We start from the raw sequence: 57,671 nt of genomic DNA, 5'->3' as shown, positions 1-57,671 counted from the left end.
GGAAAAACTCAACCCACTGGACTGCTGAGGAGAGATTCTGTGAGCGAACTCATTCGCGTACCTGACATCGGCAGCGGTGAAGGTGAAGTAATTGAACTGTTTGTGAAGGTCGGCGACCGTGTCGAAGCCGACCAGAGCATCCTGACGCTGGAGTCGGACAAGGCGAGCATGGAAATTCCTGCGCCTAAAGCCGGCATCGTCAAAAGCATTAAAGTGAAGCTGGGCGATCGCCTGAAAGAAGGCGACGAACTGCTCGAGCTGGAAGTCGAAGGTGCCGCTGCTGCGGCCCCTGCGGCTACTGCTGCCGCTGCGCCTGCTGCAAAAGCTGAAGCCAAACCGGCTGCCGCACCTGCTGCCGCCGCTGCGCCGGCCGCCGCTTCGATTCAGAAAGTGCACGTGCCGGATATCGGTTCGGCAGGCAAGGCCCAGATCATCGAGATCCAGGTCAAGGTCGGCGACACCGTCCAGGCTGATCAATCCTTGATCACCCTGGAATCCGACAAGGCGAGCATGGAAATCCCTTCGCCCGCCGCGGGCGTGATCAAGGCCATCAGCGTCAAGCTCAACGACGAAGTCGGCACCGGCGACCTGATTCTGGACCTGGAAGTGGCGGGTGCTGCGGCCCCTGCTGCCGCCCCGGCCCAGGCTGCTGCACCTGCCGCCGCTGCTCCAGCGCCAGCCGCTGCAGCTCCGGCTGCTCCAGTGGCCGACAGCGTTCAGGACATCCACGTTCCGGACATCGGTTCGGCGGGCAAGGCCAAGATCATCGAAGTCCTGGTCAAGGCCGGCGACACCGTTGAAGCCGACCAGTCGCTGATCACCCTGGAATCCGACAAGGCGAGCATGGAAATTCCATCGCCTGCCGCTGGCGTGGTGGAAAGCGTTTCCATCAAGCTGGATGACGAAGTCGGTACCGGCGACCTGATCCTCAAGCTGAAAGTCAAAGGCGCTGCGCCTGCTGCTGCCCCGGCTCCGGCTGCTGCTGCACCAAGTGCTCCGGCTCAAGCCGCTGCTGCACCTGCTGCCACCGCACCTGCTGCTGCCCCGGTTGCTGCTCCAGCCAAGCCTGGCGCCAAAGTTCACGCCGGCCCGGCCGTGCGTCAACTGGCGCGCGAGTTCGGCGTCGAGCTGAACGCCGTCGGCGCCAGTGGCCCGCACGGTCGCATCCTCAAGGAAGACGTGCAGGTTTACGTCAAGGCGATGATGCAGAAGGCCAAGGAAGCACCGGCCGCTGCTGCCGGCGCAACCGGCGGCGCGGGCATCCCGCCGATTCCGGTCGTGGACTTCAGCCGCTTCGGTGAAACCGAAGAAGTGCCGATGACTCGCCTGATGCAAATCGGCGCGTCGAGCCTGCATCGCAGCTGGCTGAACATTCCGCACGTGACTCAGTTCGATTCGGCTGATATCACCGAGCTGGAAGCGTTCCGTATCGCTCAGAAAGCCGTTGCAGAGAAGGCCGGCGTCAAGCTGACCATCCTGCCGCTGCTGCTCAAGTCCTGCGCGCATTTGCTCAAGGAACTGCCGGACTTCAACAGTTCGCTGGCACCAAGCGGCAAAGCGATCATCCGCAAGAAGTACGTGAACATCGGCTTCGCCGTCGACACCCCTGAAGGCCTGCTGGTACCGGTCATCAAGAACGTCGACCAGAAGAGCCTGTTGCAACTGGCAGCCGAAGCCGCTGCGCTGGCCGCCAAAGCCCGCGACAAAAAGCTCACTGCTGACGACATGCAAGGCGCCTGCTTCACCATTTCCAGCCTCGGCCACATTGGCGGCACCGGCTTCACGCCGATCGTCAACGCGCCGGAAGTGGCGATCCTCGGTGTTTCCAAGGCAACCATCCAGCCAGTCTGGGACGGCAAAGCCTTCCAGCCGAAACTGATGCTGCCACTGTCGCTTTCCTACGATCACCGCGTGATCAACGGCGCCGCTGCTGCACGCTTCACCCAGCGTCTGAGCAGCCTGCTGGCGGACATCCGCACCATCTTGCTGTAACACCGGCCGGCCCTCCCTAACCGGAGGGCCGCTCGCGTTCCACGATTTCCGAGCGCCACGCTCGTACCTCAACCCCGCCAATTTGGCGGGGCTTTTTTTGCCTTGAATAAAGTCTCTTCCTACGTTCGTGGTTGATTTTGCCCACAACGCACGTCCACTTCCTCGCGATATTTTTTGCAATCCAGCAACTAGTCTTAGTCCAACTGATAGTGGATAAAACCACATCATGCACATTCCGCTTAGTTAGCGCTTACTTCGAATGGATTCGAACATGCTCAAACCCACTGTCGGCCCGATTATTGGCCACACTACAACTAATCACGCGCGCATTTTTCTGCGCGGAGAACTTCAAGATAATGCTTTCGCATTTGCAGGCATTCGTTATCGGCGCCAAGGTGAAGCAAACTGGTCCCGAGGCGAATTTGTAAAGTTGACGCACGTGCGCGACATGTCCGATGTGATTGCACTCAATGAGCTGGCCAGCGACACCGAGTACGAATATCAGGCCGGCTGGTTCAGCCCGATGAGCCCGGTGCATACCGTGGAGACGGTTCAGGAACTGCCACTGCAATGGCCACGGGAAATTTACCGGTTCCGCACCCGGTCCAGCAAGGCCAGCACGCCACGGGCCTATATTGTCGGCTCCTGCCGCTACTTGCGCATGACCGCGGGGATCGCAATTACACCCAAGACCGGCGACCGTATTTTTGCGTCGATCACCGACCTCGCGCAGCAGGCCGAACCGCCCATCAGCGCGATGCTGATGACCGGGGATCAAATTTACGTCGATGATTTGAACGTTATTGCTCCCGACCGCGAATACAACGACATACTCAGCAAGTATCGCGTAGCTTTTTCTCAGCCGGGCATTTCGAAGTTATTTTCCAGCCTGTCGACTTACATGATCCTCGACGATCACGAAATTGAAGACAACTGGCCGGCAAACGAGAGCCAGTCAGATGCTGACTTATATAAAAACGCCATGGCCGCTTATGAGTTATATCAAGCCAGCCATAGCCCAGCGCATAAACTTCTATCCAATGGACAGTTCAGCAGAAAGCTCGAACAGTATTGGTATCAGTTCAGCGACGGCGATATTGAATGGTTTGTCACCGACAGCCGCACTCGGCGCAACCTGTCGGCCGATGATCGCCGTATCCTCGACGAAGAACAGGAGCAGGCGTTGTGCAAATGGCTGATCCACAGCCCGGCAAGGGTCAAATTCGTGGTCACCAGCGTGATGTTCTACCCCGACCGTAAACTCAATGGCGATGACGCCTGGAAGGCCTTTGCGGAACAACGCCTGCGGTTGCTGGAGACGATTCGCACGCAGCGCATCAAGAACGTCATCTTCGTCTCGGGCGATGTCCACGGCTCGTTGACCAGTCGCCTGACCCACAGCGCAGACCCGGACTTCGAAGTGCACACCGTCGTCTCTTCGCCGCTGTGCAACAGCAAACTGCTGCCGTACGCCAAGGCTTCCACGTTCATTCTCGATCAGCCGCTGGCGCAAACGGCTGCGGGGGACTATCGGCATGAACTGACCAGCGATGTGGTCAGCGAGGACAACTTTGCCCATCTGGTTGTTGATGGCGAGCAGATTCAGGTCAATTTCCACGACCGGGACGGTAAACCATTACAAACGGCAAACATCCCGCTGCACTGAGGGAATGAAGGCCAAATGCATTAGTTTTGTGGCCTCGCTGGAGAAAACTTCGCACCTGCCGACATATTCTTATAGCACTTGGCCTTCATGTCTCTTGTCAGTCGGGGCCGCAATGATGCAACCTTGCCGCAGACAACAGTTAAGAGGGCGAGAGCCCGGCGCGATCAGCACATTCGAAGCGAGTTTCCCTCAATGAAAAGCCAACCCGATGCCGCCAGCCGTATGGTGGCCGAGGTAGTGACGCAGTTGCCTGTGCCCTCGCGGCTCGGCATGCTGCGTTTCGAACGGCTGAATGAACCTAGCTGGGCGCTGCTGTTTCTCGATCCTAACTGCGAACGCCATTTCGGTCTGCCGGCCGTAGACCTGTGTGCGCTGGTCGACTCCCCCTACGCCAGCCTGATGGAGCCCGAAGCGCGCTATCAGCTGCATGACGCGGTCCAGCAGCAACTCACCGACAGTCCGAACTACCAGATCCGCTACACCTTGCACACCGCCTCAGGCGCCTTGAACCTGCTGGAACTGGGCGAAGCCTATAAACAGCACAATCGGCATCTGTTGCGCGGCTACTTGCTGGTGGTCGATGACCTGTTCGAGGGCTTTCAGCTTCAGCCCTCGCAAGATCTGGAAACCCAGAACTCGCGCCTGCAAATCGCCCTCGAGCTCAACCAGCGTGCCCAGCAGGAACAATTGCAGCATCTGGACCGGGTGCGCGCCCAGCAGGACCTGATCCTGTTGTTGACCCGCCAGCGCTACAGCACCAACAATTCCCTGCAAGAAGCCGCCGAACTGATCACCCGCAGCGCGTGTGACATCTACGAAATCGACTGTGCCAGCCTGTGGAACCTAGAAGGCTCAATGCTGGTGCCGATATCGGCCTATCACCGCGCCAGCAGTGAATACCAGTTGCCGGAGCCGATCGACGTCAGCGGTTTCCCTGATTACCTCGAAGCCTTGCACAGCAGCCGCGCCATCGACGCCCACAACGCCATGCGTGACCCGCGCACCCGGGACATGGCCGAGAGCCTGCGCCCGCGCGATGTGAACGCGATGCTCGATGCCAGCATCCGCGTCGACGGCCAGGTGGTCGGCGTGCTCTGCCTGGAACAGACCGGCGCGACCCGCGCCTGGCAGTCGGATGAAATCGCGTTCGCCGGCGAGCTGGCGGATCAGTTCGCCCAGGTCATCAACAACCACAACCGCCGCACCGCCACCAGCGCCCTGCACCTGTTCCAGCGTGCGGTCGAGCAAAGCGCCAACGCGTTTTTGCTGGTCAATTGCGACGGCGTGGTCGAATACGTCAACCCGAGTTTCACCGCGATCACCCAGTACAGCACCGAAGAAGTCCACGGCCAGCGGCTGTCGGAACTGCCGGCGCTGGAAAACCTCAGCGAACTGCTGTTCGACGCGCCTTCGGCGCTGGCCAAGAGCAACAGCTGGCAGGGTGAATTCAAGAGCCGACGCAAAAACCTCGAACCGTACTGGGGCCAGCTGTCGATCTCCAAGGTCTACGGCGACAACCGCGAGCTGACGCATTACATCGGCATTTACGAAGACATCACTCAGACCAAACTCGCCCAGCAGCGCATCGAGCGCCTGGCCTACACCGACAACCTGACCAACCTCGGCAACCGCCCGGCATTCATCCGCAACCTCGATGAACGTTTTGCCCGCGACACCGACACGCCGATCAGCCTGCTGCTGGTGGACATCGACAACTTCAAGCGGATCAACGACAGCCTCGGTCACCAGACCGGCGACAAGCTGCTGATCAGCCTGGCCCGACGCCTGCGCAACAGCCTCAGCCCGAGCGGCAGCCTGGCGCGTTTCGCCAGTAACGAATTCGCCGTGCTGCTGGACAACACCGACCTGCGCACCGGCCAACAGGTCGCCCATCAGTTGTTGATGACCCTCGACAAGCCGATGTTCGTCGACAACCAGTTGATCAGCGTCACCGGTTCCGTGGGCCTGGCCTGTGCGCCGCTGCACGGTCGCGACCCGCAAACCCTGATGCGCAACGCCGGCCTGGCGCTGCACAAGGCCAAGGCCAACGGCAAGCATCAGGTCCAGGTGTTCACCGAAGCGCTGAATGCCGAGGCCAGCTACAAACTGTTCGTCGAGAACAACCTGCGCCGCGCCCTGACCCAGAACGAGCTGGACGTGTTCTATCAGCCCAAGCTCTGCCTGCGCAGCGGCCGCTTGCTGGGGATGGAAGCGCTGCTGCGCTGGAACCACCCGGACAAAGGCATGATCCGCCCGGACCAGTTCATCAGCGTCGCCGAAGAAACCGGCCTGATCATCCCGATCGGCAAGTGGATCGCGCGCCAGGCCTGCCGCATGAGCAAGGCACTGAGCGCCGCCGGCCTGGGCAATCTTCAAGTGGCGATCAACCTGTCGCCCAAGCAGTTCTCCGACCCGGACCTGGTGTCGTCCATCGCCAACATCCTCAAGGAAGAAGCGCTGCCGGCCAACCTGCTGGAGCTGGAACTGACCGAAGGCCTGCTGCTGGAAGCCACCGAAGACACCCACTTGCAGCTCGACCAGCTCAAGCGCCTGGGCCTGACCCTGGCCATGGACGACTTCGGTACCGGTTATTCGTCGCTCAGCTACCTGAAAAAATTCCCGATCGACATCATCAAGATCGATCGCAGCTTCATCCACGAAATCCCGGACAACCAGGACGACATGGAAATCACCTCCGCGGTGATCGCCATGGCCCATAACCTGAAACTCAAGGTCGTGGCCGAAGGCATCGAGACCGCCGAACAACTGGCGTTCCTGCGCCGCCACCGCTGCGACGTCGGCCAGGGTTACCTGTTCGACCGCCCGATCCCCGGCGCCGAGCTGATCGAAAAGCTCAAGCGCTACCCCCGCGGCCCCCTCGCCTGACACACACAGCCTCCTGCGACAACCCCATCCCCTGTGGGAGCGAGCCTGCTCGCGAAAGCGGTGTATCAGTCGACATCATTGCTGAATGACTCACCGCATTCGCGAGCAGGCTCGCTCCCACAAGGGCACAGAGGTAGTGCGTAACCGGGCCGCATTGGGCAAACTGGCGGTCTGATTCCTACATCCCAACCTGACTGAGAGGACTGATCATGGTCTTGCGCTCGGAAATCCTGGTGAACAAAAACGTGCTTCCAACCAAAGAACAAGCTCTACCCGGCCGTGAAACCCCGATGAACCTGCCGGAAAAACACTTCGTCCACGACTCCCCGTTGCTGGGTCCGTTCGTCACCAACGTCGACTTTGCAATCTTCGGCCTGGGTTGCTTCTGGGGTGCGGAACGCCGCTTCTGGCAGCGTGAAGGCGTGGTCAGCACGGTCGTGGGTTACGCCGGCGGTTTCACGCCGAACCCGACCTATGAAGAAGTCTGCTCAGGCCTGACCGGCCACAGCGAAGTCGTGCTCGTGGTCTACGAGCCGGAAAAAGTCAGCTACGACGAGCTGCTGAAGATGTTCTGGGAACTGCACAACCCGACCCAGGGCATGCGCCAGGGCAACGACATCGGCACCCAGTATCGCTCGGTGATCTATGCGACCAACCCGGAGCAACTGGACGCCGCGCTCAAGAGCAAAGCCGTGTTCCAGGCTGAATTGACCAAGGCAGGGAAAGGCGAAATCACCACTGAAATCGACGAAGCGCCGACGGTCTACTTCGCCGAGGCGTATCACCAGCAGTACCTGGCGAAGAACCCAGAAGGCTATTGCGGGATCGGCGGCACAGGCGTGACCTGCCCGATCTGATCTGTTGAGCTGATCGTTCCCACGCTCTGCGTGGGAACGATCAATCAGCTCTCAGCAATCAACCAATCCATCTGCCACCCACCCTGGGTCTGTCCCAACTTTTTGGACAACCACGGCAGCAACTCACGCAATTCCTCTTCCAGCCCCCACGGCGGATTGGCAATCGCCAACCCGGACCCGTTCAGACTGTTCGGCGTATCCAGCGGATGCACCAGCAACTCCACACGCAACAACTTCGGCGCGCCCGAGCCCGCCAGATCCTGATAGAAGCGGCGCAACAGGCGCTGGTCCTTCACCGGGTACCAGATCGCCGCCACGGTTTGACGCATCCGGCCAACCGCTTCTTTCAACGACGCCGCACAGCGCTGCATCTCATCGAGCTGTTCAAACGGCGGATCAATCAACATCACCGCCCGCTTCTCCTGCACCGGCAGCATCGCGCGCGGAACATGCCAGCCTTCGCCCAGATGCACCTTCACCCGACGATCACCGGCCATGTTGTCCTTGAGCAGCAAACCGTCTTCGGGGTGCTTCTCGTTGAGCATCACCCGATCCTGCGGCCGCGTCAGACGCCGCGCCAGCTCCGGCGACCCCGGGTAATAGCGCAACTGGCCATCCGGGTTCATGTCGTGCAGCACCTTCATGTAATCGGCGGTCAACGCCGGCAGATCCGGCTGATCCCACAGACGCGCAATACCTTCCAGGTACTCACCGGTACGGCTCGCCTGATCACCCTGCAGGTCATATAGACCAATGCCGGCGTGAGTGTCGAGATAGGCAAACGGCTGCTCCTTGCGCGACATCAGGGCGATGAGGCGGGTCAAAGTCAGGTGTTTGAACACATCGGCGTGATTGCCGGCATGGAAGGCGTGACGATAATTCATGATTGCTCCTGCGAAGGCCGGGAAGTTTACCTTGTACCGAGGCGAACGTCAGGGCCTCGCAGCCGAGCGGGCACTTGCAGCCCCACAAACCTGCGGTGAGGGGGCTTGCCCCGTCGGGCTGCACAACAGCCCCAAAATATCCCAGTACCCACAAGACTCTGTGGCGAGGGAGCTTGCCCCCGCTCGACTGCGAAGCAGTCGCCAAACCAAACCCCTCGGAACAACTGACATCACCGAGTTGCAGGTTTTGGGGCCGCTACGCAGCCCAGCGGGAGCAAGCTCCCTCGCCACAAAAGCAGCCAGTCGCTATTGCGAAGGCATCGCCCGCAACCGCCGCCCAATCACATCCAGCACATCACACCCATCCCGCAACGGAATGGCACACAGCAACGCAAAATCACTAAGAATGAACGACTCACACTCAACCGAGCCGCGCATCGACATGTTTTCCAGCACCTGCGTGACGGCGCGAATTCGATAGTTGGCAGCCTCGTATAAAACATCGAGCGGCGCGTGGGTATCGACGAACAGCGTGGGCATATCGGTGCAGTTGCTGGTGAGCGCCATGAAGCGGTTTTTGGGATGGGGGATTGGTTTTTCGTAGGGTGGATCTGGCGTTAGCGTCGTCATTTGTAAATTCCATGAGTATGAAAATTAGCTGCCAAACGCACCCTCCTACAGGTTTGGGTGGCAGCCATGCGCAGGAGTAGGAGTACCGAGCACTCATGAACCTCGGTCACGCCGAAGCGTGTCCCGCGCACGGCCGCCGCGAACGATCATATGGACACGAGTTAAGTGCCGCAATCAAACGACAGAGCTGTTGCATCATGAGTGAGGGCTCCTACACCCTGCCACCACTTGCGCGGTGACAGCCAAAGACTATCCCTGCAACCCATCGCCCACCAGTTCATGGAAGCCGTCACAACTTGAAGGAAACTTCCGATGAGCTTGCCCGGAAAATTCGTAGTAGTTACGAGCTCTTTAAACAACACTTAAACATTCCGTAGTGCTGGCAATTGGCATTGAGAATGCCGACACGTGGGATCTCAGGTTGACAGGCGCTACCTTCTCCATCACCAGCTGGACTGATCTTCAAGACTTGCTAAAAAAAGATCTTCCTTCCAGGCATCTTGAGCCAACAAATAGACATCTTGAAGAAACCCACGGGGATCCTCCAATGCATACCACTCTCCACGCGGCCAACTCCCCGCATCTTCTTCGTCTATATCAAACAAACTCTGAAAATCATAAGACGCATCGCTTAGCTTCTCCGCTAGAAAATCAAGCAGCACGAGCTTATGCCTATAGGACAGGTAACCGAGATTCAAGCTGTAGCTTTTGATCAGCTCCGCTCTGTCAAAGCGATCATTAGGATTTAACACTCCCAGCTCCGCACCCCGAGTTTCCTCGCGATCATAAACATCAAAGACGCCAATAAACCACATCAAATCGGGTTGATATTCTTCATTTAAAAATGGGTCTCGCAACATCATTTCTCTCCACAGGAGGACCTGTAAAAGGCCGAAGCACATTTTCCTTCTCGAGAGAGTAGACAAATTTATTGAATTACCGTCATACAAAAAAAATGACGGTAACTTTATTTTACTAATTCCGCCTGATACCTCAACAAACATTCCAATAGAACCCGCATAAACTTCCGTCGATCTGCCACCTCATCATCAAAGTAGGTTGTTATTTTATCAAATATAGAATCAAAGCTTTCACCACTACTTAAATAGCAATTTAATGTATCTATAAACCATTCGCGATCACTTCCGCTACAGGAGGCAAACTCCGGACGCATGAGTATGTCGAACAGCTCAGATAGCTCGACCTCATCATTTACATTTTTTGAAACTATGATCTCTTCTCTTTCATCGCTATCAACATTATCAATATCGAACAAAAATAGCAGACCACGTAAAATAGCAAGTTCAGGGGGGCGTTTCATATTCAAAAATCCGCAAAAGTCGTTATTGGGGAGTATAAAGTGGACCGATTTATTTGTTACTCAAGCTCCCCCTCGAAACAGCGACAAACATCGAAAATTGGAAAAAACAAGTCCACCCCCTTTATTCCACGAAAGTACACCGCAAAAAATCGTGCGCCTTGGGATATTTTTTACTCACCAAAAATATCAATAAGATGACTCAACCATACTTCTCCTGAATCCCATTCGTGCCAGTAGCAGTAGCAGCAGCTCATCTTTTTGAGCAGAAACTCTCGCAACTCTATCTCGTTCATATGCCTCTCGAGCAGAGCAGCAATTTCATTTTTCACAACCGAAATTGTCTCGACTGTTGAGTCAGACAAAAAAGATCTAACAACATCATCCGCTGCGTGAAATTCACACATCCAGTCTTCATGAAAATACGCTCCCAAGAACTGGTAGAACTGCGAAAACTAATTATCGATCACTTGCATACCCCGTGAATATGATGTAGCCGGAAGGCGAGCTGTTAGTTCTCTTCAGTATTAGCTTGACGACAGATAGAGGCTCAAGATTTCCAGTGCGTCGAACAACTCCAACACCTACCGGCGCCGACATTTGTTGTGTAATAACGAGCATGCGCGCATTACCTTTCATAAATTCATCGATTAGTGTTTTATTTCTATCAAAAAAAACGGGACACATTTATTTATTTTCGCTTCCGTTTCAGAAACGCCGACTACCAAGTAGTTTGATCTTCAAGACTAGCTTTTTGAAGATCTTCTTTCCATTCGATAGTCGCCAATCGATAAATATCTTCAAAAAAAACTCTTGTGTTTTCCATTTCATCCCAACCGCAAGGAAAGGACGAATATGCCTCAGGGTCATATTTCAGCAGTGATTGAAAATCATAATTTTTGTTCTGAAGCGCCTCTTCCAAGCATTTATAAAGTAGAAGCCGGTGCCGATGTGAACGCCCTCTAGCTAGGCAGTACTTAATGATTAGTTCTTTCCTATCTACTGGATTATTAGGATCGTATTTCTCCAACTCTTCCCCCAATGTCTCTTCGCGATCATAGATATCGAAGCACCCCAAAAAATATGAAGGTATTGGGATGTAAGGCTGATCAGTTCCTGAATCAATAAGCATATTCTTCCTTTACGTAACCGGAAACAATTTAAACGCGGGCAAAAATGGACGGTCTATTAACCCTCTTATCGTTTACCGTCAAAGAGAACATAACCACTAAACCTTTAACGAGCAGCAAGACTAGGCCCTCAACCACTGCACCTACTACCAGCACTGCAGCTTAATATTTCTTAGCCATTTAACTTCACCACTTTATCGTGAGTACTTTTACCTATAAAAGCGGAAAAGATATACTTACCCTCTTATTCAAGGTCTTCCTCAGACTGATAACGCCGTAAACAGTTAAGAAGAACCATCATAAATCCTCTTTGATCCTTAACATCCTCATCAAAATAAGTGTCAATTTTTGAAAAAACCCCGTCGAAATTGTCACCGCAACCTAAAAAATACTCCAAAGTGTCGATAAGCAATTGCCGCTCTTTTTGGCTATAGACAAAAAATTCCGGACGCATCAAGAGATCAAATAGTTCAGCGAGCTCATTCTCATCATTCACGTCCTTCGAAACTATTATTTCTTCCCTTTTCAAGTCACGTGTATTTTCTATATCGAAAACGAAAAGCAAACTACGTACATCCCAAATATTGTAAGAATTTTTCATTAGTCAAAACCCGTAAAAGCAGTTATCGGCTGACCCGCTGAATTCAAGTAAACTATTGCTTTGGTTTGTTCACCGTACCGCAAGCCGTCTCTCTTAAATCCCTCGCCTATTTTTTTACCCATTTCAATTGGACGCTTGGAAGCATTCAAACCACTCTGTTTAAAAATCAGCTGTGCGCGCTGTATCGCATTAAACTGATCACGATGGCTGAGAAAGTGTGTCGCCGCAGAGGGTATTACGGGCTCGCCCCTTCGCCTTCCACTCTCGTGCCTTTCTATTTCGCCGGTCCCTGGGTTCCGACCTTCTTGCACTCGCTGAAGCTGGGACTGCAGAGAGGTTTGAGCACCATGTTTCTGTAGAAAGTGGGCCTTATCAATTGAATCTTCCATTTCTTTCAATCGCCTATGAAAAACCCCCTCAGCCAACTCATCAATCCGCGCCCTCCGCTGATCACCCGTCAGCTTCGGCAGCGCCGGCTCACCCTCATCAACCTTAACGCCAGTCGTATCATCCGGCGCCTGACACCCAGGTTTATTCGGTGGCGGACAGTTCCCGCTCAACCCCAACGGATCAACCCACCCCGTCGGATTCGGCGTGTATTGATACGGGTTCAGTCCACCCGCCAACTTGATCGGGTCCGGTGTCAGGTAGCGGCCAACCTCCGGATCATAGTACCGATGCCGGTTGTAGTGCAGGCCGCTCTCGGCATCAAAGTACTGCCCTTGAAAGCGCAGCGGCTGCTCAAGCTGCTCGCCCCCGCCGAACGCCTGCTGCGTAACTTTGCCGTAGGCGTTGTACTTCGCCGACCAGACAATCTCACCACCAAAATCGGTCAGTTCCTGCGGCGTGCCGAGGTGGTCGAGTTGGTAGTAGAACGGGCAGGCCTTGCGTGGGCCTTTGCCGTCGAGCATGGCCAGCGGGCGGAAGCTGCCGGGTTCGTAGAGGTAGCTGCGGTAGTGTTCGCGGCTGCTTTCGGCGATGAGGTTGTCGCCTTGCCAGAAGAACTCGGTGGTGTGGCCGTCGACGGTTTTGGCGATGCGGCGGCCGAAGGCGTCGTAGCGGTAGCTGGCGGTGCGACCGCCCGGGGTGGTGACGCCGATCAGGCGGTGTTGGCAGTCGTAGCGGTATTCGGTAACGAGTTTTTGCCCGGTACCGCGGCGTTCGCGGATGAGGTTGCCAAAGGCGTCGTAGTCGTAGTGGCGGTCGCCTTGTAGGAGCAGGCGATTACCCACGACTTTCGCGGCGCCGGGACGGTCCTGCATCAGCAGGTTGCCGGCGGGGTCGTGGGCGAAGGATTCCGGTGGGTTTTCGCGGGTGTGGCGGACGCGGGTCAGCCGATCGAGCGCATCGTATTGGTAGCTGCGTTGGCCGTGGCGGGTGTCGGCGATGCTGTCGAGATTGCCGTTGGCGCTGTAGGCATAGTCGCGGCGATACAGCGGTTGTTGGTTTTGGCTGACGGCGTGAGCTTGCAGACGCCCCTGATCGTCGTAGGCAAAGTTGCTGAGCAACTGGCCTTGTTGACGTTGCTGCTCACGGCCGAAGGTAAATTGATGGCTGCTGAGCCGCGCGCCGTTGAGGTCGATGGCGGTCAGTGCGCCGCCCTTGGCGTGGTGGTAATCGAGTTTGCTGCCGTCGGGCAGGCGCAGGCGATTGAGTTGGCCGCAAGCGTCGTAGGCATAACGCAGCGTGCCCCAACCCTGATGTTCGGTGATCAGTCGGTCTTGCTGGTCGTACTCGAATTCCAGCGGATGGTCGTGCCCGTCGTCGACGCCGATCAGCCGGCCGAGGCTGTCGTAGCGGTATTCGACCTTGAGGCCGTCGGGCAGGGTTTTCACCAACAATCGGCCGGCTGAATCCCGCTCGTAAGCGGTGATCAGCTGCGAACCGTCAGCGCCGAACTCGCTTTTCTCCAGCAGATGACCATTGAGGTCGTAGGCATACGCCGTGCGTTGGCCGTCGAAGCCGGTTTCCTGTCGGATCAATCCGCCGGCGGTGTAGTCCAGCCGATATTTGTCGCCGGATTCGTTTTCGATTTCCGTGAGCAACAGCTGCGCGTTGTCGTAGCGATACTTCAGCTGAGTGCCGTCGGCATTGAGGCGGCGGCTGACCAGGTGCAGGTCGTCGAGGTATTCGTAGCGCGTGACGCGGCTGAGTTCGTCGCGTTCGGCGGTGATTTTTCCGTAGGCGTTGTAGCTGTAGGCGCGACTGGCGCCGGTAGGAAGAATCGTATGGATCAGTCGACCGACTGCATCCCATTGCGACTTCGTGACCGCGCCATGTTCGTCCTGACGGGTAATCTGCCGCCCCAGTGCATCGTAGGAAAAGCGCCGCACACCACCGTCCGGCAGCGTTTCCTCGGCCAGTTGCCCCAAACCGTTCCAGACGAACACATGCCGACTGGTATCCGGGTAGCGGATCGACAGCAGCTGACCTTTTTCGTCGTAGTGGTAATGAGTGATCTGGCCGTCAGGATCGGTCGCTTCGGTAATGTCACCCTGGGCATTGCGCAGATACTTCCACACCGCTTTACCGCGATAACGGGCGTGCAGGAAACCGTTGCGATACTCGTAGGCCGTTGGCTCGTCTTCCGGCGGAATCAGCGCCACCAGCCGTCCGACTTCGTCGTAACGGTATTCAGTCACCGCCCCGAGCGGGTCCTGCTCGGCAATCAGCCGGCCTTCTTCGTCGTAGGCCTTGAGCTGTTCACCGCCATCCAGTTCGACCTTGCGCACCAGCCGCGCCCGCTCGTCGTGGACGTAAACCTCTTCGCTGCCGTCGACGTTGTGCACGGTGACGCTGCCGGCGTCATCCCAGACGTAGCGCGCATCCATCTGCGCAAACGAGGCCCAGTGGCGAATGCAGCGTGCCGCTTTGCCGGACCTTTCCCACGCCCAGAAGAAACTCACCCCACCGGCCAGTTGCCGCTGGAGGATGACGTGCTGGTCGTCGTAGTCGTAGCGTTCACTTTCGCCGGCGGCGTTGCTGGCTTCGATCAGTTGCGCGCGTTCGTCGTAGGTGTAACTGACCAGGGTTTGTTCGGTTTTCCAGCACTCGTCGAGGGTTTGCGCGGGCACAAACACCTGGTAGTCGACGGCGACCAAATGGCTGTGTTCATAACGCAAACGCAGGGCACGGCCGGCGCCGTTGTCGAGGCGCTGGATGCGCTCCTGGCGGTCGCGGGTGATGCGCAGGCGGTTGTTGTAGGCGTCGCTGATGGTCGTGAGTCGACCGTGGTGAAAGTGATAAAACCGTGTGTCGTCGCCAGCCTGAGCGAGGATCAATTCTTCGGGTTCATCACCCAAGTAAATTGCCGCGCGCGACAGGCTGTTGTGGATCGCCGGGCGTTCAGCGGTTGGCAGCGGGAACGTGGTACGACGGTTTTCGTGGTCGATCCAGATGACGCTGTCGCCGTCGATTTCCAGTCGGTGGGAAAGCGAATGGCTCCAGCCGAAACCGAGGCCGCCATCGATCTCGGCGGCGCTGGTGCGATAGAGCCGGGTGAAGTCGAACGGCAGGAGGCCGTCCAGCGAACCGTCGGTGAGGGTCAGCAGTTCTTCGCCGGTGACCATTGAGACTGGACAGCCATTTTTGCAGGTCGACGGCACGCAAGTGGCGCTGTCACCGTTGGGATTTTTCGCCTGATCCGGGACGTTGTCGTGGTGTTCGTTTTGCTTGAGGGTGGTGTTGCGTTTGGCATCCCAGCGCAACAGCACTCCACCTTTTTTCAGCCCCCCAGTAACACCGCGTGCGGCGACGGCTTTGTACTGGTCGACGTACTTCATGAAGGTGGTGAGGATGTTGAAAGTTGCCTCGACGAAACGTATCGCGAGACCGGCCAATACCATCCCGTACTTGATGCCACGAAGTTTCAGATAGGCTACGGCCACAGGCAGACCGACACCTGTGAAAGCCAGCGCCGACGCAATCAGGATATCGATCAGTGCGGTGACAATGACGTGACTGGCGGTAGCTGCTGTAGTACCAACAATTTCGCTGGGCGGTAACGCCGACAACCACAGGCTTGCAGCCCGAAACAACAAACATAGCGCCGCTTCATCACTGGCCAGCAGCATGGCTTTTTCCATCGCTGCTGGGGATTGCTTCGCCAGATCGATGAGGTGCTGCGCACCGCTGCCAAGCTTTTCAAGGTGAGCTCCAGGATTTTTGAGGATGTCAAAGACAAGGCTCAGGCCATCCCATACACCCATGACCGCGGCCCAGCCTCCCGCCAGCAATCCATTCCCGGCGGCCGCAAAAGTCGACTGAGACCACTGCGGCTTAAACCCTTCCCACTCTTTGCGTAACCAGCCCTCCAGCTCCGCGGTCAAACCGTCGTAAGAAGAGAAAAGATCATCAACTTGCTGTGGCGTTACTTCATCGTTGACATGAATGCGATAGAACTTGCCCTCTTTCCCCGTGAAGGTCCCCTTGCCATTTTCATCGAGCGTGATCGGCGTAATCTCACCGCCATCCATAGCAATCACATCGACCTGAATATTTCCCACGGGAACGTCATAAACCGATTCAAACTTGCTCTCGATCTCCAGCTTTCCACCCTTCTGGCATTGCACGACGGTAGAGAAAAACTCGTCGTCGCCACTGCTCACCGTGGTGATGGTGTTGCCGAATCGGACGATCCGTTCCATACCCATCAGCGAAGGCAAATCAGCAATGTGACTGGCTTGGTCTGCCGCTTGGCTAAACCAGCGTTTCAACTGTTCACGGTAGAGAGAAAGGGTGTCCGGAAAACTGTCGAGTTCCTGCTCGATCCGTACGATCTGATCCATCAGTCCAGCTCCGTCATCAGGTAATCCACCAAGGCTGATTTCGGTGCCTGAGGCAGGTCCGGCGTCTGCAAGAAGAGCGCGACTTTGTGCCGCAATACGCTCGGCGAAAACGCCTCATAAAGATCAGGTCGGTCCTCGCTCAACCACATCAGCAAGTTGTTGATGCGAGTCGTCGCTGACTCGTCAGCGAGGTACTTGAGTAGCGACTCGGAAACTTCCCACCACGGAAAAACCCTGGAGGTTTTCAGCGCACTCCCACCGATATCGAGCGACTGACCGTTGATCAAACAACGGTCGATCACAGGCATTAACTGCGTGGTATTCACTTCGCCGGACTGAAGAATCGGCAGCACATAGCGCCCGTCCCAGAAGCGGAAAAACACCGCTTGTCCGTTGGGCAAAAGAACCTGGGTAAGGCTGCGCAGATGCTCGACCAGCACTTCTTTAGACGCAGAAGAAACCGCCAACCAACCCCAATCGCGAGACTCGGTCGCAGCGACCCACTCCAGAAACTCACTGCCTGCCGCGACGATTCCCACAAAAGGCATCACCGGTTCCCACTCGGCGTAAGCGGTGTCTGCCCAGATCAGCTGCGGCACATGAATGGTGGTCGAGCGCTGCCAGGCTTTGAACGGCTCAGCCGCGCAGGCATTGCTGAAAATCGCAAAGAGTTGTTCCGATGATTTCAGCGGCTGCCGGATCAGCCAGTCGCGAGGCGTCATATGATCAGGCTGCACAGACACCGTCCTTGCAGCGCTCACATTCCTCACAAAACGGCGCATCGCTTTTCAGGCTCATGATCTGCGCAGCACTCAGCAACGCTGCCGGGGCAGCAGCAAGTTTCAGTGGTGTATCGGGCGACACCGGCGCGGCAGCCATCGGCGGCATCAACGCGCCCCCGACCTGAATCGGCACGCTGCTGAAAATCCCCCCAGGCCCGATGTTGATCCACTGCCCGCCCGCCTGAATCGTCGCGCTGGCGCCGCCGTCGATCACCACTTGCTGGCCGGCGCTGACGTGGAACTGCTGACTGGCGTTGAACGCCTGACTGGTCACGCGGATGTGCCGATCACCCATCACCAGCAAGTGGTCGTCGAGCTTCACTTCGGCCTGGCGCTGGCCGTGAGTGATGCGCTGCTCGTCAGCCTTCAACTCGTGGCGAGCGGTGCCGGTGACGACGATGCTGCGCTGGTTATCGACCTGCACCTGTTGATCATTCAACACGTGCTGGGTCCAGTTCCGCTGGGCGCGCAGGTAGATTTCCTCGGCGCCTTTGCGGTCCTCGATGCGCAGCTCGTTGTAGCCACCACCGCCCGGACTGCTCTGGCTGCGGAAAATGCTGCGGGTCTTGTCGGCGGGCAGGTCCAGCGGAACGGGCGTCGCCGCGTTTGGCAGGCAACCCATCACCAGCGGTTTGTCGGCATCGGCGTCGATGAAGCCGACCAGCACTTCCATGCCGACGCGCGGGATCAGCACGCTGCCATAACGGTCATGCGCCCAACCCGTGGCCACGCGCAGCCAGCAACTGGAGTGTTCGTTGAGCTGACCATCGCGGTCCCAGGCGAGCTGAACCTTGACCCGTCCGAACTCGTCGCAATGGATTTCACTGTCAGTCGGCCCGGTGACCACGGCCGGTTGATAGCCGAGCATTCGCGGTTTTTGCGGCCCCAGTGGAGGACGAAACGAAACGTCCCACGGCGTTGCCAGAAAGGTATTGCGATAACCCTGGAAGTCGTCCGGGTCGTCGCTGGTGGCCGACTCTTCCAGCACTTGTGGCTGGCGGCCGCGGTGTTCGATTTCGGTGATCAGCCACAGATCGTTCCATGCCTGACGTGGATGCTCGGCGAGGTGCAGGAAATGTCCGCAAACCAGCGCTGAATCGTCGCCTTTACCTTCGGCCTGACGGAAGTCCGCGTTGTGGCGTTCGAGTGCGCGGTGGGTCAGTTGCTTGCCATGTTCGCGATCAATGAACTGGCCGGGGAAGTGGTAATCCTCCAGCACCGGGCGCTGTTCGCTGTCGAGACGGGTATCGAGTTGCAGGCGTGGTTTTTGAAAGTCGTAATCGCGACGGGCGACTGCGGTGGTGCGGGTTTCCAGACGCACGTTGAAACGTTTGATGGCCGGTGCATCCGCCGCCATTCCGCTGCCGGGCAGGTACAGCGTCGACTCGGGCAGACGAGGGAAAACCGTCTGGTCATCGCCGAACACCAGCAGATGCCCGTCGGGGCTGTGCTGGAAGTGGTAGTGAATGCCGATTTCGGCACACAACCGCTGGATGAACGCCAGATCGCTTTCGGCATACTGCACGCAATACTCGCGAGCCGCGTAGTCGCTGCCGAGTTGAAACTCGAACGCATCGCGCTGGATGCCGTGGTCCTTGAGGACCTGCGCGATGATCGTTGGCACACTTTTGTGCTGGAAGATCCGCTGGTTGATGCGCTGGCCGAGGTAAGCCAGTCGCGGCACGAGGCTGATCTGGTAGCCCGTCAGACGTTTCCCGGAGTCGCTTTGGCCGACGCGAAAAATCTGACCGTGGATACCGGAACCTTGTGCATCGAAACTCAGAAACGCCTGACGGTGCAGCAGGCTTTCCAGTTCTATGTCTGGCCGTTCACTGACCAGTTCCAGGTCAAAACGGTAGGGTTGGCTGATGGCTTCCGTGCCCGTGAACTCAAGGACTTTGAGCTCATTCTGGACGCCGTCGAGGGTCAACGTGAAACGCGGTTGATTGGCAGGCGCGAACATCCGATGTGTCTCTGCAGAATGAAGGCGGGCGATTCTGCATGAGCGACAAGGGGTGTTGAGGGAGGGACAAGGAAATCAGATTTTCCCTACTTTTTAAGAGATTTATCCTTCAAGAATCAGTGCGTTTGGCTACAGACATCTCCCTCAAAACCACCACCAATCCCTGTGGGAGCGAGCTTGCTCGCGAAAGCGGTGTATCAGTCGACATCATTGCTGTATGACTCACCGCATTCGCAAGCAGGCTCGCTCCCACAGGGATATGCACACGGATTCGAGATTTGTGTCGGCCATAAAAAAACGGCCCGCCTCCAAAAGGAAGCGGGCCGTTTTCATGTTCAGTGAAAGATCAGAGCCTCAGCCCCTCCCCATCACTTGTTCAGGCGGAAATCTGCCTCGGCAGCAGCAAAACGCTGCAGCATGCCGTGAGTCGGCGCACCCAGTTTGCTGACGATGTAGATCGCCAGGCTGGCGAAGATGAAACCAGGGATGATTTCGTACAGGCCCAGCAGTTCGAAGTGTTTCCACACGATCACGGTGATCGCGCCGACCAGGATGCCGGCCAGTGCGCCGTTGCGGGTCATGTCTTTCCAGATCACGGAGATCAGCACGACTGGACCGAACGCAGCACCGAAACCGGCCCAAGCGTAGCTGACCAGACCCAGTACGCGGTTTTCCGGGTTGGCGGCCAACGCGATGGCGATCAGGGCAACCAGCAGCACCATGGCGCGGCCGACCCAGACCAGTTCCACCTGGGAAGCGGATTTACGCAGGAAGGTTTTGTAGAAGTCTTCGGTCAGGGCGCTCGAGCACACCAGCAATTGGCAGCTCAGGGTGCTCATTACGGCCGCCAGGATGGCCGACAGCAAGATACCGGCGATCCATGGGTTGAAAAGGATTTTGGCCAGTTCGATGAACACGCGTTCGTGGTTTTCAGTGACCGGAGCGGCCAAATCAGGGTTCGCCGAGAAGTAAGCGATACCAAAGAAACCTACCGCAACGGTGCCGCCCAGGCACAGGATCATCCAGGTCATGGAGATGCGACGGGCGTTGGCGATCGACTTGACCGAATCCGCCGCCATGAAACGCGCGAGGATGTGCGGCTGGCCGAAGTAGCCCAGGCCCCAGCCCATCAGCGAGATGATGCCGATGAAGGTGGTGTTTTTCAGCATGTCGAAGTTGCTGGCGTCTTGCGCTTCGATGGCCAGGAACGTGGTGTCAACGCCGCCGGTGGCCAGCAGCACGATGATCGGCGTCAGCAACAGCGCAAAAATCATCAGCGTGGCTTGTACGGTATCGGTCCAGCTCACGGCGAGGAAACCGCCGACGAAGGTGTAGGCAATCGTCGCCGCAGCACCGGCCCACAGCGCAGTCTCGTAGGACATGCCGAAGGTGCTTTCAAACAGACGAGCGCCAGCAACGATGCCGGAAGCGCAGTAAATGGTGAAGAACACCAGGATCACCACCGCAGAAATGATCCGCAGCAGGCCGCTTTTGTCTTCAAAACGGCTGGAGAAGTAATCCGGCAGGGTCAGGGCATCGCCGTTGTGCTCGGTCTGCACACGCAGACGGCCAGCGACGAACAGCCAGTTCAGGTAAGCACCGATGATCAGGCCAATGGCGATCCAGCTTTCGGACAGGCCGGACATGTAGATGGCACCCGGCAGGCCCATCAACAACCAGCCACTCATGTCGGAGGCACCGGCGGACAAGGCCGTGACGACGCTGCCCAGGCTGCGACCGCCCAGAATGTAGTCAGAAAGGTTGTTCGTGGAGCGATAGGCCATGAAGCCGATCAGCACCATTGCTGCGATGTAGATCACGAACGTGATCAGGGTTGGATTGCTTACGCTCATTCAGTGATGCCCTGGCTTTGTTTTTATGTAGCGCCAACGTGTGAAAACGCCGACAAACGACAACGTTTGTTCAGACGATTTCAAAGCCCGCGCATTTATGACTGATGTTTCCCCAGGAAAGCCATCAGCCGGTGCACCGATTTTTCATCCGGTTGCACCTTGGGGCGCGAATCCTATTCAACAACCCAAATAAGGTGCAACCCATTTCGTGAGAATTAGTTGCACCTACACTGTTTTACTTAAAACCGGGCGGTTTTTGCTTCCTTTTAGCGCAGTCACGATATGTTTCTAGAAGTAAAAGCACCAAGCAGGAGCGGTACGTTCGTACCGGAATTTAATTCCTGACGAGCTGCTTATTATTCCGACAAAAAAAGGGTTGCACCCGGTTGCACCTCAACGGTTGCACAGCTAATCTTGCCGCCAGCTGATGCCACGCGGTCGTGGCAAACATGAGGATAAAAAAATGGCTACCACCACACTTGGGGTCAAACTTGACGACCCGACCCGCGAGCGCCTCAAGGCTGCCGCGACCTCGATTGATCGCACGCCGCACTGGCTGATCAAGCAGGCAATTTTCAATTACCTGGAAAAACTCGAGGGTGGTGCAACCCTGACCGAGCTGAGTGGTTTGACCAAGGATTCCGACGACGCCGTCGATGCGCCTCTGGATCACGCTCACCAGTGCTTCCTCGAATTCGCCGAAAGCATCCTGCCGCAATCGGTGCTGCGCGCTTCGATCACCGCCGCCTACCGTCGCCCTGAGCCGGAAGTGGTGCCGATGCTGATCGAGCAGGCGCGTCTGCCGGCAGCGATGGCTGAAGCCACCAACAAACTGGCCTCCTCGATTGCCGAGAAGCTGCGTAATCAGAAAAGTGCCGGTGGCCGTGCCGGGATTGTTCAGGGCCTGTTGCAGGAATTTTCCCTGTCGTCCCAGGAAGGCGTAGCACTGATGTGCCTGGCCGAAGCGCTGCTGCGCATCCCGGACAAAGGCACCCGTGATGCACTGATCCGCGACAAGATCAGCACCGGCAACTGGCACCCGCACTTGGGCAACAGCCCGTCGCTGTTCGTCAACGCTGCCACTTGGGGCCTGCTGCTGACCGGCAAACTGGTCGCCACGCATAACGAAGCAGGTTTGACCTCGTCCCTGAGCCGCATCATCGGCAAGAGTGGCGAGCCGATGATCCGCAAGGGCGTCGACATGGCCATGCGCCTGATGGGCGAGCAGTTCGTCACCGGCGAAACCATCGCCGAAGCCCTGGCCAATGCCAGCAAGTTCGAAGCCAAGGGTTTCCGCTATTCCTACGACATGCTGGGTGAAGCGGCACTCACCGAGCACGACGCGCAGAAGTACCTGGCCTCGTACGAACAAGCCATTCACTCGATCGGCAAAGCGTCCCATGGTCGTGGGATTTATGAAGGCCCGGGCATTTCGATCAAGCTGTCCGCTTTGCACCCGCGTTACAGCCGCGCGCAGTACGAGCGTGTGATGGACGAGTTGTACCCGCGCCTGTTGTCGCTGACCTTGCTGGCCAAGCAGTACGACATCGGTTTGAACATCGACGCCGAAGAAGCCGACCGCCTCGAGCTGTCGCTGGATCTGCTGGAGCGCCTGTGCTTCGAGCCGCAGCTGACCGGCTGGAACGGCATCGGTTTCGTGATCCAGGCGTATCAGAAGCGTTGCCCGTACGTGATCGATTACGTGATCGACCTGGCTCGCCGCAGCCGTCATCGCCTGATGATCCGCCTGGTGAAAGGCGCGTACTGGGACAGCGAAATCAAGCGCGCCCAGGTCGAAGGTCTGGAAGGCTATCCGGTCTACACCCGCAAGGTGTACACCGACGTTTCCTACATCGCTTGCGCCCGCAAGTTGCTGTCGGTTCCGGAAGTTATTTACCCGCAATTCGCCACGCACAATGCCCACACACTGTCGGCCATTTACCACATTGCCGGTCAGAACTATTACCCGGGTCAGTACGAGTTCCAGTGCCTGCACGGCATGGGCGAACCGCTGTACGAACAGGTTGTAGGTAAAGTTTCCGAAGGCAAGCTGAACCGTCCGTGCCGCGTGTACGCACCGGTCGGCACGCACGAAACGCTGTTGGCGTACCTGGTACGTCGTCTGCTGGAAAACGGTGCGAACACCTCGTTCGTCAACCGCATCGCCGACCAATCCATTTCGATCCAGGAGCTGGTGGCCGATCCAGTGGCCAGCATCGAGCAGATGGCGACGCTGGAAGGCGGCTTCGGCCTGCCGCACCCGCGTATCCCGCTGCCGCGTGATCTTTATGGTGCCGAGCGCGCCAACTCCAGCGGCATCGACATGGCCAACGAACATCGTCTGGCTTCGCTGTCCTGCGCCCTGCTGGCCACTGCTCACAACCACTGGAAAGCCGCGCCGATGCTCGGTTGCGCCTCCAGCACTGAAACCCCTGTGCCGGTGTTGAACCCGTCCGATCTGCGTGACGTGGTCGGCCATGTGCAAGAAGCCACCGTCGAAGACGTCGATAACGCGATCCAGTGCGCCTTGAACGCCGCCCCAATCTGGCAGGCCACCCCGCCCGCCGAACGCGCCGCGATCCTGGAACGTGCCGCCGATTTGATGGAAGGCGAGATCCAGCCGCTGATGGGCCTATTGGCTCGCGAAGCCGGCAAGACCTTCGCCAACGCCATCGCCGAAGTGCGTGAAGCTGTGGACTTCCTGCGTTATTACGCGGTGCAGGCGCGCAACGATTTCACCAACGACGCCCACCGTCCACTGGGTCCAGTGGTGTGCATCAGCCCGTGGAACTTCCCGCTGGCGATTTTCAGTGGTCAAGTCGCGGCAGCGCTGGCGGCCGGTAACCCGGTGTTGGCCAAGCCTGCGGAACAAACCCCGCTGGTAGCCGCTCAAGCCGTGCGTTTGCTGCTCGAAGCCGGGATTCCGGAAGGCGTGCTGCAACTGCTGCCGGGCCGTGGCGAAACCGTGGGTGCCGGGCTGGTCGGTGACGAGCGCGTTAAAGGCGTGATGTTTACCGGCTCCACCGAAGTCGCTCGTTTGCTGCAACGCAACATCGCCGGTCGCCTGGATGCCCAGGGCCGTCCGATCCCGCTGATCGCCGAAACCGGTGGCCAGAACGCGATGATCGTCGACTCTTCGGCATTGACCGAACAAGTGGTGATCGACGTCGTGTCGTCGGCCTTCGACAGCGCCGGCCAACGTTGCTCGGCACTGCGCGTCTTGTGCTTGCAGGAAGATTCCGCTGACCGTGTCATCGAAATGCTCAAAGGTGCCATGGCTGAATGCCGCCTCGGCAATCCTGAGCGCCTGTCCGTGGACATCGGCCCGGTGATCGACGCCGAAGCCAAGGCTGGCATCGAGAAGCACATCCAGGCCATGCGCGACAAAGGTCGCAACGTGTACCAGGTGGCTATCGCCAACAGCGAAGAAGTCAAACGCGGCACCTTCGTGATGCCGACCCTGATAGAACTGGAAAGCTTCGACGAACTGCAACGGGAGATCTTCGGCCCGGTGCTGCACGTGGTTCGCTACAAGCGCAAAGACATCGATCAATTGATCGGTCAGATCAACGCTTCCGGTTATGGCCTGACGCTGGGCGTGCACACGCGTATCGACGAGACCATCGCCAAGGTGATCGACAACGTCAACGCCGGCAACGTCTACGTGAACCGCAACATTGTTGGTGCTGTGGTTGGCGTGCAGCCGTTCGGTGGTGAAGGTTTGTCGGGTACGGGTCCGAAGGCGGGTGGTCCGCTGTACCTGTACCGCCTGCTGTCGACACGTCCTACCGATGCGATCGAACAATCCTTCGCTCGCGGTGACGCTATCGCTGCGCCGGACGTTCGTCTGCGTGACGCCATGAGCAAGCCGCTGACCGCCCTGAAGGCCTGGGCCGACAGCAACAAGTTTGCCGACCTGAGCACCCTGTGCGTGCAGTTCACCGCGCAATCGCAAAGCGGGATCACTCGTCTTCTGGCGGGCCCGACCGGCGAGCGCAACAGCTACGCCATCCTGCCGCGTGAACACGTGCTGTGTCTGGCCGAGGTTGAAGGCGATCTGTTGACTCAACTGGCGGCGGTACTGGCTGTCGGTGGTTCGGCGGTGTGGCCGGAATCTGACGTGAGCAAGGCGTTGTTCGCACGTTTGCCGAAGGAAGTTCAGGCACGCATCAAGCTGGTGTCCGACTGGAACAAGGACGAAGTGGTGTTTGATGCGGTTCTGCATCACGGCCATTCCGACCAGTTGCGTGCGGTGTGCCAGCAAGTGGCCAAGCGTGCGGGCGCCATTGTCGGTGTTCATGGCTTGTCGCAAGGCGAGACCAACATTGCGCTGGAGCGTCTGGTGATTGAGCGGGCGTTGAGCGTTAACACGGCGGCGGCGGGTGGTAATGCGAGCTTGATGACCATCGGCTAAACCGCAACAAGACCGGGCGCCCGCAATGGACGCCCGGTATGCAAAACCCCCTGTGGGAGCGAGCCTGCTCGCGAAGGCGGTGTGTCATCCGACACATGTATTGGATGACACACCGCCTTCGCGAGCAGGCTCGCTCCCACATTTGATTAGCGGTGACCGGACACTACCATCACGCTCATCAATCATCCTGTTCAGCCTTTATTCCCACGCCTAGACTCGGTCCATTCCAAAAAAGGTAGGCCGCCATGTCCGAGACGTTGCTCAGTTCCCGCAATCTGGCTTTCGAGCTGTATGAAGTCCTCGATGCCGAGGGCCTGACCCAGCGTGAGCGTTTCGCCGAGCACAATCGCGAGACCTTCGATGCCGCCATCGGCACCGCCCGCAACATTGCCGAGAAGTATTTCGCCCCGCACAACCGCAAGGGCGACGAGAACGAGCCGCGCTATGAGGACGGTCAGGCGATTCTGATTCCGGAAGTGAAACCGGCGGTGGATGCGTTCCTCGAAGCAGGTTTCCTCAACGCTGCGCGCAGTTTCGATGCGGGCGGGATGCAACTTCCTACGCTGTTGTCCCAGGCGTGCTTCGCGCATTTTCAATCGGCCAACGCGGCATCGACTTCGTACCCGTTCTTGACCATGGGCGCGGCGAACCTGATTGAAAGCTTCGGTACCGAGGAGCAGAAACAACGCTTCCTGCAACCGATGATCGACGGCCGCTTCTTCGGCACCATGGCCCTGACCGAACCGCATGCCGGTTCGTCGCTGTCGGATATTCGTACGCGCGCCGAGCCTGCGTCTGACGGCACTTATCGCCTCAAGGGCAACAAGATTTTCATCTCCGGCGGCGATCACCCGCTGTCGGAAAACATCGTGCACATGGTGTTGGCCAAGCTGCCGGACGCACCGGCCGGGGTGAAGGGCATTTCGCTGTTCATCGTGCCCAAGTTCCTGGTCAACGATGACGGCAGTCTCGGCAAGCGCAACGACGTGTTGCTGGCGGGGTTGTTCCACAAGATGGGCTGGCGCGGCACCACGTCTACCGCTCTGAATTTTGGCGATAACGGCGAGTGTGTCGGCTACCTGGTGGGCAAGCCGCATCACGGTTTGAGCTACATGTTCCAGATGATGAACGAAGCGCGGATTGGCGTCGGCATGGGCGCGGTGATGCTCGGTTACGCCGGGTATCTGTACTCGCTGGAGTACGCCCGCGAACGTCCACAAGGTCGCGTGCCAGACAGCAAGGACCCGAACACCGCGCCGGTGGCGATCATTCAGCACGCCGACGTCAAGCGCATGCTGCTGACGCAGAAAGCCTATGTCGAAGGCTCCTTCGACCTCGGGTTGTACGCGGCGCGACTGTTCGATGACACCACCACGCTGGAAACTGAAGCCGAGCGCAAGCAGGCCCATGAGTTGCTGGATTTGCTCACGCCCATCGTCAAATCCTGGCCGTCGGAGTTTTGCCTCAAGGCCAACGAACTGGCGATCCAGATTCTCGGCGGCCACGGCTACACCCGCGAATACCCGGTGGAGCAGTACTACCGCGACAACCGTCTGAACCCGATTCATGAAGGGACGCACGGCATTCAGTCGCTGGACTTGCTGGGCCGAAAACTGGCGCAGAACGGGGGTGCGGGGCTCAAGCAGTTGATCCGGTTGATCGCCGATACAGGCGCGCGGGCACAGGCGTATGAATCCCTGACCGCGCTGCGTGAACCGCTGGAGAAACTGGTGGCGCGCCTGCAAACGGTGACCATCGGCCTGCTGACGGATCTGGCGCAGGGCAAGGTCAACAGCAGCCTGGCGAACTCGGCGCTGTACCTGAAAGTGTTCGGGCACACAGTGATTGGCTGGCGCTGGCTGGAACAGGCGATTCGGGCCGAGGAAGGATTGGCCAAGGGGAATGCGACGGATGTGAGCTTTTATAAGGGCAAGCTGCAGGCGGCGCGGTATTTCCTGACATGGGAAGTGCCGGGTTGCCACCATGACCTGGCGATTCTTGAGGCGCGGGATGATGTGTGTCTGAACATGCAGGATGAGTGGTTCTGATCAGAGCTTCATGGTGCTGCTGAAATCCATTCGCGAGCAGGCTCGCTCCCACAGGTGAAATGCGATCAACTGTGGGAGCGAGCCTGCTCGCGAAGAGTCCCGCAAAGACAACACATCAACTCAGCTTGAAACTGCCCATCTGCCGCGCCAAATCATCCGCCAACCGCTGCAACGTCTGGCAATCTTCGCGACAAGCCCTGACTTCCCCGGCCGTAGCCCGAGCCAAATCCGAAATCCCCTGCACGTTGCGGTTGATCTCCTCGGTCACCGCCGACTGCTCTTCCGTCGCCGTCGCCACCTGATGGTTCATGTCGCTGATCCGTTCCACCTGCCCGGTAATCGCCGTCAACGACGCTCCGGTGCGCTGGCTCGACTCAACACCGGTGCCCGTCGCCGCTTGCCCGCTGTGCATCGATGACACCGCGTTCTCAGCACCCTGCTTGAGGCTGCCGATCATCTGCTGAATCTCATCGGTCGACGACTGCGTGCGCCGCGCCAAGGTGCGCACTTCATCCGCCACCACCGCAAACCCGCGCCCCATGTCCCCGGCCCGTGCCGCTTCAATGGCGGCGTTGAGCGCCAGCAAGTTGGTCTGCTCGGAAATCCCGCGAATCACCGCCAACACCTGATCGATAGACGCCACTTGATGGGCCAACTCGCCCACCGCCGTCGCCGCGAGGCCGATTTCATCGGACATGCTTTCTATATGCCGAATCGAACCACCGACCACTTCCCGCGCCTGCATCGCTTCATCGCGAGCGTTTTGCGAGGCGACCGCCGCGTTGCCGGCGTTCTGGGCGATTTCTTGTACGGTCAGGCCCATTTCGTGAACGGCAGTGGCGACCATGTCGGTCATTTCCTGCTGCCGGCCAGAGCGCTGAGCGGTGTTGTCCACCACCTTCGCCACTTGGCCGACGGCGGTGCGCAAGCGTTCGCTGGTGGTCAGCACTTCGCCGATCATTTCACGCTGGCTGTCGAGGAACCGATTGAATCCACGCGCCAGGTCACCCAGCTCGTCGGCACGACTGGAATCTAACCGATGGGTCAAATCTCCACCGCCGCTACCGATGGCTACCAGTGCCGCTGTTACCTGACGGATCGGGCGCACCAAGCCACGGGCCAACAACACCACCAGCAACAGGCACACCAGCGCCACGGCCAGGCCGATGCCGCTGCTCATCCACATGGCGCGGCGGGCTTCGGCGTAGATCTGCGATTGAGGCACTTCGGCCACCAGCGTCCAGCCCAGGTCCCGCAGCGGCAGGCTCAACGCGAGGAAGTCTTCGCCCTCTCTTATAAAGCTACTGTTTGTGGCAGTTTTTTGACCCATGACTGCTTGCGCCGCCGCGGCACCGATTTGCTCGGCCAAGGTGCGTTTACCGCTGAATTGCGCCTCGGGGTGCACCTGGATCAAACCGTCGGAACGCACGAGATAGACCTTGCCGCGCGCCCCGAAGCTGAAGTTGTGGATCAGCTCCGACAGCTCTTTCATGCTCAACCCGAGCCCGGCAACGCCCACGACTTTACCGGCGGCCTGCACCTTGAGGTCGATGAACAGCGCCAATTCTCCGGTCGCGGTGTCATTGTCGATATTGAGGGTGCGCGGCTGGTTGCTGTCGAGGAATGAGTAGAACCAGGCGTCTTTGGGGTTGGAACGGCTGAGGGTCCGGTCCAGGCCTTTTTCGGTCAGATAGTGATTTGAAGCAGTGCCGATAATCAGCGCGGTGAAGGCTTTGTGTTCAGCGCGAATGCCTTCCAGGTAGTGCGAGAATTCGGCCGTCCGGCCGCTGTCTTCACCCGCGGCCAACCAGTCGCGCACCATGCTATTGCTGGCGATGTCCTTGGCGGCGGTAAGGGGCTGAACAAGGATTCGCTCGATGTCGTTGCGCATCGCTTCGATGCTCGACGGCAGGGCTTGTTCGACCAGATAGCTCTGGGCGAGACGGTTAACCACGAGGGTATAGATGCCTACCACGATCAGGATACTGACCAACAGGGCGGTGCCCATGCTCAGGATCAACTGCCATTGAATACTGCGTCGCCAGAACTGCATGGTGCACCCCCAAAGAATAAGAGGCTGAAACACTGCAACAGCCGTGCCGATTGTATACAACGATTATCGACAATTTATTCTTTGGTTGTGCGCAAAGCCGATCAGGCCTGATTGATCGTCTTGGAAATCACTTCAACCGTGGCGCTGACTTGCTCTTGGTAACGGTCGAGTTCCTGCTTGTGCTGCTTTTTCATTTCGATTTGCTGCGAGCACAGATTCATCGCGGCCAGCACCAGCAGGCGGTCACCGATCAGGGTCGGGTACTTCCGTTTGGTGTCGGCCAAAGCAGCTTTCAACATCATCGCGGCGTCCAGCAGGGTTTGCTCTTCCCCGGCCGGCGCCTTGATCGAATAGTCCTCCCCCAGGATCGAGACGACTTTTACCCCTGCGGCGCCGTGATTCATGCGCTGACCGGACCGGCGCTGACGCGCTCAACCAGGGCCTGGATGCGTGCGGCGGTGGCGCCTTGTTTCTCTTCCTGTTCCATCAGGCTCAGCTGAAGGCTTTCGTTTTCATCCTTGGCCTGAGCCAGTTCTGCGCTCAGGGTCTGGTTGCTGCCGAGCAGGGCCTGGTTCTGTTGCACCAGGTCATTTACCAGCTGTTCCAATTGGCTTAGGGATGCTTCCAACATTTTGATTTTCCGAGCATTTTCAAAGGGCGCGTACGATAAAGAAAAGTCACCACGGATGCCAGGGTTATTAGGGCCTAAAGCCTTGATTTTCCTGGCGGGCGACCTTTCTCGCGAGCAGTAGAGACTGTGATTGGCGGATCCGGTTCCTGCACTTCGTCGCAGAGCGCCTTTGTGCGACAAAAACGCGCAGGGGCTCAAGACTTTAGTCGCATGACCGATAAGTCACTCATACGTCAGCTTCAGCGCGCACGGTTGCGCTCACTTCGGTAAACACCATGTCCCTTCGTAATATGAATATCGCTCCACGGGCGTTCCTCGGTTTTGCCCTGATTGGCAGCTTGATGCTGATCCTGGGCGTGTTCGCCTTGAACCAGATGAGCAAGATTCGCGGTGCCGCCGAGGAGATCACCTCAAGCAGCGTGCCGAGCATCAAGAGCCTCGACGAATTCACGCAGCTGACCCTGCGTCTGCGCGTTCTGTCTTATCGCTTGCTGGTCAACCGCGAGCCGGACGTACAGCAGAAAACCATGGACCTGCTGGAAACGCGCAATCAGCAGATTCGCAGCGCCCAGACGACCTACGAAAAACTGATCAGCAGCCCGCAGGAACGTGCGGCCTACGATCAATACGTGCAGTTGCTGAGTCAGTACCGTCAGATCGAAGACCGCATGAAGAGCCTGTCGCGCAACAATCAGGTCGATGAGCTGCGCACCTTGCTCAACACCGATTTGCTGACCAACTCCGAAGCGGTCAACACCGTGCTCAACCGTTTGCTGGAGATCAACACGCAGCAGACCGTCGACACCAATCAGCAGGCAGCCGACCAGTATTCCTCAGCGTTCAACCTGGTGATCACCCTGCTGGTCATCGCCACCGGCCTGACTTTGCTGTTTGCCTGGTTGCTGACCAACAGCATCACCAAACCTATCGCCAACGCCCTGAGCGCAGCCGAGGAAATTGCCGAAGGCAATCTGACGCGCCCGATCACGGTCGATGGCGAAGACGAAGCCGGTCGCTTGTTGCTGGCGATGTCGAAGATGCAGGACAAGCTGCGCGACACCCTGCAACGGATTTCCGGTTCGGCTACGCAACTGGCGTCCGCCGCTGAAGAGCTCAACAGCGTCACCGACGAAAGCGCCCGCGGCCTGACTCAGCAGAACAACGAAATCGAACAGGCGGCCACTGCGGTCAATGAGATGACCAGCGCCGTGGAAGAAGTCGCACGTAACGCCGTGAGCACTTCCGAAGCCTCGAAGAACGCCACGACGTCGGCCGGTGATGGCCGTGATCTGGTGCAGGAAACCGTCAGCGCCATCGAACGTATGAGCGCCGACGTGCAGAGCACCGCGACGCTGATCGGCGACCTGGCCAACGAATCCCGCGACATCGGCAAGGTGCTGGACGTGATTCGCGGCCTGGCCGACCAGACCAACTTGCTGGCCCTGAACGCGGCCATCGAAGCGGCTCGCGCCGGTGAGGCCGGTCGTGGTTTTGCGGTGGTGGCGGATGAGGTTCGGGCGCTTGCGCATCGCACTCAGCAGTCGACCAGCGAGATCGAACGCATGATCGGCAGCATCCAGAGCGGCACCGAGCACGCCGTGGATTCGATGCGCAACAGTACCGAGCGCGCCGAGTCGACGCTGAACATTGCTCGTGGCGCCGGTCTGTCGCTGGACACTATCAACAGCGCCATCGTCGAGATCAACGAACGCAACCTGGTGATCGCCAGCGCCGCTGAAGAACAGGCGCAAGTGGCTCGGGAAGTAGACCGCAACCTGGTGAACATTCGTGATTTGTCAGTGCAATCGGCGACCGGCGCGAATCAGACCAGTGCGGCGAGCAATGAACTGTCGCGATTGGCGCTGGACCTGAACAACATGGTTGGGCGGTTTAGCCTCTGACACCCCACAACACCTCTGTGGCGAGGGAGCTTGCTCCCGTTCGGCTGCGAAGCAGTCGCTCAACCAACCGGGAAGACCTACACGCCTGATTTGGGGTCGCTGCGCAACCCAGCGGGAGCAAGCTCCCTCGCCACAAGGTGTTCGCTCGGCTGGGCGGCGTGACGTACCTCTCGCCAAAACCTTTTTGACAGCATCACATTTCAACAGGTTAGAATCGCTGGCACGCAGACTGCATGGTCAGTTTGTGCCCGCCTTTCGTTTTCTGGAGTACTGCCTTTGAATGCAATCACCATCAACAGCCTGTTTCTGATCGGCGCGTTGCTGGTAGGTGCGAGCATTCTGGTGAGCTCACTTTCGTCCCGTCTTGGTATCCCGATTCTGGTGATTATCCTGGCCGTGGGCATGGCTGCCGGCGTCGACGGTGGCGGCATTATTTTCGATAATTACCCCACGGCTTATCTGGTCGGCAACCTCGCGCTGGCGGTGATCCTGCTCGACGGTGGTTTGCGCACCCGGGTCGCGAGTTTCCGCGTTGCGTTGTGGCCGGCGCTGTCGCTGGCCACAATCGGGGTGTTAATTACCACGGCGTTGACCGGCATGGTCGCCGCCTGGCTGTTTAACCTGAGCATCATTCAGGGCCTGCTGATCGGCGCGATTGTCGGCTCGACCGACGCCGCCGCGGTGTTCTCGCTGCTGGGTGGCAAAGGCCTGAACGAACGGGTCACCGCCAGCCTCGAAATCGAATCCGGCAGCAACGACCCGATGGCGGTGTTCCTCACCGTCACCTTGATCGACATGCTCGCCAGCGGCGAGACCGGCCTGCACTGGAGCCTGCTCGGGCACTTCGTGCGCGAGTTCGGCATCGGGGCCGTCGTCGGCCTCAGCGGCGGCTGGCTGATGCTGCAACTGGTCAACCGGATCAACCTGGCCAACGGCCTTTATCCGATTCTGGTGATTGCCGGCGGTCTGGTGGTGTTTGCCCTGACCAACGCCCTGCACGGCAGCGGATTCCTCGCCGTGTATCTGTGCGGTCTGGTCATCGGCAACCGACCGGTGCGCAGCCGGCACGGCATTTTGCACATGCTCGACGGCATGGCCTGGCTGGCGCAGATCGGGATGTTCCTCGTGCTGGGTCTGCTGGTCACTCCGCATGACCTCCTGCCGATCGCCCTGCCCGCGCTGGGCCTGGCGCTGTGGATGATTCTGGTCGCGCGGCCACTGTCGGTGGTGGCTGGACTGCTGCCGTTCAAAGCGTTCCATGGCCGCGAAAAAGCATTCATTTCCTGGGTCGGCCTGCGCGGCGCGGTCCCGATCATTTTGGCGGTGTTCCCGCTGATGGCCGGTTTGCCTCACGCCCAGCTCTATTTCAATCTCGCCTTCTTTATTGTGCTGGTGTCGCTGCTGGTGCAGGGCACGAGCCTGCCGTGGGTGGCAAAACTGTTGAAAGTGACGGTGCCACCGGAGCCTGCGCCGATCTCACGGTCGGCCCTGGAAGTGCATGTCACCAGTGAGTGGGAGCTGTTCATTTATCGCCTCGGTGCCGAGAAATGGTGCATCGGCTCGCCCCTCCGCGAGCTGAAAATGCCCGAAGGCACGCGTATCGCCGCCCTGTTTCGTGGCCAGCAATTGCTCCATCCGTCGGGTAGTACGGTGCTGGAAGTCGATGATTTGCTGTGTGTTATTGGCCATGAACACAACCTTCCGGCCCTCGGAAAACTCTTCAGCCAGGCACCGCAACGGGGTCTGGATTTGCGCTTCTTCGGCGACTTCGTACTCGAAGGAGACGCCCAGCTGGGCGCGGTTGCTTCGCTGTACGGGTTGAAGGTCGAAGGCATCGATCCGGACATGGCGCTCGGCCACTTCATCGCCCAGAAAGTCGGGGGTGCACCCGTGGTCGGTGACCAGGTGGAGTGGAACAACACCATTTGGACCGTGGCGGTCATGGAAGGGAACAAGATCGGCAAAGTGGGCGTCAGATTCCCCGAAGGAAGTCGCCCGGGTCCGGGCTTGTTCCTCTAAACTCCATTCTTCGTCTCGTTTTCGATCGGTCTCTATGTCAACCCTGCGCACCTTTTTCGTCATGGCCCTGCTGGGTCTGAGCCTCTCCATCGGCACGCTGCAAGCGGCCGAACCGCCGTCCAGCGAAGCCGTGCAGGCGAGCCTGGACAAGATCGCCGACCGCAAGCTGCCGGAAGCCGATCAGAAAGCGCTGCAAGCGGTCCTGCAGAACACGCTCACCCAGCTCAACAATGAGCGTGACTACGAGCAGAAACTCGCCGATCTCAAACAGCAACTGGCCACCGCGCCGAAGCAGAACATCGAGAACCAGCGTGAACTGGCGCGCCTGAAGGCGACCAAGGCTCAGCCCGTCGGGCAACGCTACGCCAACCTGTCGATCCCGCAGCTCGAGCAAATGCTCACCGAGCGCTCGACCCAGCAAAGCGATCTGCAAAAGGCCCTGGCTGATGCCAACAGCTTGGTGATTACCGCCCAGACTCGCCCGGAACGCGCCCAGGCCGAAATTTCGGCCAGCCAGACGCGCATTCAACAAATCAACAACACCCTCAAAACCGGTAAAGATGCCGGCAAAACCTTGAGTGGCGAACAGCGCGATTTGCTCAATGCCGAACTCGCCGCCCTGAATGCACTGATCCCACTGCGCCGCCAGGAACTGGCCGGCAACAGTCAGTTGCAGGACCTGGGCAGCGGCCAGCACGACTTGCTCTCGGAAAAATCCGATCGTCTGGATCAGGAGATCCAGGAGCTGCAAACCCTGATCAACCAGAAACGCCTGGCCCAGTCTCAGGAAACGGTGACCCAGCAGTCCATCGAGGCGCAGAAATCCGGTGGCAGCGCCCTGTTGGCCACCGAAAGCGCGGCCAACCTGAAACTGTCCGACTACCTGCTCAAAAGCACTGACCGCCTCAACGAAGTCACTCAGCAAAACCTGCAAACCAAGCAACAACTGGACAACGTCACCCAGAGCGATTCGGCGCTGGATGAGCAAATCAACGTGCTCAAGGGCAGCCTGCTGCTCTCCAAGATTCTCTACAAACAGAAGCAGTCCCTGCCGCGCTTGAAGCTCGACCGTAACCTGGCCGATCAAATCGCTGACATTCGTCTCTATCAATTTGAAGTCAGCCAGCAACGCGAACTGCTGAGCAACCCGGCTACCTATGTCGATAACCTGCTGTCGACCCAACCGCCAGAGCAAGTCACCCCGCAACTGCGCAAAAGCCTGCTGGAACTGGCCACGACCCGCGCCGATCTGCTGGAACGACTGAACCGCGAATTGAGCGCGGTGCTCAACGAATCCATCACCCTGCAACTCAATCAGAAACAACTGCTGAGTACCGCGCAAAGCCTGCGGGCGACCCTCGATGAACAGATGTTCTGGATTCCCAGCAACAAGCCGTTGGACCTGGAGTGGATACGCGCGGTGCCGGAGCGCTTGCAGCGCCAGGTCGCGACGTTACCGTTGTCCTCCAGCCTGAGTGAATTGAGCGATGGCCTGATTCAACGGCCGCTGCTGTTTCTGCCGCTGGTGTTGCTGATCGGCGCCCTGCTGTGGCGACGCAAAAGCCTGTATGCCCTGCTGAACAGGGTTCACAAGGACATCGGCCACTTCAAGCGCGACAGCCAGTTGCACACGCCGCAGGCCATTCTGATCAACATTTTGCTGGCGATGCCGGTCGCGTTGGGCCTGGCTTTGTGCGGTCTCGCACTGCAAATAGACGCTCGCGGGCAGAACGCCAACATGGGCGCAGCGATGCTGCAAATGGCCCAGGCATGGCTGGTGTTCTACACCGCCTATCGGATCCTCGCGCCGGGCGGTGTGGCGGAACTGCATTTCCGCTGGGAGAAACCTCAGGTCGAATTCCTTCAAGGCTGGGTCCGTCGCCTCGGACTGGTGGTGATGGCCCTGGTGGCCGTGGTGGCGGTTGCCGAACTGCAACCGGCGACACTGGCTGATGACGTGCTGGGCATGCCGGTGGTGTTGACCTGTTACGCCTTGATGGCCTGGCTGCTCAGCCGTTTGCTGATGCGCAGCCCGACACACGAAAACGCTTCGCTGTTCCGCAAATTGGTGGGAATCCTGTTTACTGCACTGCCGATCGCGTTGTTCGTGGCCGTGTGCTTCGGCTACTACTACACCGCGCTCAAGCTCAGTGATCGATTGATCAACACCCTGTACCTGCTGATGTTCTGGCTGGTGATCGAAGCCACCTTTGTCCGCGGCCTCAGCGTTGCAGCGCGCCGTCTGGCGTACCAGCGAGCGCTGACCAAACGTCAGGCTGCGAAAGAGGCCGGGGACGGCGAAGCGGTGATTGAGGAACCGACGCTGGACATCGAGAAGGTCAACGAACAGTCCTTGCGCCTGATTCGTCTGGCGCTGCTTGGCGGTTTCATGGCCGCCCTGTACTGGGCCTGGTCCGACCTGATTTCGGTGTTCTCGTACCTGGACAACATCACCCTCTACGAATACACCAGTGGCACGGGCGCGACCATGAGCATGGTGCCAATCAGCATCGGCGACATGCTCGGCGCGCTGATCATCATCGGCATCACGTTCGCCCTCGCCCGCAACTTGCCGGGTCTGCTGGAAGTGTTGGTACTGTCCAAGCTCAACCTGGCGCAGGGCAGCGCTTACGCCACGACCACGCTGCTGTCCTACGTGATTGCTGGCATCGGTTTTGTCTCGACCCTGTCGACCCTCGGCGTGAGCTGGGACAAGTTGCAATGGCTGGTCGCCGCGCTGTCGGTCGGTCTTGGTTTCGGGATGCAGGAGATCTTCGCGAACTTCATCTCCGGCATCATGATCCTGTTCGAACGCCCGGTACGGATCGGCGACACCATCACCATCGGCAACCTGTCGGGTACGGTGAGCAAGATCCGCATCCGCGCCACAACGATCACCGACTTCGACCGCAAGGACATCATTGTCCCGAACAAGACGTTCATCACCGGGCAACTGATCAACTGGTCCCTGACCGACACCATCACCCGGGTAACCCTCAAGCTTGGCGTCGATTACGGCTCGGACCTGGACCTGGTGAAAGAGCTGCTGCTCAAGGCTGCCCGCGATAACCCGCGCGTGCTGAAAGACCCGGAACCGCATGTGTACTTCCTGAACTTCGGCGAAAGCACCCTCGACCACGAGTTGCGCATGCACGTGCGCGACCTCGGCGACCGCAACCCGGTGCTCGATGAGGTCAACCGCTTCATCAACCGCGAATTCAAGAAGCAGCACATCAACATTTCTTTCCGGCAAATGGAGGTTTACCTCAAGAACCTTCACGGCCAGGAATACAAAATGGTGCCGATCGAGCCGGAAACCAAAACCATCGTGCCACTGGCCGATGGCAAACCGCTGCAAGAGCCGCCACCCGCCAAGCTCGACTAACCGTCCTATCCCCAGCAGAATGCTCGGACATTCTGCTGGAGATGGCCGGTGAAAGCCCTCGACGAACTGACCTTCGATAATCGTTTTGCTCGCCTGGGCGATACGTTTTCCGCCCACGTGCTGCCCGAGCCCATCGATAATCCGCGCCTGGTAGTGGCCAGCCCTGCGGCGATGGCGCTGCTGGACCTGGACCCGGCCGTTGCTGAAACCCCGGAGTTCGCCGAGCTGTTCAGCGGCCACAAGCTCTGGGCCGACGCGGTGCCGAGGGCGATGGTCTATTCCGGGCATCAGTTCGGCTCCTACAACCCGCAGCTGGGTGACGGGCGCGGCTTGTTGCTGGGCGAGGTCTACAACGAGGCCGGTGAACACTGGGACTTGCACCTCAAAGGCGCAGGCCAGACGCCTTTTTCACGCATGGGCGATGGTCGCGCGGTGTTGCGCTCCTCGATCCGCGAGTTTCTCGCCTCTGAGGCGCTGCATGCCCTGAACATCCCGACCACCCGCGCGCTGTGTGTGATCGGCTCCGACACGCCGGTCTGGCGCGAGAAGCAGGAACGCGCCGCCATGGTCCTGCGCATGGCGCCGAGCCATGTGCGCTTCGGGCATTTCGAATATTTCTACTACACCAAACGTCCCGAGAAGCAGAAAGAACTCGGCGAGCACGTGCTGGCCATGCATTTCCCCGAATGCCTGGAACAACCGGAACCGTACCTGGCGATGTTCCGCGAAATCGTCGAGCGCAACGCCGGGTTGATCGCCAAGTGGCAGGCCTATGGCTTCTGCCACGGGGTAATGAACACCGACAACATGTCGATCCTCGGCATCACTTTCGACTTCGGCCCGTTCGCCTTCCTCGACGACTTCGACGCCAACTTCATCTGCAACCACTCCGACGATCAAGGTCGTTACTCCTTCAGCAACCAGGTGCCAATCGGCCAGTGGAACCTCAGCGCCCTGGCGCAGGCCCTGACGCCGTTCATCAGCGTCGAAGCCCTGCGCGAAACCCTCGGGCTGTACCTGCCGCTGTACCAGGCCCACTACCTGGACCTGATGCGCCGCCGCCTCGGCTTCACCACCGCTGAAGACGATGACCAGAAACTGCTGGAACACCTGCTGCAACTGATGCAGAACAGCGGCGTCGATTACAGCCTGTTCTTCCGTCGCCTTGGAGATGAGTCACCGGAACTGGCCGTTGCCCGCTTGCGCGATGACTTTGTCGACATCAAGGGCTTCGATGCCTGGGCAGTGCTCTACATCGCCCGGGTGGCTCGCGAAGGCGTGGTTGATCAGGAACAGCGCCGACAACGGATGCATGCGGTCAATCCGCTGTACATCCTGCGTAATTACCTGGCGCAAAAAGCTATCGATGCGGCGGAGAGCGGGGATTATTCAGAGGTTCGGCGGCTGCACGCGGTGCTGAGCCATCCGTTTGAGGAACAGCCAGGGATGGAGAGTTACGCCGAGCGGCCGCCGGAGTGGGGGAAGCATTTGGAGATTAGTTGTTCGTCGTGATGCCGATTAGATAAAAATCTCAGCCGACACACCAAAGCGCTCGGCCAACCAGCGAATCTGTCGCACGTTGAGCTGGCGCTTGCCGCTTAGAATTTCGGATACGACCGACTGGGTACCGACGCCAGGCAGGTCGCTCTGTGTCAGGCCATGCTCACGCATCATGTAGCCAAGAACTTCGGCGCCACTGGCTTGGGGCATCGGATGATGTTTATGATCCCATTCCTCAATCCAGTCACCGATGATGTCCACCAAACTCATCAGGGGATTTGACTCATCATCTCCCGTCATCTCGAGCAACTCGTCGAGTGCCTGCACCAACATGTCGTAGTCGTCTTCGTTTTTCGGTTTGCGTAACAGCGGCGAGACGAATTCCCAGTGCTCAGCAGCCTTTTTGATCAAAACGCTCATACCCTTCCCTCCTTCCACTTTCCGCGATCATATTCGCGGTGATCCAGAACATGCTTGATGTAGAGCTTTTGAGGCCGGTACCTGACATAGGCAATCAACCTTAACTTGTTGCCGCCAATGTCGAATACGTGAAACTCACCAACTTTGTCGGTTGCCGGAAATGATGACTTCATCGTTGCAAAATCGCTTGGCTCTATACGTTTGACCACTCGATACCACTGGTCCAGCGCGCTTGCTGCAGCGGGCCATTTTTCTTTGGCTTCCCAGATTCGTTTTTCAGAAAACACTCGCATGCAACATCCTTATCGCATTCTGCTATAGAGAATAGGTCACAGACAAAAACAATCGCAAGCTGCGATAGTCATAAGCAGACCAATGGTCGCGCGTCACGCACCTCAGCCTAGTTTCAACGATGAATGCGACACGATTGAAAATGTGAGCAGACGTCTCCAACTAAGAGCTATCAGCCCTTTTCTGGAACCCACCATGACCGATCCACTCCTCATCCCCTGCCCCCACTGCAACGGCCTCAACCGCATCCCCGCCGAGCGCCTCAGCGATCACCCAAAGTGTGGTCGCTGTAAAGCCGAGGTCCTGCTGAGCAAACCGTTCGAATTGAAGCAAGGCGATTACGCCAGCCAGATCAAAGGCGATCTGCCGTTGCTGGTGGATGTGTGGGCAGACTGGTGCGGGCCGTGCAAGTCGTTTGCGCCGGTGTTCGAGCAGGCGGCCGGTCAGTTGGCGGGCAAGTGCCGGTTGGCGAAACTCGACAGCGAAGCGAACCAGCAGTTGTCGGCGCAGTTGGGGATTCGCTCGATTCCGAGTCTGATTCTGTTCAAGAACGGCCGGGAAGTGGCGCGCCAGAGCGGGGCTTTTCCGTTACCGCAGTTGATGAGTTGGTTGCGTAGCCAGGGGATTTAAGACCACCAAAAACCCAAGTGGGAGCGAGCCTGCTCGCGAAGACGATGTAACAGTCAACATTAATATCGACTGACACTGCGCTTTCGCGAGCAGGCTCGCTCCCACATGGGTTCGGTGGTAAGCCGGGATCAGGCATTTTCCAGCAGGTTGTGCAGCTCGACGAATTGCTGGGTCAGCTTGTGCCGTGGATCGAGGTGAATCAGCGGCGTATTGGCCTGGTGAGATTCGCGCATACGCACTGAACTGGCCAGGTAAACCGGCAACACCGGCAACCCTTCGGCGATCAACTCGTCGAGGATCTGCTGGGGCAGACTGGCACGGGCCTGGAACTGGTTGACCACGATGCCTTCGACTTCCAGTCCTTCGTTGTGGTCTTCTTTCAATTCCTCGATTTCAGCCAACAAACCGTACAACGCCTGACGCGAGAAGCTGTCGCAGTCGAAGGGAATCAGCACGCGATCCGCGGCAATCAACGCAGATACCGCGTAGAAGTTAAGCGCGGGCGGTGTATCCAGGTAGATCCGGTCGTAATCCTCCCCCAACTCTTCAAGCAACTTACGCAGCTTGTTGATCTTGTGTTTCGCCTCAAGCTTGGGTTGCAAATCCGCCAGCTCAGCCGTGGCGGTAACCACGTGCAGGTTGTCGAAGGGCGTTTCGTAGATGTCGACCTGGTTCTTTTTCGAGAACGGGCCGGAGGACAGGGTTTGCTTGAAGAAGTCGGCGATGCCCATCGGGATGTCACTGCCGGTGAGGCCCGTCAGGTATTGAGTGGAGTTGGCCTGGGCATCGAGATCCACCAATAGGGTGCGATAGCCCTCGCTGGCGCTGACCGCCGCCAGATTGCAGGCAATACTGGATTTGCCCACGCCACCTTTTTGATTAAACACCACGCGCCGCATGTCAGACCTCCATGTATCAAAGAATGACCGAGTGTAGTAGTCCACGGCATTGCTTAGCTACCTCCTTGGGATAGGGACTACACGGTCAGCGCCTGTTTCCCTATGAATAAGAGGCAATCTCATCCATTGAATTTGGTGATGCGCCGACAGACGCGAGCATCCCTATGTGGATAATGGCCAAACGATAGCTTTTCGCGAACCGGACGGTACATTTCCTTGCGCAAAATGTAACCAGCATTTGCTACGCACCCGTAGCACCGGGATAATGCGCGCCACTCGGCGTTACGCGCCACGTAAGGTCTGTCGCTGTTTTTGCGACTCACCGCGTCAAGTTAGCCCCGCAGGGGCGGGATGTATGTCTGTGATCAACTTCAACATCGCCCAATGGCGCGCGTGGGCTCCCGGGCTCGAAAGCGTGGACGACTGGCAGGCATGGAGCCGACAACCGGTCGTGCTTGCGAGCAGCGATGCCGCCCCCGATGTGTCGTTTCTGCCCGCCATGCAGCGCCGGCGACTCAGCCGCCTGGCGAGAATGGCCTTCAGTGTCGGCTGGCCCTTGGCCGAAGGTTGCAAGGACCTACCGCTGGTCTTTATTTCCCGCCATGGCGAAACGCCGCGCACTTTCGAAATCCTCAGGGATCTGGCGGCCGACCAACCGTTGTCGCCCACTCAATTCAGCTTGTCCGTCCACAACGCCGTGATTGGTCTATGGTCGATCATGCGTGGCGAAACCAGCGAAATGACGGCGCTCGCCGCCGCCGGGGACGGGCTTGAACACGGCATGCTGGAGGCTGCGGCGATGCTGGACGAAGGCGCACCTGCCGTCCTGCTGATTGTCACCGAAGAACAACCACCTGACGCCTACGAGACCTGGATCGACGATGTGCCGTTTCCGTATGCCGTGGCTTTGTTGCTGACCCCGGGTACCGACTGGCAGTTGTCCCTGAACAGCTCGACGCAAAGCTTGTCAAAAGCCCACTGGCCGCATGCGCTGAATCTGTTGCGTACCCTGCTCGGCCAGCAAACCACTTGCCAACATGCCTGGAAGAATCGTGTATGGACCTGGCATCGCACCCCGTAACCGGAAAAAACCGCGACGCCTACTACTGGCGTTTGCTGGCCACTGCCGCAAGCTTCACCCTGTTCGGGTTGGGCGGCCTGTGCCTGCGGCTGGTAGTTTTCCCGTTGCTGGGTTGCTTGCCCGGTGATGCCAGGACCCATCGCCTGCGCGCACGAAAAACCGTCAGTCGTTGCTTCTGGTTTTTTGTCCGGTTCATGGCCCGTACCGGTGTCCTGACCTACGACATCCAGGGGGCGGAAAAACTCGGTCGCCCCGGGCAAATGATCCTCGCCAATCACCCCTCGCTGATCGATGTCGTGTTTCTGATTGGCCTGGTGCGTCATGCCAACTGCGTGGTGAAACAAAGTCTCTGGGACAACCCCTTTACCCGCGCGCCGCTGCGTCGCACCGAATACATCAGCAACGACGGCAGCATGGACATGCTGGACGCGGCTGCCGATGCGCTGAAAGACGGTCAGACCCTGATCATCTTTCCCGAAGGCACGCGCACCCAACCCGGCGAGGCGCCGGCCTTTCATCGGGGGGGCGCGGCAATCGCCCTGCGCGGTGCGAAAATCCTCACCCCGGTCATCATCAAGGTCAGCCCGACGACATTGACCAAGGCCGAGCCTTGGTATCGGATCCCGAAACGCCGCGTGCACTTCAGTTTTCGCGTTGGGGCCGATATAGACCCACAGTCTTTCGCAACGCTAGGCCCGCCCCCGCAGGCTTCGCGCAAGCTCAACGAATATTTGCATACTTACTTTATTAAGGAGCTCGCCGAAGATGAGCGATCTGCACCGTGACATCAAAGAACTGATCATCGATGCCCTCGGCCTCGAAGACATCAGCGCCGAAGACATTGACAACGAACAGACATTGTTCGGCGAAGGCCTGGGCCTGGATTCGGTGGACGCTCTGGAGCTCGGCCTGGCGATCCAGAAAAAATACGGCATCAAAATCGACGCCGACGCCAAGGACACCCGTAATCACTTCACCAACGTGGCGAGCCTTGCGGCGTTCGTCACTGCAAAACAGGCAGCTTGAGACCGGACCATGCAAACTCGTGACGACATTTTCAACACCCTGCGCGATGCCTTGGTCGAACTCTTCGAGCTGGACCCTGCACGTGTGAGCCTCGAATCGAACCTGTATCAGGATCTGGAAATCGACAGCATCGACGCCGTCGACCTGATCGATCACATCAAGCGTCAGACCGGCAAGAAAATCGCCGCCGAAGAGTTCAAATCGGTGCGAACTGTCAGCGACGTGGTCGAGGCGGTCTATCGCCTGGTTCAACCGGCAGCATGAGGCGACTGGTCGGCCTTGGCCTGCTGCTCGCGGGCCTGTTGTACCCCTTTGCGGTGTATTTCGGCATGGAACATTTTGCTCCGTGGCAGTTCGGCCTGCTCTTGGGCAGCCTGTGGCTGGCGCGGGCGTTGCTCGGTGCGCGGCGTCCCGGCAGCCTGTGGATGGCGACCATCGCCATCGCTTTTTGCCTGTTGCTGGCGCTGTTCGACAGCCCGCAGTTGCTGCGCTGGTACCCGGTGCTGATCAGCGCGTTCATGCTCGGCCTGTTTGGACTGAGCCTCAAATTCGGCCCGCCGATGGTCGAACGCCTGGCGCGCCTGCGGGAACCGCACTTGCCGGCCAGGGCCATTATTTATACGCGCCAGGTGACGATTGCCTGGTGTGTTTTTTTCATCTTTAACGGCTTGCTCGCCGCCGCCCTGACGCTTTGGGCGCCGCTGAGCTGGTGGATGTTGTACACCGGCCTGATTTCCTACGGATTGATGGGCCTGCTGTTTGCCATTGAATGGCTGATACGACAACGGGTACGAGGCCACGCATGAATTGGATAACACTTGAGCAGCTGTTGCTCAAGGCTCAGCCGGAGCGTGCCGTCACGGCCGAACCGGCGTTGAATCATGTACAACTGTGCGAACAGGCCCTGTGTTTGGCAGCCGGCCTGCAAGCCCAAGGTGTGCAGCGCATTGCCGTGCACCTGGAAGACGCCGCCGACCTGGCCATTGCCCTGCTGGGTGCCTGGCGTGCCGGCGTCAGCGTGCTGCTGCCCGCCGATCTGCAACCGCAGACGCGCCAGCGCTGGTCCGGCGAAGTCGATCTGTGGCTGACCGATCTGGCCGATGACGCGCACCTGAGCGATTACCGTCACCCGCCTCTCGCCGGTGCCGCGCTGGATTTAGACGCCTGCCGGCTGAGCCTTTGCACTTCCGGCTCCAGTGGCGAGCCCAAGCGTATCGACAAAACCCTGCGCCAACTGGCCAATGAAGTTCAGGCGCTGGAACAGCTCTGGGGCGCGGATCTGGGCGAGGCGTGCGTCATTGGCAGCGTCGCCACTCAACACATCTATGGCTTGCTGTTTCGGGTGCTGTGGCCTTTGTGCGCCGGGCGGACATTCGTACGCAAGCAACTGGCGTTTCCCGAAGACTTGCAGCGTGCCAGCCGTGAACACCCGGCCTTCGCCTGGGTCGCCAGCCCGGCGCTGCTCAAGCGCATGGGTGACAACCTCGACTGGCCTGCCTTGAGCGCCGTCCGACGGGTGTTTTCCTCGGGTGGCGCGTTGCCCACCGAGGCGGCGCAGAGCCTGCACCAGCGTCTGGAACAATGGCCAACGGAAATCCTCGGCAGCTCGGAAACCGGCGGCATTGCCTGGCGTCAGGGCGACGATCTCTGGCAGCCGTTTGCGGATGTCGAACTGAGCCAGGACAGTGACGGCGCGCTGCTGATCCAATCGCCCTATTTGCCGGCGGGACATACCGAACACACCGCTGACGCCGCGCGGATCGCTTCTGATGGCAGGTTCGAATTGCTCGGACGGCTGGACCGGATCGTCAAACTGGAAGAAAAACGTATCTCACTGCCCATGCTCGAAAAGGCTCTGATGGATCACAACTGGGTCGCGGAAGCGCGCCTTGGAGTGGTCCGGGAAAACCGCGCCTCGTTGGGCGCACTGGTGGTGTTGAGCGAATCGGGCCTGCATGCCTTGCGCAATCAGGGGCGACGCACCCTCACCCAGGAATTGCGTCAGCACCTGACCCAGCATTGTGAGGCCCTTGCCCTGCCCCGACGCTGGCGATTGCTGCGGCAAATGCCCTTGAACGCGCAGGGAAAACTGCCTCAGGCCGATGTCGAAGCCTTGCTGCTGGCGCCCCGCGTCAAAGCACCGCAAGTGCTCGAACAGGTCGAAGCCGGCGGCGAGTGGAGCCTGCAACTGGCGGTCCCGCCGGACCTCGCTTACTTCAGCGGCCACTTCCCGCAAACGCCAGTACTGCCCGGCGTGGTGCAGGTGGAATGGGCGCTGAGCCTCGGCCAGCAATTGATGGACCTGCCGGCAAAATTCGCGGGCATGGAAGTGCTGAAATTCCAGCAACTCGTGCGCCCGGGTGACGAAATCCAGCTGCACCTGCGCTTTGACCCGGAACGCAGCAAATTGTATTTCGCCTATCGCAATGAAACCGCCACCTGCTCCAGTGGGCGGATTTTGCTGGAGGCCGCGGGCGATGCATAGCCCCTGCGCCGTGATCCCGGTCTACAACCACGAAACCGCAATCACCACGGTGGTCGATGCGCTGATCGCCAGTGGCCTGCCGTGCATTCTGGTGGACGATGCCAGCGATCAAGCCTGCGCCAGAGTGCTCGACCGATTGGCCCGGCGCGAGATGGTCAACCTGATCCGCCTCACCGCCAACCAAGGCAAGGGCGGCGCCGTCATGACCGGTCTGCGCGAAGCTTCACGCCTGGGTTTCAGCCACGCCTTGCAAGTCGACGCCGACGGTCAGCACGACCTGCAAGATGTGCCGCTGTTCATCGCACAATCACGTGCCCACCCCGGCGCGGTGATCTGCGGTTACCCGCAATACGACGCCAGCGTGCCTAAAGGTCGTTTGTACGCCCGCTACCTGACGCACGTCATGGTGTGGATCAACACGCTGTCCTTGCAGATTCGCGACTCCATGTGCGGCTTTCGCGTCTATCCACTGCCGCCGACGCTGGCGCTGATCGACTCGGCGAAGATCGGCAAACGCATGGACTTTGATTCCGACATTCTCGTGCGCCTGGCCTGGCGCAACCTGCCGATGCAATGGTTGCCGACCCGGGTTCACTACCCGCTGGACGGCGTCTCGCATTTCCGCCTGTTCCACGACAATGTGCTGATTTCCAGCATGCACACACGGCTGTTTTTCGGCATGTTGCTGCGAGCACCGGTGATCCTCTGGCGACGGTGGCGAGCATGAGCAGTGACGTAGACAAAAAGCACTGGGCCGACCGCCAGGAGCGCGGCAGCTTCTGGCTGATGAAGCTCACCGCGTTCGGCGCCAAAGTGCTGGGTCGGCGGCTGCTGAGCCCGATTTTGTACGGCATCGTCCTGTACTTTTTCCTGTTCGGCCGCAGCGCGCGCCACAGCGCCTGGCAGTACCAGCAACGTCTCGTCGACTGGAGCGGTCGCACGGAACTGCGCCCCACCCATTGGCGTGTGTTCGGCCAGTTCATGGCGTTCGCCGACTCCATGCTCGACAAGCTCGACGTGTGGAACGGCAAGCTGAGCATCGAGCAGATCGAAATCATCGACCCGGCGCTGCTGCGCAATCAACTGCGCGGCACCCGCGGGCAAATGCTGGTGGGCGCGCATCTGGGCAATCTCGAGGTCTGCCGCGCACTCGCGGAAATCGGCGAAAAAGTCACGATGAACGTGCTGGTCCACACCAAGCACGCCGAACAGTTCAACCGCCTGCTCGGCGAGGCCGGTGCAACCAATCTGCGGTTGATCCAGGTCAGCGAGCTGGACCCGGTGATCATGCTGCAATTGCATGAGCGCCTTGAGCGCGGCGAATGGCTGGCGATTGCCGGCGATCGCGTGCCGCTGCACGGCGGGCGTAGTGTGACCGTGGATTTTCTCGGCCATCCGGCGGCGTTCCCTCAGGGGCCGTGGTTGCTCGCCGGTTTGCTGAAATGCCCGATCAATCTGCTGATGTGCCTGAAAAAACCATCGGGCCAATACCGCGTGACCCTCGAACCGTTTGCCGAGGCCGTGGTATGGAAACGCAGCGACCGCGAACAGGTCATTCATCAGTGGGCGTCCCGCTACGCCGAGCGCCTGGGTCACTATTGCCTCGAAGCGCCCCAACAATGGTTCAACTTTTACCCTTTCTGGAAGACCGATGACGACGCCAACGCATGAGCCGGTAACCTTCGGCGAACTCCCTTTGCGCATCGAAGACGTGCTGGCCCTGGCCAACCGTCAGGTGCCGACGCAGTTGCAGGGCGATCCCGCGTACCGCGAGCGTATCGCCAAGGGCGCGCGATTCCTCGATTCCCTGCTGGACAAGGAAGGCGTGATTTATGGCGTGACCACCGGTTATGGCGACTCCTGCGTGGTCGCGGTGCCGCTGCACCACGTCGAGGCGCTGCCCCGTCATCTGTATACCTTTCACGGCTGTGGCCTGGGCAAACTGCTCGACGAACAAGCCACCCGCGCGGTGCTCGCCGCGCGTTTGCAGTCGCTGTGCCATGGCGTGTCCGGGGTGCGCGTGGAACTGCTGGAACGCCTGCAAGCGTTCCTCGAACACGACATCCTGCCGCTGATCCCGGAAGAAGGTTCGGTAGGCGCCAGCGGTGATCTGACGCCGTTGTCCTACGTTGCCGCGACGCTGTCCGGCGAGCGCGAAGTGATGTTCCGTGGCGAGCGCCGACAAGCCGCCGACGTGCACCGTGAACTGGGCTGGCAGCCGTTGGTACTGCGCCCGAAAGAGGCACTGGCCTTGATGAACGGCACCGCCGTGATGACCGGCCTTGCCTGCCTGGCCTTCGCCCGCGCCGATTACCTGCTGCAACTGGCCACGCGCATCACTGCGCTGAACGTGGTGGCGTTGCAGGGCAACCCGGAACACTTCGACGAGCGCCTGTTCGCCGCCAAACCGCATCCGGGGCAGATGCAAGTCGCCGCATGGTTGCGCAAGGATCTGGCGATCGACGCACCGACCGCGCCACTGCACCGCCTGCAAGACCGTTATTCCCTGCGCTGCGCGCCCCATGTCCTCGGCGTGTTGGCGGACAGCCTGAACTGGCTGCGTTCGTTCATCGAAATTGAACTCAACAGCGCCAACGACAATCCGATTATCGACGCTGAAGCCGAGCGCGTTTTGCACGGCGGGCATTTCTACGGCGGCCACATCGCGTTCGCCATGGACAGCCTGAAAAACCTGGTGGCCAACGTGGCCGACTTGCTGGACCGTCAACTCGCATTGCTGGTGGACGAGCGTTACAACCATGGCTTGCCGAGCAATCTGTCCGGCGCCAGCGCTGACCGGGCGATGCTCAACCACGGTTTCAAGGCCGTGCAGATCGGCACCAGCGCCTGGACCGCCGAAGCACTGAAAAACACCATGCCGGCCAGCGTCTTCTCGCGCTCCACCGAGTGCCACAACCAGGACAAAGTGAGCATGGGCACCATTGCCGCCCGCGATGCGATTCGTGTGCTGGAGCTGACCGAACAGGTCGCCGCCGCGACGTTGCTCGCCGCTAACCAGGGCGTGTGGTTGCGCAGCAAGGCCGAGGATGCTCGCCCATTGCCGCCGGCGCTGGCCGCCATGCACGAGGAACTGGCCAAGGACTTCCCGCCGGTCATCGAAGATCGTGCCCTGGAAGGCGAATTGCGCCTGTGCCTGAAACGAATTGCCGAGCAACACTGGAGGCTGCATGCGTAGCAAGGGAGTGCTTCACACCGATACGGAAATCCAGGTGCCGTTCTTTGACGTCGACACCATGCACGTGGTCTGGCACGGCCATTACGTCAAGTATCTGGAAGTCGCTCGTTGCGCGCTGCTGGACAAGATCGGCCACAACTACACGGCGATGTCCGAGTCGGGTTACGCCTGGCCGGTGATCGATTTGCAACTGCGTTACGTGCGCGGCGCAGTGTTCGGCCAGAAGCTGAACGTACGGGCGAATCTGGTGGAGTGGGAGAACCGGTTGAAGATCAATTACCTGATCAGTGACCTGGAAACCGGCGAACGCCTGACCCGCGCCAGTTCCGTGCAAGTCGCCGTCGACATGGCCAGCCGCGAAATGCAGCTCGCCTCACCGAAGGTCTTTACCGACGCTGTCGAAAGGAAGCTGGCATGAACCCGATCTTCAAATGTCTCAGCGCACTGGTACTGCTCGGTTTGTCATCGCTCGCCAACGCTTTCGATCTGCAGCAACTGAGCGATCAACTGGCCAAACCCGAGGTGATCCACGGCAACTTCATCCAGGAAAAACACCTGCGCGCCCTGCCCCAGCCGCTGACCAGCAAGGGCACGTTCGTCCTCGCGAAAAATAATGGCCTGTTGTGGCTGCTGAAAACCCCGCTGCAACAGGATTACCGCATCACCGCCAAGGGCATTGCCCGACGTGACGCCAGCGGATGGCAAATGCTGCCGGGCAAGAGCGCCGGTGCCGAGCAGAACCGCTTGTTCCTCGCCGTGCTGCAAGGCGACAGCAGCGGGTTACAGCGTGACTTCGAGCTGTCATTGAGTGGCGACGCGCAGAACTGGAAGCTGACGTTGATTCCGCGCTCGCTGTTGCTCAAGCAAGTGTTCAAGCAGATCAACATCACCGGCGGCGAATTGGTCAGCACCATCGAGCTGCTGGAAACCCAGGGCGACAGCACCCTTTTGCGCATGCAGGACAGCACCAGCGCCCAACCCTTGAGCACTGCGGAGCAACATGACTTTGCCGAGTGAACGCAGGCTGCCATGGCTATTCCTGATCCTGCTGCTGGCAGTGCTCGCGCTCGCCGGTTGGCAATGGCGCGATGGTGCTCCGCTGTCGGCCAACCTGATGGAACTGGTGCCGGGCACGGCGCCGGACGCGCTGGAACTGCGCGCCGAACAGCGCATGCAGGAACCGCTCAACCGCGAAATGCTGGTGCTGGTCGGCCACAAGGATCGCGAGCAAGCGATCGCCATGGCGCAGAAACTCGGCGAGCAATGGCAAGCCAGTGGTCTGTTCGAGAAGGTGCAGTGGACGTTGCAAGCCGACTTGCCCGCACTGCGCACACAACTGCTGCAAGGCCGGTTGGCGATGCTGTCCGAGACGGATCGACAACAACTGATCGAGCATCCCGACGCCTTCATCCAGCAAAGGGTGCAAGCCCTGTTCGACCCCTTCACCGGCTTCAGCCTGGTGCCGAGCCAGGATGACTGGCTGGGCCTGACCGGGCGCATCCAGAACAGCCAGCCGCAACACGGCGACGTGCAACTGGACATTGGCAGCGGCGCGTTGATCGCCGATGCCGACGGTAAAAGCTGGGTGATGCTGCGGGCAAAAACCACCGGCAACGCCTTCGACATGAGCCTGCCGCTGCAAGTGGCCAGCCTGCTTGAAAACAGCCGCGAACAAGCGGCGCAGTCTGACGTGCAACTGCTGGCAGCCAGCGGATTGCTCTACGCCGCGAGCGGTCAGCAACAAGCCACCCGCGAGATCACGTGGGTCGGGGGCGGCGCGACGCTGGGGATTCTGGCGTTGCTGTTGCTGGCGTTCCGGCGTTGGCGGGTATTGCTCGCGTTCATTCCGGTGCTGGTGGGCATGCTGTTTGGCGCGGTGGCCTGCGTGGCGTTGTTCGGCCATATGCATGTGATGACCCTGGTGCTCGGCTCCAGCTTGATCGGTGTGGCCGTCGATTACCCGCTGCATTACCTGTCGAAAAGCTGGAGCCTGAAACCCTGGCACAGCTGGCCAGCATTACGCCTGACGCTGCCGGGCCTGACGCTGAGCCTGATCACCAGTTGCATCGGTTACCTGGCGCTGGCGTGGACACCGTTCCCGGCCCTGACCCAGATCGCCGTGTTCTCCGCCGCTGGTTTGCTCGGTGCCTACCTGTCCGCCGTTTGTCTGCTGCCGGCGTTGCTCAAGGGCGCCGACATCCGACCCGCGCAATGGCCACTGCGCCTCTGCGAATGTTTGCTGAGCCTGCGTGACGCGCTGCTCAAACAGGCCAGCACGCCGGTGTTGCTGGCCCTGCTGATTGCCTTTTGCGTCGGTGGTCTGCTGAAACTCGACAGCAAAAACGACATCCGCCAGTGGATCGGCGCACCGCAGCAATTGACTGATGAAGCCAAGACCATTGCGCGCATCACCGGCTTTCAACCGACCAGTCAGTTCTTCCTGGTGCGCGGCGCCAATCAGCAAGAACTGCTGGAGCGTCAGACCGCGTTGAGCGAACGGCTGGATCAGTTGGTGAACCTGGAAAAACTCCAGGGTTACCTGTCGCTGAATCAACTGGTCAGCCAGCCAAGCGAACAGCTGCAAGTGCGTGAAGCGCTGAACAAACTACCGCAATTCTGGCAGCCGCTGCTCGACGTCGGTGTCCCGGCCGAAGCGCTGCACGCCGAGCTGACGAAATTGCAGGCGTTGCCCACCGAAGACATCGATGCCGCACTGCTCGGCCCGTTGGCGGAACCCTATCGTCCTCTGTGGCTAGGGGCGACCGATGATGGTGGCGTAGCGGCGATGGTCAGCCTGCAAGGCCTGAACGACCCCACCCTGTTACGCGTCCAGGCGTTGGACTTGCCAGGCGTCAAACTGGTCGACCGTCTCGGTGAATTGAACAGCGTTTTCGCCGCCACACAAATCAGCGCAGCGGAGCTCAAACTCGCCTCCTGCGCATTGATCGTGCTGGTGTTGATGCTGCCATTCGGTCTCGGCGGTGCCTTGCGCATCGTCGCCCTGCCACTGCTCGCCGCGTTGTGCAGCCTGGCCAGTCTCGGCTGGCTGGGGCAACCGCTCACGCTGTTCAGTCTGTTCGGCCTGCTGCTGGTGACGGCGATCAGCGTCGATTACGCGATCCTCATGCGCGAACAGGTCGGCGGTGCCGCTGTGAGCCTGCTGGGTACCTTGCTGGCAGCGCTGACCACTTGGCTGTCGTTCGGTCTGCTCGCGGTATCAAGCACCCCGGCCGTGAGCAATTTTGGATTGTCAGTGAGCCTGGGACTGGCTTTCAGTTTCATCCTGGCGCCATGGGCGGGACGACATGTCCAAACCGCTCCGGTCGCGGAGTCAGCCGCATGATGATCGCCCTGTTCTGGCTGATGGCCCTCGCGTTGTTCGCCGTGGCCACCCGCATCGGTCGTCATTTCGGCCTGATCCCGATCGTCAGCCAGTTGCTGCTGGCAACCTTCGGCCTGCCGCTGCTGATGTACTTCTGGATCGAGCCCGGCTGGCAGCTCAGCGGCGCTGAACTGATCTCGCCAACGTGGCTGAAAAACCTCTACAGCCTGAGCTTCGCCTTGCTGCTGGGGCACATTCTGAGTGACGTGATCGACCTGCGGCTGGATCGCCAGAGCCTGAAAATCGCCCTGCCGAGTTTTTGCATTCCATTCGCGGGCGGGCTGGCGACGGCGGTGTGGTTGCTGCCCGCGCAATCGTGGATCAGTTCGTTGGCGGTGGGTCTGGTGTTCGCCATTACCGCGATCCCGGTACTGTATTTGTACCTGCGCCACATCAACTACCCGCCCGACGCCACCCGGCGCCTGGTGCAGACCGCGATCCTCATCGACCTGGCGTGCTGGACGCTGTTCGGCTTCGCGCAGGGCAGCCTGCACCTGAGCAGTTTGCTGTTGCCGCTGGCCGGCGCTTGTCTGCCGGTGCTGTTGCGCTTACTCGGTTTGCGTCAGCCATTGCTGCACAGCGGCTGCTTTTTCGCGCTGCTGGTGGTCGCCGAGCACTTCAAGCTCAACGCACTTATTTTCGGCATCGGCTATCTGCTGTGCATGGCCGCGCTGAAAGTACCGTTGGTGTGGCCAATCTCCGCGGTGTGGATGACCCGTCTGCAAACCTGGATCGCCATCCCGCTGATCCTCACGTTCGGCATCGTGCAGATCAACGTTCATGCCGCCATGAGCAGCCTGAGCTGGCTACAACTGGCCGCACTGTTGCTGCTGCCGATTGCCAGCAAACTGCTCGGCAACTGGCTGGGTCTTGGCTGGGCTGGAGCCTCCTTCGAAGGTGCCAGTCGCTGGCGAGAAAGCCTGCTGCTGAATATTCGTGGCTTGAGCGAGATCGTTTTTCTCAACCTGCTGCTGCAACAACAGCTCATCAGCCCGGCGCTGTACTTTGCGCTGATGGTGATGGGCCTGATCGCGACGCTGCTACCGGCACTCGCCGGCATGCACAGCCCCCCTTTGAACATCGCCGCCCCGGCAAGGAGCCCACGTGCCAACAGTTGAACTGCAACGTCGCCAGGTCGTCGTCATCGGCGCGGGGCCCTCGGGCGCCATCGCTGCCGCGCTGCTCAAGCGCAACGGTCACGATGTGCTGATGATCGAGCGCCAGCACTTCCCGCGGTTTTCCATCGGCGAGAGCCTGTTGTCGCATTGCCTGGATTTCGTTGAAGAAGCCGGCATGCTCGAGGCCGTGAACGCGGCAGGTTTCCAGCTTAAAAACGGCGCCGCGTTCGCCTGGGGCGAGCAGTACAGCGCCTTCGATTTCGGCGACACGTTCAGCCATGGCAAGCCGACCACGTTCCAGGTGCAGCGCGCCGATTTCGACAAGCTGCTGGCCGATCAGGCCGCGCTGCAAGGCGTAGAAGTGCGTTACGGCGAAGCCATTGTCAGCGTCGATTTCGACTTGCCGAAGCCGCAACTCGAGGTGCTGCGCGAAGACGGCAGCCAGTACCGCGTCGAAGCGGATTTCGTGCTCGATGCCAGCGGCTACGGCCGTGTGCTGCCGCGCTTGCTGGACCTGGAAGCGCCGTCGAATTTCCCGGTGCGCCAGGCCGTGTTTACCCACATCGAAGACCACATCGACAGCCCGTCCTTCGAGCGCGAAAAAATCCTCATTACCACTCACCCCATCCATCGCGACATCTGGTTCTGGACCATCCCGTTCAGTAACGGTCGTTGTTCGGTGGGCGTGGTCGCGGCGGCCGAACATTTCGAAGGCCGCATGGAGAATCTGGACGACTGCCTGCGCGGGTTCATTGCCGAAACCCCGAGCCTTTCCGGCGTGCTGAAAAATGCTGTGTGGGACACGCCCGCGCGCACCATCGGCGGCTACTCGGCCAACGTCAAAACCTTGCACGGCCCGGGCTTTGCGCTGCTCGGCAACGCCGCGGAATTCCTCGACCCGGTGTTCTCCTCCGGTGTGACCATCGCCATGCGCTCGGCGAGCATGGCCGCAGGCGTGTTGCATCGCCAACTGCAAGGGCAAAGCGTGGACTGGCAGACCGAGTTCGCCGAACCGCTCAAGCGTGGCGTCGACACCTTCCGCTGCTACGTCGAGGGCTGGTACGCCGGGACCTTCCAGGATGTGATCTACCATCCAGGCAGCTCACCGGACATCCGCCGCATGATCAGCGCGATTCTCGCCGGCTATGCCTGGGACGAACGCAACCCGTTCGTCAGTGAACCCAAGCGTCGGCTGCGCGTGTTGTCAGAACTCTGCGCCAGAGATGTCACATGAATGACAGGACCGCCTGTTTGCGGTGCAACTCCCTTGAAGGTAATGCCTGATGACCCGTTTTCTGCTCCTGGGCTGCCTGCTGTTGCTGAGCGCTTGCGCCAGCCAGGCACCGCTGCCCGAGCACATCCCGCAGCTGACGTTGCCGCTGCAATTGCACATCCAGCGCCTGGAGGCCGCGCAACGTCAGGACTGGGTATTGGTGATCCAGCATGAAGAGACGGGGCTTCGCTGGTCGATGATGGATTTGCTGGGCATTCCACAAGCGCGGCAGAAACTGATCGATGGCAAGTGGCAGGCCGATGGTCTGTTGCCGCCCAACCCGGAAGCCCGGGAGCTGTTCGCCGCGTTGCTGTTTGCCCTGACCCCGAAGGATGAACTGTCGGGCAACTACCCCACCGCTTGGCAGCACGGCAAGCAACGCTCGCTGCCAACACACTGGGACGTCCTGTATTCACAACCCATGACCTTTGAATTGAACCTGCCCAAGGGGCCCCGCTATGAAGTCACGCCGCTGAGCGGGGAAGCACCATGACCGCCTATTTGAATGCCCTCGGGGTGATCTGCGCATTGGGTCGTGGCAAACGCGAGGTGGCTGCCAATCTGTTTGCCGGTGATTGCTCAGGCCTGCGCGTCGAAACCGGCTGGGTGCCTGAGCGCGCCTTGCCGGTGGCCGCGGTGAGCGGCGAACTGCCGTCGATTCCGCTTGAGTTGAAAGTGCAAGACACTCGCAACAACCAATTGCTGATGGACGCCGCGCTGCAAATCCGCGACGAGATAGATCAGGCGATCCAGACCTACGGCCGTGACCGCATCGGCGTGATTCTGGGCACCAGCACCTCGGGTATCGATGAGGCCAGCCGTGGGTTGGCCCATTACATCCGTGAACATGAATTCCCTGCCGAGTACGACTATCAGCAACAGGAGCTCGGCGCACCGGCCAACTTCCTGGCCGACTGGCTGCAATTGAGCGGCCCGGCCTATGTGATTTCCACCGCCTGCACCTCCAGCGCCCGGGCGCTGATGAGTGCCCAGCGCCTGCTCGACCTGGGCCTGTGCGACGCAGTGTTGTGCGGCGGCGTCGACAGCTTGTGCAAACTGACCCTCAACGGCTTCTCGGCACTGGAAGCGGTGTCCGGGCAGCGCTGCAATCCGTTTTCGGTCAATCGCAATGGCATCAACATCGGCGAAGCCGCCGTGTTGTTTCTGATGAGCAAAAGCGCCGGAGATGGCAAGTCCATCGCCTTGCTCGGCAGCGGCGCCAGCTCCGATGCGCACCATATCTCCGCGCCGGAACCGACCGGCCGTGGCGCACTGCAAGCCATGAGCAAAGCCCTGAACCGGGCCAACCTGCAACCGCGGCAAATCCAATACCTGAACCTGCACGGCACCGCGACCCAGCACAACGACGCGATGGAAAGCCTCGCCGTGGCAGCACTGTTCCCGCAAGGTGTGCCCTGCTCGTCGACCAAGCCGATGACCGGTCACACCCTCGGCGCTGCCGGCGCCCTGGAAGCCGCGTTCTGCTGGCTGAGCCTGAGCCCGGACAATCGCGACCACGCCCTCGCGCCTCATCTCTGGGACGGCCAGCCCGACCCGAGTTTGCCTGCATTGCATTGGGTGACCCCGGCCGATCGCCTGACGTCCATTGCACCTCGCTATCTGATGAGCAATTCCTTTGCCTTCGGTGGCAACAACGTCAGCCTGATTATCGGAGATGCACCATGATTGACTGGCCGCTCGCCGAGTTGCTGCCGCACGCTGGCGACATGATCCTCATCGAACAAATCCTGGCGTTCGATGAAGAGCAGATTCACACCCGCCTCACCGTCAAACCCGGCGGCCTGTTCAACCGTCCCGACGGCAGCCTGCCGGCCTGGGTCGGCATCGAGCTAATGGCCCAGAGCGTCGCCGCCTACGCCGGTTGCCATGCGCGCCAGCGCGGTGATGCGGTGGAGTTGGGCTTTCTGCTCGGGAGCCGTAAATTCGAATGCAACGTCGAGCACTTCCCGGCGGGTACGGAACTGACCATCCACGGCATGCGCTCGCTGGAAGACGATAACGGCATGGGCGTGTTCGAATGCCATATCAACGCCCCCGGCATCCACGCCACCGCGCGCCTGAACGTGTTTCGTCCGCCTCAGGCCGCTCAATATCTTCATGAACCCGAAGGAGTCCAGTCATGACTGAATCCGTACTGGTCACCGGTTCCAGCCGTGGCATCGGCCGCGCCATCGCCTTGCGCCTGGCTCAGGCCGGGCACGACATCGTGCTGCATTGCCGCAGCGGTCTGGCGGACGCCAGCGCCGTGAAAGGTGAAGTCGAAGCCCTGGGCCGCACCGCCCGCGTCCTGCAATTCGACGTGTCCGACCGCGCCAGCTGCAAAGCCATTCTCGAAGCCGACGTCGAAGCCCACGGCGCCTATTATGGCGTGGTGCTTAATGCCGGCCTGACCCGCGACGGTGCTTTTCCGGCGCTGAGCGAGGATGATTGGGATGTGGTGATGCGCACCAACCTCGACGGTTTCTACAACGTGCTGCACCCGGTGATGATGCCGATGATCCGTCGTCGCGCCGCCGGGCGAATTGTCTGCATCACCTCGGTGTCGGGGT

General features: G+C 59.4%; 47 protein-coding genes and 3 pseudogenes (2 of these 50 only partly in view). 31 read left to right on the top strand and 19 right to left on the bottom strand.

Annotated features, from left to right (window positions below; all coding sequences use genetic code 11):
• The 5 genes from aceE to msrA form a co-directional block, all read left to right on the top strand.
• On the top strand, window positions 1-28 hold the final stretch of the coding sequence (aceE, locus tag AC07N8_RS13455; RefSeq protein WP_123435555.1) for a pyruvate dehydrogenase (acetyl-transferring), homodimeric type. The gene continues 2,618 nt to the left of window position 1, outside the view; 28 of the gene's 2,646 nt are visible here — the last part of the coding sequence; its start codon lies beyond the left edge, outside the window; it ends in the stop codon at window positions 26-28.
• Window positions 29-39: 11 nt separating this feature from the next.
• Complete coding sequence (gene aceF, locus AC07N8_RS13450; protein WP_493144004.1) at window positions 40-1,992, top strand: dihydrolipoyllysine-residue acetyltransferase; 1,953 nt, start codon at window positions 40-42, stop codon at window positions 1,990-1,992.
• A 271-nt stretch (window positions 1,993-2,263) separates the two neighbouring features.
• Window positions 2,264-3,658 (top strand): alkaline phosphatase D family protein, encoded by a 1,395-nt coding sequence (locus tag AC07N8_RS13445; RefSeq protein ID WP_493144003.1) that lies wholly within the window; start codon window positions 2,264-2,266, stop codon window positions 3,656-3,658.
• A 192-nt stretch (window positions 3,659-3,850) separates the two neighbouring features.
• The gene (locus AC07N8_RS13440; RefSeq protein WP_493144001.1) at window positions 3,851-6,544 is read left to right on the top strand and encodes a putative bifunctional diguanylate cyclase/phosphodiesterase; all 2,694 of its coding nucleotides are present in this window, start codon (window positions 3,851-3,853) and stop codon (window positions 6,542-6,544) included.
• Between the two features lie 209 nt (window positions 6,545-6,753).
• The gene (gene msrA / locus AC07N8_RS13435) at window positions 6,754-7,401 is read left to right on the top strand and encodes a peptide-methionine (S)-S-oxide reductase MsrA (protein WP_493143999.1); all 648 of its coding nucleotides are present in this window, start codon (window positions 6,754-6,756) and stop codon (window positions 7,399-7,401) included.
• A gap of 44 nt (window positions 7,402-7,445) precedes the next feature.
• Here msrA and AC07N8_RS13430 read toward each other — a convergent pair whose 3' ends face one another.
• The 12 genes and pseudogenes from AC07N8_RS13430 to putP all read right to left on the bottom strand — a co-directional run bounded on the left by AC07N8_RS13430 (window position 7,446) and on the right by putP (window position 21,349).
• On the bottom strand, window positions 7,446-8,285 hold the full coding sequence (locus AC07N8_RS13430; RefSeq protein WP_483841045.1) for a 23S rRNA (adenine(2030)-N(6))-methyltransferase RlmJ: 840 nt from the start codon (window positions 8,283-8,285) through the stop codon (window positions 7,446-7,448).
• Between the two features lie 306 nt (window positions 8,286-8,591).
• Entirely contained in the window at window positions 8,592-8,915 is a 324-nt protein-coding gene (locus AC07N8_RS13425; protein WP_493143997.1) for a hypothetical protein, read from the bottom strand.
• Between the two features lie 443 nt (window positions 8,916-9,358).
• Window positions 9,359-9,778, bottom strand: a complete 420-nt coding sequence (locus AC07N8_RS13420; protein WP_493143995.1) for a hypothetical protein — start codon at window positions 9,776-9,778, stop codon at window positions 9,359-9,361.
• A 104-nt stretch (window positions 9,779-9,882) separates the two neighbouring features.
• Entirely contained in the window at window positions 9,883-10,236 is a 354-nt protein-coding gene (locus tag AC07N8_RS13415; RefSeq protein WP_493143993.1) for a hypothetical protein, read from the bottom strand.
• 170 nt (window positions 10,237-10,406) lie between these two features.
• Window positions 10,407-10,670: pseudogene (locus tag AC07N8_RS13410) on the bottom strand (contact-dependent growth inhibition system immunity protein); the annotation flags it as partial.
• 22 nt (window positions 10,671-10,692) lie between these two features.
• Window positions 10,693-10,920, bottom strand: coding sequence for an RNase A-like domain-containing protein (locus tag AC07N8_RS13405; protein WP_493143991.1), 228 nt, complete (start codon window positions 10,918-10,920; stop codon window positions 10,693-10,695).
• A gap of 34 nt (window positions 10,921-10,954) precedes the next feature.
• Window positions 10,955-11,365 (bottom strand): hypothetical protein, encoded by a 411-nt coding sequence (locus tag AC07N8_RS13400; protein WP_493143989.1) that lies wholly within the window; start codon window positions 11,363-11,365, stop codon window positions 10,955-10,957.
• A 242-nt stretch (window positions 11,366-11,607) separates the two neighbouring features.
• Entirely contained in the window at window positions 11,608-11,964 is a 357-nt protein-coding gene (locus AC07N8_RS13395) for a hypothetical protein (RefSeq protein WP_007947029.1), read from the bottom strand.
• Entirely contained in the window at window positions 11,964-16,751 is a 4,788-nt protein-coding gene (locus tag AC07N8_RS13390; RefSeq protein WP_493143988.1) for an RHS repeat-associated core domain-containing protein, read from the bottom strand. The genes AC07N8_RS13395 and AC07N8_RS13390 overlap by 1 nt, the downstream gene beginning before the upstream one ends.
• Window positions 16,751-17,473 carry a DUF4123 domain-containing protein gene (locus tag AC07N8_RS13385; RefSeq protein WP_493144090.1) on the bottom strand — a complete coding sequence of 241 codons (723 nt, stop codon included), beginning with the start codon at window positions 17,471-17,473 and terminating at the stop codon, window positions 16,751-16,753. Before AC07N8_RS13385 ends, AC07N8_RS13390 begins: the two co-directional genes overlap by 1 nt.
• A 4-nt stretch (window positions 17,474-17,477) precedes the next feature.
• Window positions 17,478-19,496 carry a type VI secretion system Vgr family protein gene (locus tag AC07N8_RS13380; protein WP_493143987.1) on the bottom strand — a complete coding sequence of 673 codons (2,019 nt, stop codon included), beginning with the start codon at window positions 19,494-19,496 and terminating at the stop codon, window positions 17,478-17,480.
• A gap of 368 nt (window positions 19,497-19,864) precedes the next feature.
• Window positions 19,865-21,349, bottom strand: a complete 1,485-nt coding sequence (putP, locus tag AC07N8_RS13375) for a sodium/proline symporter PutP (protein ID WP_483841038.1) — start codon at window positions 21,347-21,349, stop codon at window positions 19,865-19,867.
• Between the two features lie 463 nt (window positions 21,350-21,812).
• On the opposite strand from putP, the gene putA reads away from it, so the two are divergent.
• Together putA and AC07N8_RS13365 are read left to right on the top strand one after the other, a co-directional pair.
• The gene (gene putA, locus AC07N8_RS13370; protein WP_493143985.1) at window positions 21,813-25,763 is read left to right on the top strand and encodes a trifunctional transcriptional regulator/proline dehydrogenase/L-glutamate gamma-semialdehyde dehydrogenase; all 3,951 of its coding nucleotides are present in this window, start codon (window positions 21,813-21,815) and stop codon (window positions 25,761-25,763) included.
• 245 nt (window positions 25,764-26,008) lie between these two features.
• The gene (locus AC07N8_RS13365; protein ID WP_493143983.1) at window positions 26,009-27,811 is read left to right on the top strand and encodes an acyl-CoA dehydrogenase; all 1,803 of its coding nucleotides are present in this window, start codon (window positions 26,009-26,011) and stop codon (window positions 27,809-27,811) included.
• 115 nt (window positions 27,812-27,926) lie between these two features.
• Here the strand turns inward: AC07N8_RS13365 and AC07N8_RS13360 are convergent, their stop codons facing one another.
• From AC07N8_RS13360 to AC07N8_RS13345, 4 genes and pseudogenes are all read right to left on the bottom strand, one after another.
• The gene (locus AC07N8_RS13360) at window positions 27,927-28,658 is read right to left on the bottom strand and encodes a methyl-accepting chemotaxis protein (RefSeq protein ID WP_493144088.1); all 732 of its coding nucleotides are present in this window, start codon (window positions 28,656-28,658) and stop codon (window positions 27,927-27,929) included.
• Between the two features lie 132 nt (window positions 28,659-28,790).
• Window positions 28,791-29,819, bottom strand: a pseudogene (locus AC07N8_RS13355) (HAMP domain-containing protein); the annotation flags it as partial.
• 146 nt (window positions 29,820-29,965) lie between these two features.
• Window positions 29,966-30,268 carry a cell division protein ZapA gene (locus AC07N8_RS13350; RefSeq protein ID WP_027922059.1) on the bottom strand — a complete coding sequence of 101 codons (303 nt, stop codon included), beginning with the start codon at window positions 30,266-30,268 and terminating at the stop codon, window positions 29,966-29,968.
• On the bottom strand, window positions 30,265-30,495 hold the full coding sequence (locus tag AC07N8_RS13345; protein ID WP_007947124.1) for a hypothetical protein: 231 nt from the start codon (window positions 30,493-30,495) through the stop codon (window positions 30,265-30,267). Before AC07N8_RS13345 ends, AC07N8_RS13350 begins: the two co-directional genes overlap by 4 nt.
• Window positions 30,496-30,770: 275 nt before the next feature.
• Between AC07N8_RS13345 and AC07N8_RS13340 the strand changes: the two are divergent.
• The 5 genes and pseudogenes from AC07N8_RS13340 to selO all read left to right on the top strand — a co-directional run.
• A pseudogene (locus tag AC07N8_RS13340) lies at window positions 30,771-31,493 on the top strand (MCP four helix bundle domain-containing protein); the annotation flags it as partial.
• A gap of 30 nt (window positions 31,494-31,523) precedes the next feature.
• Window positions 31,524-32,396, top strand: a complete 873-nt coding sequence (locus tag AC07N8_RS13335; protein WP_404942955.1) for a methyl-accepting chemotaxis protein — start codon at window positions 31,524-31,526, stop codon at window positions 32,394-32,396.
• 276 nt (window positions 32,397-32,672) lie between these two features.
• Complete coding sequence (locus AC07N8_RS13330) at window positions 32,673-34,415, top strand: potassium/proton antiporter (RefSeq protein WP_483841035.1); 1,743 nt, start codon at window positions 32,673-32,675, stop codon at window positions 34,413-34,415.
• A 34-nt stretch (window positions 34,416-34,449) separates the two neighbouring features.
• Window positions 34,450-37,800: a mechanosensitive channel MscK gene (gene mscK / locus AC07N8_RS13325; protein ID WP_483841034.1), complete on the top strand. Its 3,351-nt coding sequence runs from the start codon at window positions 34,450-34,452 to the stop codon at window positions 37,798-37,800.
• A gap of 48 nt (window positions 37,801-37,848) precedes the next feature.
• Window positions 37,849-39,312: a protein adenylyltransferase SelO gene (selO, locus tag AC07N8_RS13320; RefSeq protein WP_493143979.1), complete on the top strand. Its 1,464-nt coding sequence runs from the start codon at window positions 37,849-37,851 to the stop codon at window positions 39,310-39,312.
• A gap of 6 nt (window positions 39,313-39,318) precedes the next feature.
• Here selO and AC07N8_RS13315 read toward each other — a convergent pair whose 3' ends face one another.
• Both AC07N8_RS13315 and AC07N8_RS13310 read right to left on the bottom strand, forming a co-directional pair.
• Window positions 39,319-39,720 carry a helix-turn-helix domain-containing protein gene (locus AC07N8_RS13315; RefSeq protein ID WP_483841032.1) on the bottom strand — a complete coding sequence of 134 codons (402 nt, stop codon included), beginning with the start codon at window positions 39,718-39,720 and terminating at the stop codon, window positions 39,319-39,321.
• Window positions 39,717-40,013, bottom strand: a complete 297-nt coding sequence (locus tag AC07N8_RS13310; RefSeq protein ID WP_483841031.1) for a type II toxin-antitoxin system HigB family toxin — start codon at window positions 40,011-40,013, stop codon at window positions 39,717-39,719. The genes AC07N8_RS13315 and AC07N8_RS13310 overlap by 4 nt, the downstream gene beginning before the upstream one ends.
• A 193-nt stretch (window positions 40,014-40,206) precedes the next feature.
• Here AC07N8_RS13310 and trxC point away from each other — a divergent pair, with 193 nt between their 5' ends.
• Window positions 40,207-40,641, top strand: a complete 435-nt coding sequence (gene trxC, locus AC07N8_RS13305) for a thioredoxin TrxC (protein WP_123435540.1) — start codon at window positions 40,207-40,209, stop codon at window positions 40,639-40,641.
• A gap of 128 nt (window positions 40,642-40,769) precedes the next feature.
• Here trxC and AC07N8_RS13300 read toward each other — a convergent pair whose 3' ends face one another.
• A complete protein-coding gene (locus AC07N8_RS13300; RefSeq protein ID WP_483841030.1) occupies window positions 40,770-41,540 on the bottom strand; it encodes a ParA family protein in 771 nt (256 codons plus the stop codon).
• A gap of 355 nt (window positions 41,541-41,895) precedes the next feature.
• Here AC07N8_RS13300 and AC07N8_RS13295 point away from each other — a divergent pair, with 355 nt between their 5' ends.
• The 18 genes in view from AC07N8_RS13295 to fabG are tightly spaced (at most 49 nt apart) and all read left to right on the top strand, a layout consistent with a single transcriptional unit that may run on beyond the window.
• Window positions 41,896-42,621 (top strand): beta-ketoacyl synthase chain length factor, encoded by a 726-nt coding sequence (locus tag AC07N8_RS13295; protein ID WP_483841029.1) that lies wholly within the window; start codon window positions 41,896-41,898, stop codon window positions 42,619-42,621.
• Window positions 42,597-43,406 carry a lysophospholipid acyltransferase family protein gene (locus tag AC07N8_RS13290; RefSeq protein ID WP_493143975.1) on the top strand — a complete coding sequence of 270 codons (810 nt, stop codon included), beginning with the start codon at window positions 42,597-42,599 and terminating at the stop codon, window positions 43,404-43,406. The genes AC07N8_RS13295 and AC07N8_RS13290 overlap by 25 nt, the downstream gene beginning before the upstream one ends.
• Window positions 43,387-43,647, top strand: coding sequence for a phosphopantetheine-binding protein (locus AC07N8_RS13285; protein ID WP_483841027.1), 261 nt, complete (start codon window positions 43,387-43,389; stop codon window positions 43,645-43,647). Before AC07N8_RS13290 ends, AC07N8_RS13285 begins: the two co-directional genes overlap by 20 nt.
• A gap of 9 nt (window positions 43,648-43,656) precedes the next feature.
• Window positions 43,657-43,911, top strand: coding sequence for an acyl carrier protein (locus AC07N8_RS13280; protein ID WP_007947135.1), 255 nt, complete (start codon window positions 43,657-43,659; stop codon window positions 43,909-43,911).
• Window positions 43,908-44,453 carry a COG4648 family protein gene (locus AC07N8_RS13275; protein WP_483841026.1) on the top strand — a complete coding sequence of 182 codons (546 nt, stop codon included), beginning with the start codon at window positions 43,908-43,910 and terminating at the stop codon, window positions 44,451-44,453. The genes AC07N8_RS13280 and AC07N8_RS13275 overlap by 4 nt, the downstream gene beginning before the upstream one ends.
• Window positions 44,450-46,132, top strand: a complete 1,683-nt coding sequence (locus tag AC07N8_RS13270; protein WP_493143972.1) for an ApeI family dehydratase — start codon at window positions 44,450-44,452, stop codon at window positions 46,130-46,132. Before AC07N8_RS13275 ends, AC07N8_RS13270 begins: the two co-directional genes overlap by 4 nt.
• Entirely contained in the window at window positions 46,125-46,859 is a 735-nt protein-coding gene (locus AC07N8_RS13265; RefSeq protein ID WP_493143971.1) for a glycosyltransferase family 2 protein, read from the top strand. Before AC07N8_RS13270 ends, AC07N8_RS13265 begins: the two co-directional genes overlap by 8 nt.
• Window positions 46,856-47,803 carry a lysophospholipid acyltransferase family protein gene (locus tag AC07N8_RS13260; protein WP_483841023.1) on the top strand — a complete coding sequence of 316 codons (948 nt, stop codon included), beginning with the start codon at window positions 46,856-46,858 and terminating at the stop codon, window positions 47,801-47,803. Before AC07N8_RS13265 ends, AC07N8_RS13260 begins: the two co-directional genes overlap by 4 nt.
• Entirely contained in the window at window positions 47,784-49,328 is a 1,545-nt protein-coding gene (locus AC07N8_RS13255) for an HAL/PAL/TAL family ammonia-lyase (protein ID WP_027922076.1), read from the top strand. Before AC07N8_RS13260 ends, AC07N8_RS13255 begins: the two co-directional genes overlap by 20 nt.
• Window positions 49,321-49,746, top strand: coding sequence for an acyl-CoA thioesterase (locus tag AC07N8_RS13250; RefSeq protein WP_493143968.1), 426 nt, complete (start codon window positions 49,321-49,323; stop codon window positions 49,744-49,746). The genes AC07N8_RS13255 and AC07N8_RS13250 overlap by 8 nt, the downstream gene beginning before the upstream one ends.
• Window positions 49,743-50,345 carry an outer membrane lipoprotein carrier protein LolA gene (locus AC07N8_RS13245; RefSeq protein ID WP_493143966.1) on the top strand — a complete coding sequence of 201 codons (603 nt, stop codon included), beginning with the start codon at window positions 49,743-49,745 and terminating at the stop codon, window positions 50,343-50,345. Before AC07N8_RS13250 ends, AC07N8_RS13245 begins: the two co-directional genes overlap by 4 nt.
• Complete coding sequence (locus AC07N8_RS13240) at window positions 50,329-52,671, top strand: MMPL family transporter (protein ID WP_493143964.1); 2,343 nt, start codon at window positions 50,329-50,331, stop codon at window positions 52,669-52,671. Before AC07N8_RS13245 ends, AC07N8_RS13240 begins: the two co-directional genes overlap by 17 nt.
• Window positions 52,668-53,828: a sodium:proton antiporter gene (locus AC07N8_RS13235; RefSeq protein ID WP_493143962.1), complete on the top strand. Its 1,161-nt coding sequence runs from the start codon at window positions 52,668-52,670 to the stop codon at window positions 53,826-53,828. The genes AC07N8_RS13240 and AC07N8_RS13235 overlap by 4 nt, the downstream gene beginning before the upstream one ends.
• Window positions 53,815-55,062 carry an NAD(P)/FAD-dependent oxidoreductase gene (locus tag AC07N8_RS13230; protein WP_493143960.1) on the top strand — a complete coding sequence of 416 codons (1,248 nt, stop codon included), beginning with the start codon at window positions 53,815-53,817 and terminating at the stop codon, window positions 55,060-55,062. The genes AC07N8_RS13235 and AC07N8_RS13230 overlap by 14 nt, the downstream gene beginning before the upstream one ends.
• A 49-nt stretch (window positions 55,063-55,111) precedes the next feature.
• Window positions 55,112-55,594, top strand: a complete 483-nt coding sequence (locus AC07N8_RS13225; protein ID WP_483841017.1) for a hypothetical protein — start codon at window positions 55,112-55,114, stop codon at window positions 55,592-55,594.
• Entirely contained in the window at window positions 55,591-56,787 is a 1,197-nt protein-coding gene (locus tag AC07N8_RS13220) for a beta-ketoacyl-[acyl-carrier-protein] synthase family protein (protein ID WP_493143958.1), read from the top strand. Before AC07N8_RS13225 ends, AC07N8_RS13220 begins: the two co-directional genes overlap by 4 nt.
• Window positions 56,784-57,245 (top strand): hotdog family protein, encoded by a 462-nt coding sequence (locus AC07N8_RS13215; protein ID WP_483841015.1) that lies wholly within the window; start codon window positions 56,784-56,786, stop codon window positions 57,243-57,245. The genes AC07N8_RS13220 and AC07N8_RS13215 overlap by 4 nt, the downstream gene beginning before the upstream one ends.
• Window positions 57,242-57,671, top strand: partial view of a 3-oxoacyl-ACP reductase FabG gene (gene fabG / locus AC07N8_RS13210; RefSeq protein WP_493143956.1) — the 5' portion only. The gene runs 299 nt beyond the window's last position; only the first 430 of its 729 coding nucleotides appear in the window; its start codon is at window positions 57,242-57,244; its stop codon lies off the right edge, out of view. The genes AC07N8_RS13215 and fabG overlap by 4 nt, the downstream gene beginning before the upstream one ends.

This window comes from Pseudomonas sp. GW821-FHT10C09, assembly GCF_059415465.1.
Note: the sequence above shows the minus strand (reverse complement) of the source record. Positions and strands in the feature narration are given on the sequence as shown.

Excerpts from the sequence above, each read along its gene's own strand:
- AC07N8_RS13445 (WP_493144003.1), top strand. The coding sequence starts at position 2,264 with ATGCTCAAACCCACTGTCGGCCCGATTATTGGCCACACTACAACTAAT.
- AC07N8_RS13440 (WP_493144001.1), top strand. The coding sequence starts at position 3,851 with ATGAAAAGCCAACCCGATGCCGCCAGCCGTATGGTGGCCGAGGTAGTG.
- msrA (WP_493143999.1), top strand. The coding sequence starts at position 6,754 with ATGGTCTTGCGCTCGGAAATCCTGGTGAACAAAAACGTGCTTCCAACC.
- AC07N8_RS13430 (WP_483841045.1), bottom strand. The coding sequence starts at position 8,285 with ATGAATTATCGTCACGCCTTCCATGCCGGCAATCACGCCGATGTGTTC.
- AC07N8_RS13425 (WP_493143997.1), bottom strand. The coding sequence starts at position 8,915 with ATGACGACGCTAACGCCAGATCCACCCTACGAAAAACCAATCCCCCAT.
- AC07N8_RS13420 (WP_493143995.1), bottom strand. The coding sequence starts at position 9,778 with ATGATGTTGCGAGACCCATTTTTAAATGAAGAATATCAACCCGATTTG.
- AC07N8_RS13415 (WP_493143993.1), bottom strand. The coding sequence starts at position 10,236 with ATGAAACGCCCCCCTGAACTTGCTATTTTACGTGGTCTGCTATTTTTG.
- AC07N8_RS13405 (WP_493143991.1), bottom strand. The coding sequence starts at position 10,920 with ATGTGTCCCGTTTTTTTTGATAGAAATAAAACACTAATCGATGAATTT.
- AC07N8_RS13400 (WP_493143989.1), bottom strand. The coding sequence starts at position 11,365 with ATGCTTATTGATTCAGGAACTGATCAGCCTTACATCCCAATACCTTCA.
- AC07N8_RS13395 (WP_007947029.1), bottom strand. The coding sequence starts at position 11,964 with ATGAAAAATTCTTACAATATTTGGGATGTACGTAGTTTGCTTTTCGTT.
- AC07N8_RS13390 (WP_493143988.1), bottom strand. The coding sequence starts at position 16,751 with ATGGATCAGATCGTACGGATCGAGCAGGAACTCGACAGTTTTCCGGAC.
- AC07N8_RS13385 (WP_493144090.1), bottom strand. The coding sequence starts at position 17,473 with ATGACGCCTCGCGACTGGCTGATCCGGCAGCCGCTGAAATCATCGGAA.
- AC07N8_RS13380 (WP_493143987.1), bottom strand. The coding sequence starts at position 19,496 with ATGTTCGCGCCTGCCAATCAACCGCGTTTCACGTTGACCCTCGACGGC.
- putP (WP_483841038.1), bottom strand. The coding sequence starts at position 21,349 with ATGAGCGTAAGCAATCCAACCCTGATCACGTTCGTGATCTACATCGCA.
- putA (WP_493143985.1), top strand. The coding sequence starts at position 21,813 with ATGGCTACCACCACACTTGGGGTCAAACTTGACGACCCGACCCGCGAG.
- AC07N8_RS13365 (WP_493143983.1), top strand. The coding sequence starts at position 26,009 with ATGTCCGAGACGTTGCTCAGTTCCCGCAATCTGGCTTTCGAGCTGTAT.
- AC07N8_RS13360 (WP_493144088.1), bottom strand. The coding sequence starts at position 28,658 with ATGGTCGCCACTGCCGTTCACGAAATGGGCCTGACCGTACAAGAAATC.
- AC07N8_RS13350 (WP_027922059.1), bottom strand. The coding sequence starts at position 30,268 with ATGAATCACGGCGCCGCAGGGGTAAAAGTCGTCTCGATCCTGGGGGAG.
- AC07N8_RS13345 (WP_007947124.1), bottom strand. The coding sequence starts at position 30,495 with ATGTTGGAAGCATCCCTAAGCCAATTGGAACAGCTGGTAAATGACCTG.
- AC07N8_RS13335 (WP_404942955.1), top strand. The coding sequence starts at position 31,524 with ATGTCGAAGATGCAGGACAAGCTGCGCGACACCCTGCAACGGATTTCC.
- mscK (WP_483841034.1), top strand. The coding sequence starts at position 34,450 with ATGTCAACCCTGCGCACCTTTTTCGTCATGGCCCTGCTGGGTCTGAGC.
- AC07N8_RS13315 (WP_483841032.1), bottom strand. The coding sequence starts at position 39,720 with ATGAGCGTTTTGATCAAAAAGGCTGCTGAGCACTGGGAATTCGTCTCG.
- AC07N8_RS13310 (WP_483841031.1), bottom strand. The coding sequence starts at position 40,013 with ATGCGAGTGTTTTCTGAAAAACGAATCTGGGAAGCCAAAGAAAAATGG.
- trxC (WP_123435540.1), top strand. The coding sequence starts at position 40,207 with ATGACCGATCCACTCCTCATCCCCTGCCCCCACTGCAACGGCCTCAAC.
- AC07N8_RS13300 (WP_483841030.1), bottom strand. The coding sequence starts at position 41,540 with ATGCGGCGCGTGGTGTTTAATCAAAAAGGTGGCGTGGGCAAATCCAGT.
- AC07N8_RS13295 (WP_483841029.1), top strand. The coding sequence starts at position 41,896 with ATGTCTGTGATCAACTTCAACATCGCCCAATGGCGCGCGTGGGCTCCC.
- AC07N8_RS13290 (WP_493143975.1), top strand. The coding sequence starts at position 42,597 with ATGGACCTGGCATCGCACCCCGTAACCGGAAAAAACCGCGACGCCTAC.
- AC07N8_RS13285 (WP_483841027.1), top strand. The coding sequence starts at position 43,387 with ATGAGCGATCTGCACCGTGACATCAAAGAACTGATCATCGATGCCCTC.
- AC07N8_RS13280 (WP_007947135.1), top strand. The coding sequence starts at position 43,657 with ATGCAAACTCGTGACGACATTTTCAACACCCTGCGCGATGCCTTGGTC.
- AC07N8_RS13275 (WP_483841026.1), top strand. The coding sequence starts at position 43,908 with ATGAGGCGACTGGTCGGCCTTGGCCTGCTGCTCGCGGGCCTGTTGTAC.
- AC07N8_RS13270 (WP_493143972.1), top strand. The coding sequence starts at position 44,450 with ATGAATTGGATAACACTTGAGCAGCTGTTGCTCAAGGCTCAGCCGGAG.
- AC07N8_RS13265 (WP_493143971.1), top strand. The coding sequence starts at position 46,125 with ATGCATAGCCCCTGCGCCGTGATCCCGGTCTACAACCACGAAACCGCA.
- AC07N8_RS13260 (WP_483841023.1), top strand. The coding sequence starts at position 46,856 with ATGAGCAGTGACGTAGACAAAAAGCACTGGGCCGACCGCCAGGAGCGC.
- AC07N8_RS13255 (WP_027922076.1), top strand. The coding sequence starts at position 47,784 with ATGACGACGCCAACGCATGAGCCGGTAACCTTCGGCGAACTCCCTTTG.
- AC07N8_RS13250 (WP_493143968.1), top strand. The coding sequence starts at position 49,321 with ATGCGTAGCAAGGGAGTGCTTCACACCGATACGGAAATCCAGGTGCCG.
- AC07N8_RS13245 (WP_493143966.1), top strand. The coding sequence starts at position 49,743 with ATGAACCCGATCTTCAAATGTCTCAGCGCACTGGTACTGCTCGGTTTG.
- AC07N8_RS13240 (WP_493143964.1), top strand. The coding sequence starts at position 50,329 with ATGACTTTGCCGAGTGAACGCAGGCTGCCATGGCTATTCCTGATCCTG.
- AC07N8_RS13235 (WP_493143962.1), top strand. The coding sequence starts at position 52,668 with ATGATGATCGCCCTGTTCTGGCTGATGGCCCTCGCGTTGTTCGCCGTG.
- AC07N8_RS13225 (WP_483841017.1), top strand. The coding sequence starts at position 55,112 with ATGACCCGTTTTCTGCTCCTGGGCTGCCTGCTGTTGCTGAGCGCTTGC.
- AC07N8_RS13220 (WP_493143958.1), top strand. The coding sequence starts at position 55,591 with ATGACCGCCTATTTGAATGCCCTCGGGGTGATCTGCGCATTGGGTCGT.
- AC07N8_RS13215 (WP_483841015.1), top strand. The coding sequence starts at position 56,784 with ATGATTGACTGGCCGCTCGCCGAGTTGCTGCCGCACGCTGGCGACATG.